The organism is Pseudomonas reactans (assembly GCF_013387025.1).
In the GTDB taxonomy this organism is placed as follows: Bacteria; Pseudomonadota; Gammaproteobacteria; order Pseudomonadales; family Pseudomonadaceae; genus Aquipseudomonas; species Aquipseudomonas reactans.
In genome coordinates, this window is the sequence record NZ_JACAQP010000018.1 from 1 (window position 1) to 57,296 (window position 57,296).

A 57,296-nucleotide genomic window follows, 5' to 3' on the forward strand; every position below is an offset into this window, starting at 1 on the left:
GGTGGAGCCGGAGGTGTAGATCACGTAGGCCAGGTTATCGCCGTCTAGCTTCACGTCCGGTGCAGTGTCGCGGTAATCGGCCCAGTCTTCGGTGCGATCAATCGCCAGGGTGTCCAAGCCCTCGGGAATCGGCAGTTGCTGCAACGCGCGGCTATGGGTCAGCAACAATTGCGCACGGCTGTCTTGCATCATGTACAGCAGGCGATCACGCGGGTATTCGATGTCCAGCGGCACATACACGCCACCGGCTTTCATCACCGCGAGGAACGCCACCAGGCTCTCGGCACTGCGTGGCATGGCGATCGCCACGCGCACTTCGGGGCCGACGCCACGGGCGATCAAGGCGTGGGCCAGGCGATTGGCCTGGCTGTCCAGCTCGCCATAGCTCAGGGTTTGCGCGTCGAATTTGACCGCGATCGCCTGGGGGTTTTCCCTGGCGCGATCGGCCACCAACTCATGCACAAGACGCTCGGCCGAGAAGCCAGCGTCAGTCTGGTTCCACAATCGCAGGATGTGCTGCCGCTCATCCTCGCCCAGCAGGTTCAATTGACTGATGGGCTGTTGTTGATCGGCAACCATCGCCTGCAGCAGGTTCTGCCAATGGCTGGCCATGCGCGCGATGGTCGCCGGGGCGAACAGGTCGGTGGCATAACTCAGCGATGCGCCGAGCTGGTTTCCGGATTCCTCAATGTCCAGGATCAGGTCGAAATGCGCGGCGGTTTCATCCCAGTTCACCGGGCTCATGTCCAGCTGCGCCAGGCGCTGCAACTGCTCGCCGGCCAGGCTGATATGGTGATTGAACGCGACCTGGAACAAGGGGCTCAAGCTCAGGCTACGCTCGGGCTGCAGGGCCTCGACCAATTGCTCGAACGGCAAATCCTGATGCGCCTGGGCTTCCAGCGCGCGCTGTTTGACCTGGGTCAGCAGTTGGCGAACAGTGGTCTGCCCGTCGACATCGGCCTTGAGCACCTGAGTATTGACGAAGAAACCAATCAGCCGCTCGGTTTCGACCCGGTTACGGTTGGCAATCGGCACACCGACACGAATGTCCTGCTGGCCGCTGTAGCGGTGCAACAGCGCCTGGTACGAAGCGAGCAGCACCATGAACAGTGTCACACCTTCGCGCTGGGCCAGGGCCTTGAGGCTGTCGACCAGCGTAGCCGGCAACGCAATATTCAGGCGTGCACCCCGATGGGTCGGCACCGCCGGACGCTGGTGATCGAACGGCAACTCCAGCACCGGCTGCTCACCGCCCAGCAGGTCACGCCAGTAATCGAGCTGGCGCGCTTTTTCCCCGGCTTCCATCCAGTCGCGCTGCCATTTTGCGTAGTCGGCATATTGGATCGGCATCGTCGGCAATTGCAGCGCCTGGCCTTGACTGTAGGCGGCGTAGAGCTGCACCAGCTCGTCGACCATCACTTGCATGGACCAACCGTCGGAGATGATGTGGTGCTGCACCAGGACCAGTACATGCTCTTCTGCTGCCAGGCGCAGAAGATTCACACGCATCAGCGGCCCCTGGCGCAGGTCGAAAGGTCGGGCTACCAGCGCTTCAACCCTGGCCTTGAGCTGGGCTTCATCGGTGGCTTGCGACACCAGCTCGATCCGTGCCAGCGGGCTGACCACTTGTACCGTACGATCGGCGTCTTGCTGAAAATGCGTGCGCAGGCTGTCATGGCGCGCCACCAGGGTATCGAAGGCACGTTGCAGGGCGGCCTGGTCCAGCGGGCCTTTCAAGCGCAGCGCACTGGGCACGTGATAGGCCGAACTGTGCGGGTCCAACTGCCAGAGAAACCATTGACGCTCCTGGGCGTAGGACAGCAGCAAGGGTTGAGCGCGGTCTACCGCTACCAGCGCCGGCGCCGAACCCTGAACGTCGCCCAGGCAGCTGACAAAGTCGCCAAGCACGGGCTGTTCAAACAACGTCTTGAGCGCGACTTCGATGCCCAGGCCGTGACGCACCCGAGACACCACCTGCGTGGCGAGCAGCGAATGACCGCCCATTTCGAAGAAGTGATCGTTGAGCCCTACCCGCTCGGCACCCAGCACCTGGGCCCAGATGGCAGCGATGCGTTGCTCCCGCTCAGTCACGGGCGCGACCCATTCGGCCAGCGATTGGCTGGCATCCGGCTTGGGCAGCGCGGCGCGGTCGACCTTGCCGTTGGGGCTCAGAGGCAGGCGCTCCAGCACCAGTAGATGCGCCGGCACCATGTAGTCCGGCAGCTCCTCGCGCAGCACGGCCTTGAGCTGGGTGCGCAGTTCGGTTTGCCGGGATTCGTCGAGCGCTTGAGTAGCCACGACGTAACCCACCAACTGGTTGTCCGCGGCGATGACCAACGCCTCGCGCACACTGGCCTGGGCCAGCAGGCGCGCTTCAATTTCGCTCAGTTCGATGCGGAAACCACGGACCTTGACCTGATGGTCGATACGCCCCACGTACTCGATCATTCCATCGGCGCGGTAACGTGCCAGGTCACCGGTGCGGTACAGGCGGCCAGCGCCGTCAGTGCAAAACGGATCAGGAATGAACCGGTGGGCCGTCAGGTCCGGGCGATTGAAGTAACCGCGCGCCAACAGCGGGCCGCCGATGACCAGTTCGCCCGCCACACCGACCGGCACCGGGTTGAGGTTGGCATCCAGCAGGTAGATGGCACGGCCATCCAGCACGCGGCCAATCGGCATCATCGACGGCAAGGCTTCACGGCCATCCACATAGGCAGCGCAGTCCAAGGCGGTAGCGGTCACCGTGGCTTCGGTGGGGCCATAGGTGTTGAGCAGGCGCACATGCTTCAGGCCCGCTGCCCGCCAGGCGTTCAGGCCTTCCGGCGGCATGGCTTCGCCGCCGATGTGCAGTTGGCGCAGACGTCCGTAGTCACGCGGGCCCCGGTCGGCAAAGTCGCGCACCAGCAGCAGCCAATAAGCGGTGGTTAGGTCGACCACGGAAATATCGTGTTCGATCAGTTGCTGATAGAAGGTGTCGCTGTCCCACAAGTCGCCGCCACGTACCACCACCGCCGCACCGCAGCACAGCGCCGGGTAGAGTTGCTCGACGAATCCGTCGAAATTGAACGTACCGAACTGCAGCACACGGTCATGGGCTTGCAACGCAAACAACTCGGTGAAGACTTCCACATGCCGAGCCAGGGCGCCCAGATCGATGCCCACGCCTTTTGGCCGGCCGGTAGAACCGGAGGTGAACATCACGTAGGCCAGGTTGGCCGGCTGCGTGCTGGACGACGGATTTTCGCTGCTGTAATCGACGAGCCAGTCGACCCCGGTTTCCACGCAAACGAGGGTCAGATCCTCGCTGAGCGGCAACTGCTCCACCAACGGCTGCTGGGTCAGCAGCCATTGCAGACCGCTGTCCTCGATCATGCACTGAAGGCGCTCGGCTGGGTATTTCGGGTCCAGCGGCACATAAGCGCCGCCGGCCTTGAGCACCGCCAGCAGGCCGACGATCATCTCTAGCGAACGATCCACCGCCACGCCCACCAGGCTGTCGGCGCTGACGCCCAATTCGATCAGGCGATGGGCCAGTCGGTTGGCGCGCACGTTGAGGTCGGTGTAGGTCATGTGCTGCTGATCCAGGATCAGCGCGGTGTTTTCCGGGTGCAATGCCGCTTGTTGTTCGAAGCGTTGCAATACGCTGGCCTTGGCGGGCTGAGCAACACCCCGCGGGTTCCAGTCTTGCAGCACGCGGGTGTATTCGTGTTCCAGCAACAACGGCACGGCGCCCAAGGCCTGTTCCGGCGCATTGGCAAATTGCTGCAGCAGGCCCTGCAAATAGGCGCCGATATGCTGCACCGCGTCGGCGGCAAACTCGGCTCGCAAGTATTCCAGGTGCAGGCTCAGGTGCTCGCCGCCCTGCACGGTGAGGGTCAATGGGTAATTGGTGCGCTCCTGATGGCTCACAGCACTGAAACGCAAGCCGCTCTCCCCCGACTGCTCCAGGCTCTTGGCCACCGGGAAGTTTTCGAACACGACGAGCGTGTCGAACAGCGCCTCACCGGCCGAGCCGGCCCAGCGCTGAATGTCGAACAGCGGCGTGTGTTCGTGGTCACGCATTTCCAGGTTCAATGCCTGAACGCTACGCACCCAATCGCTGACGCTTTGCTCCGGGCTGGCGGCAGCAATCAGCGGCAAGGTGTTGATGAACAGGCCGACCTGCTGCTCGACATTCGCCAGCTGCGCCGGGCGCCCGGATACCGTAACCCCACAGGCGACGCTGGACTGGCCGGTGTAGCGCTGCAACAGCAACAACCACGCCGATTGCACCAGGGTGTTGAGGGTCACTTGATGGGCACGGGCGAAAGCGGTCAGGCGCCGAGTCTGAATGGCATCCAACTCACACAGCAGTTCGCCGTATTCGGCACCCGTGTGCGCTGCGCTTTTGGCCACTGCACGCGCCAGGTGCGTCGGTTCTTCCAGCTGCGCCAGGCGCTGGCGCCAGAACGCTTCGCCCACCGCAGGGTCCTGCTGTTGCAGCCAAGCAATATGCTGGGAAAACGCCGCGCCTACCGGCGGCAGCGCGTGGCCCTTGCAGGCTTGCAGCACTTCATTGAGGACCAGGGCATTACTCCAGCCATCCATCAGGATGTGGTGGCTGGTGTAGATCAAGTGCCAGTGGTCTTCGCTCGTGCGGACCAGCGCCACCCGCAGCAACGGCGGGCTCGCCAGCTCGAAGCCCTGGCGATGGTGCTCGGCGGCCAGGCTGTCGAGGGCCGCCGGCAGATTCGGACGGTCGCGCCAGTCGTATTCGATGAAGGGCAAGCTGACTTGGCGATGCACCACTTGCAGGGCCTGGCCCTGGTCGTCTTGCCAGACAAAGCCGGTGCGCAACATGTCATGCCGTGCCAGCACGTGCTCCCAGGCGCCTTGAAATGCTGCCACGTCCAGCCCCTGCACGTCGGCGCGCAATTGGCTGACATAGACGTCATCCTCACCCTGCTGGTAGAGGCTGTGGAACAACATGCCCTGCTGCATGGGCGACAGTGGATACAGGTCCTGCACGCTCCGTGCAGGCAGCGCCAGGTCGTCCAACTGGGCTTGGGTCAGGTGCGCCAGGGATACGTCGGCCGGTGTCAGGCCGCCGTGCTGCGGATCGACGCAATGCGCGATCAACGCCAGCAGTTCCTGCTGGTAATCGTCCGCCAGGCGCTGGATGGTCGTCTCGTCGAACATCTCGCGACTGAACCCCCATTGCAGGGCCAATTCGCCGCCATACACCTGCCCTTCAACCGTCAGCCAATTGGCCAGCGGCGCCTCCGGGTCCTGGGCCTGGCCGCTGCCCTGGGTCGCCGGAACGAACAGCGCCGACTCGTTGAACTGGCGGTCGAACTGGCCCAGGTAGTTGAACGTGATGCGCGGCGTAGCCAGGTTTGACAGGGCTTCGCGGGCCTCAGGCGCCCCGAGATAGCGCAGCAGGCCGTAGCCGATGCCCTTGTGCGGCACGGCGCGCAGTTGTTCCTTCACCGACTTGATTGCAGCCGACAGCTCGCCATCGGCTTGCAGGCGTACCGGGAACAGGCTGGTGAACCAGCCGACGGTGCGACTCAGGTCAACCGTGTCGAACAGGTCTTCGCGGCCATGGCCTTCCAATTGGATCAGCGCGCCGGGCTGTTGGCTCCAGCGGCTGATGACACGCGCCAGTGCAGTCAGCAGCAGGTCGTTGACCTGGGTGCGATAGGCCGCTGGCGCGTCTTGCAGCAGTTGACGGGTATGTTCGGCACTCAAGCGGATTTCGACTTTGCTGCCCAGGCGGTTTTGCAGACCGCCCTGGGGGTTATCGCACGGCAGATCGGCGCTCGCAGTCTGGGCCTGCCAGTACGGCAGTTGCTCGTCCAGCGTCAATGCGTGGGCCTGCAACTGCTGCGCCCACCGCTGGTAGGCGCTGGTCTTGGCCGGCAACGCGACGTTGCGGTAAGCCTGTTGCAGGTCTTCGAGCAGGATGCGCCAGGATACGCCATCCACCGCCAAGTGATGCACCACCAGCAGCAAACGTTGGGAGCCGTCGGCCATTGCGATCAGGGCCGCACGCAACAACGGACCTTGTTCAAGATTGAGGCTACGCTGGGCTTCGTCGCAGAGTGCGGCCAACTCAGCGTCGTCAGCGACCTGGGTTTGCCACAACCCGGGCGTTGTCACCGGTTCGGCATGGGCTTGCTGCCAACCGCCAGCTTGTTGCACAAAGCGCAGACGCAGGGCGTCGTGGTGGTTGATCAGTTGAGTCAAAGCGGCTTCAAGGCGCGCAGATTCCAGGGGTTCCCGTGGCGTCAGCAGCAACGACTGGTTCCAATGCTGGCGTACCGGAATCGCCTGCTCGAAAAAGCTGCGTTGCACGGGCGTGAGGATCACCTCGCCGGTGACCGGCCCCTGGTCGATGATCGTCGCCTGCTCAAAGGTTGCCACCCGCGCCAGGCTGCGCATGCTCTGGTACTGGAACAGGTCTCGTGGACTCAGGCGAATACCCGCCTGCCGCGCACGGCTGACCACCTGGATGGAGATGATCGAATCACCGCCCAGCTCGAAAAAGTTGTCTTCCAGGCCGATCTGCGCCACACCCAGTACATCGCTCCAGATCGCTGCCAAGGCTTTCTGCAGGTCGTTTTCCGGTGCGACATAGGCCTGCTGTGGCGCGGCGTCCGGCACTGGCAAGGCCTTGCGGTCGAGCTTGCCGTTGGCGGTTACCGGCAGCTTGGCCAGGTACACCAGATGGGTCGGCACCATGTATTCCGGCAGGCTGCTGAGCAGCCAGGCCTTGAGATCGACCGGTGCCTGGTCTTCCAGCACCAGGTAGGCCACCAGTTGCTTGCCGCCTTGCACCAACACCACGGCTTCGCGCACCGAGAGGTGTTGCATCAGGCGCGTCTCGATTTCGCCCAGCTCGATGCGCAGGCCGCGCAGCTTGACCTGATGATCGAGGCGGCCGAGGTATTCAATCACCCCGTCGGTCCGCTGGCGCACGCGGTCGCCCGTGCGGTACAGACGCGTGCCGTCACCGAAAGGACTGGGCACAAAACGTTCGGCAGTAAGTGCCGGACGTCGATGATAACTACGAGCCAGGCCAGTGCCGCCCAGGTACAGCTCGCCGCTGACGCCAGCGGGAACCGGATTGAGCTGGGCATCGAGCACGTAGGTGCCGAGGTTGGCGATAGGCCGGCCAATGGGCACGTTGTCGGCGCCTTCATCGACACAGGTCCAGTGGGTCACGTCGATGGCTGCTTCGGTCGGCCCGTACAAATTGAACAAGCCCGCCTGAGGCAACTTGGCAAATACCTGCAATTGCGCATCCACCGGCAAGGCTTCGCCACTGCACACGATGCGCTTGAGGCGGGTGCACGCTTGCACTCCCGGCTCATGGATAAACGCCTGGAGCATCGAGGGCACGAAGTGCAGCGTGGTGATGCCATGCTGCCCAATCGTCTCGATCAGGCGTGCCGGCTCGCGATGCTCGCCAGGCGCCGCGACCACCAGACGTGCGCCGGTCATCAACGGCCAGAAGAACTCCCACACCGAGACGTCGAAGCTGAACGGGGTTTTCTGCAGGACCGCATCGCTTGCGTCCAGACCATAAGCCTGCTGCATCCAACACAGGCGGTTGACCAGCGCGCGATGGCTGTTGCCGGCGCCCTTGGGCTTGCCGGTGGAGCCCGAGGTGTAGATCACGTAGGCCAGGTTCAGCGCGTGAAGGGTGACGTTTGCCGAGTCGGTGCTGTAGCCATCGAGCCAGTTGGCGGGCTGGTCCAGGGCAATCACCGGAATGCCCTCGACAGGCAGGTTTGGCAACAGGCTGCGCTGGCTGAGCAACAACTGAATGCCGCTGTCCTCGATCATGTAGGCCAGGCGTTCCTGAGGATATTCAGGATCCAACGGGACGTAGGCGCCACCCGCCTTGAGAATAGCCAGCAGGCCGACCACCATTTCAATCGAGCGCTCAACGCAGATGCCTACCAGCACGTCCGGACCTACGCCCTTCTCGCGCAACACATGGGCCAACTGGTTGGCACGCGCATCCAACTGTGCATAGGTCAGCGTTGTGGCACCGAACACCAGCGCGAGCGCGTCGGGCGTGGCCTGCACCTGGTCTTCAATCAAGTGATGGATGCCGCGCTCGGTCGGGTAAACCTCGGCGGTCTGGTTCCAGGTGTGGACCAGCACTTGCTGCTCATCCGCATCCAGCATCGGCAACTCACCGATGCGCTGCGTAGCGTCGGCCACCATGGCCTGCAACAGGCGCATCCAATGCCCGGCCATGCGCTCGATGGACGCCGCGTCGAACAGGTCATTGGCGTAGGTCAGCGCGGCGTGCAGGGTGCCGGATTTTTCATAGGTATCGAGGGTCAGGTCAAACTGAGTGGTGCGGCCTTGCCACTCCACCAACGCCAGCTCCAGGCCGGAGGCGGTGCTGACGCTCGCAATGTCGGCCACCACCGGCTGGTGGTTGTACATGACCTGGAACAACGGCGTATGGCTGAGGCTGCGCTCGACCTTGAGGGCTTCCACCAGGCGCTCGAACGGCAATTCCTGATGGGCCTGGGCGCCCAGTGCGTGCTCCTTGATGCTTTGCAGTAACTCGGTGATGAGGGTTTGCCCGGTCAGCTCGGTGCGCAGCACTTGGGTATTGACGAAAAAGCCGATCAGCCCTTCGACTTCAGTACGGTTACGGTTGGCGATTGGTACGCCGACGCGGATGTCGCCTTGCCCGGTATAGCGATACAGCAGCACATTGAACGCGCCGAGCAACAGCATGAACAGGGTCACGTTGTGCTTTTGCGCAACGCTGCGCAGTTGTGCAGCCAGCGCGGGTTCGATCGCGAAGTTATGGCGCGTGCCCTGGTAGCTCGGCATGGCCGGGCGTGGGCGATCCGTGGGTAGTTCCAGTCCCGGGTGCTCATCGCCCAGGCGCGCCTGCCAATACTCCAATTGTCGAGCCTGCTCACCCGCTTCCAACCAGCGACGCTGCCACAGGGCGTAGTCGCTGTACTGGATCGGCAACGCAGGCAGTTGCGGTGTTTCATGGCGCTCATGGGCGTCGTAGCAGCGGATGAACTCGTCGATCAGCACGTTCATCGACCAGCCATCGGAGACGATGTGGTGCAGGGTCAGCAGCAACACATGCTCCCGTGTGTCGAGCTTAAGCAATTGCACGCGCAGCAACGGGCCGTTTTCCAGGTCGAACGGAAGCAGCGATTGACGGATCGCGGCGTCGTTGACGGCCTGTTCGCGTTCGGCGATGGCGAGGTGGCTGAAATCGACTTGCTCCACGGCCAATGACGTCGCCGCCGGCACTTGCAACAGGCGCTCGTCAGCCTGGCGCTGGAACACCGTGCGCAGGGTTTCATGCCGCGCGACCAGGCTCGCAAATGCTTGCTCCATCGCTTCCAGGTCCAACGCGCCTTTTAGGCGTACAGCGCCGGGCAAGTTGTAGGCGCCACTGGCCGGGTCCAATTGCCAGAGAAACCACATTCGCTGCTGCGCGTAGGACAGCGCCTGGCGATCCTCCGTCTCCACCCCTGCCGGAATCGGAAACCGGGAAAAATCCACCCCTTCTTTCTGCAAGGCCTGCAGGAACAATTGGCGCTTTTCCAGGGGCAACCCGATAAACCGGCGAGCAAGTTTCAAGGAGTCTTCAGCATTCATTTCTTGGAGTCCGGAGCAATAGGCGGGAAGCACAAAGGCACGTCGTCCCTATAAAACGAACCGGACAGGGAAAAATTAGCGGGGAGTGGAAGGCGTGGAGCGAAGTGTCATCAAGGGTTACATCAATCTCAGCAGAGACACCCAAACCCGAGCTAGCATTGACGAACACCTCTTTTTGCAACTACATTTAGTTACACGCAGGGAACGCCGTGTCCAAAAATGAAAAGCTGCTCGCCAAACTGCTCAATGAGCACATGGCATTTACCTGGCCTGAGCTCGTAACGCTGCTGCGTCGACTGGGCTACACACAGATTGAAGGGGCTGGAAGCCGGGTCAAATTCGACATCGGCGACCCCAGTGCAATGATCACCTTGCACAAGCCTCACCCTGGCAACGAACTGAAACACTACATTCGGCGCCAGATCATCGAACAGTTGAAATCAGGAGAACTGATTCAGTGAACAACCAACTGAAACACAAAGGCTACATCGGCTCCATCGAAGCCAGCGTCGAAGACAACTGCCTGTTCGGCAAGATCCTGTTCATCAAGGCGTTGGTGAGCTATGAAGGGAAAACCGTCGCTGAACTGGACGCTGCATTTCGGGAGGCGGTGGATGACTACCTCGCCACTTGCCAGACCCTCGGGCAGGTCCCGGAGAAGCCCTGCAAGGGCTCCTTCAATGTCCGGGTCGGCCATGACTTGCACTTGGCGGCAGCCCTGGCGGCGACCCGCAAAAAAGTGACCCTCAATGACCTGACACGCCAGGCCTTGAATGAGTTTTTACAGCATCATGGCAATGATGCATGCCCTGCGGCTGGCTGATTAGCCCAACCGCCGATAACCCAATACTGCCGCCCCCAGCACCACCGCCCCCGCCGCCAACGCCACGTAGAACCCGCTGGTGGCGCCAAAGTGGTCGATCATCCAGCCGGAACTGGCAGCGCCAATGGCCACGCCGATGCTGAGGCCGGTGATCAGCCAGGTCATGCCTTCGGTCAAGCGGCTGGCGGGTACGACCTGCTCCACCAAGGCCATGGACACGATCAACGTGGGGGCGAAGAACAACCCAGAGATAAAGATCGCCACGGCGAGCCCGGGAATGTTGGTCACCAGCAGCAACGGTAAGGTGGTCAGCGCCGTAGCCATGCCACAGAACAGGAACTGCCGGGGCAATGATGCCTTGAGTTTCAGGGTGCCGAACGCCAGCCCTGCCAGGCACGAGCCAATGGCGTACACCGACAACACGATGCTCGCCGCCGCCGGCTGCCCCTGATGCTGGGCAAAGGCAACACTGACCACGTCCACCACGCCGACAATGACGCCCATGGCCAGCAACAGGATCATCAGGACCAGCACCGAGGGTGAAGCAATCAGCCAGCGGCCGTGGTGGTCCTGGTGCGCATGCACAGGCGGTTCGGTCTCACGCTGCAATACAAAGGTGGTGACCCCCACCGCCAGCAACAACGCTGCGACCAGAGGCCCCGCTTCCGGAAACAGCACGACGCTCAACCCGACCGAAATTGGCGGGCCGATGATAAAGCACACCTCGTCCAGTACCGACTCCAGGGCAAACGCGGTTTGCAGCTTGGGCTGGCCCCGATACAGCTCGGTCCAGCGCGCCCGCACCATGGCCGACATGTTAGGCATGCAACCCGCCAACGCGGCGAACAGGAACAGCAGCCAGCTCGGTGCTTGCAGACGGGTACAGAGCAACAACATCAATAAAGCGCCGCCGCCGATCAATGCAGCAATCGGCAGCACTCGGCCTTGACTGTACTGGTCCACCAGCCGCGACACCTGCGGCGCACAAAACGCCGTCGCCAAGGCGAACACCGCCGCGACCGAGCCTGCCAGGCCATAGCCGCCATGCACCTGCGAGAGCATGGTGATCAAGCCGATCCCCGTCATCGATACCGGCATGCGCGCAAGCATCCCCGCCAACACAAAAGCCCGGGCGCCAGGGACCTGGAACAACTCGGCGTAAGGGTTTGCCATCCTGCTCGACCTCTTCATGAATGCCCTGGAACTTGCTATCCGCAAGAATCGAGGCAAAATACATACGGTGCGTATGTGACAAATCATGCTTAACATACGCAGCGTATGTCAATCTTTCCTTAGCCGATTGTGAGCCCAACCATGAGCCGAGCCCGTGCCGAAATGATCGAAGACACCCGCGCCCGGCTGATCGCCAGCGCGCGTCAGGCTTTTGCTACGCAAGGTTACGCGAATACATCGATGGACGACTTCACCGCCCGTGCCGGCCTGACCCGTGGGGCGCTTTACCATCACTTTGGCGACAAGAAAGGCCTGCTGGCCGCCGTGGTTGCCCAACTCGACAGCGAGATGGACGCGCGTTTGCAGCGCATTTCAGACGAAGCTGCAGACCCCTGGAGCGGCTTTTGCGAACGTTGTCGTGCCTACTTGCGCATGGCACAGGATGACGAAATCCAGCGCATTGTGCTGCAGGATGCGCCGGCCGTCTTGGGCGACACCGGCGCCCAGCAACACTGCGTCGAGTCATTGCGCCAATTGTTGGAGGCGCTGATGCAGGCCAAGGCTATCCCCCACGTCCCGAGCCTTGCGCTGGCACAACTGATCAACGGCAGCCTGGTCAACACTGCCCTGTGGATCGCCCGGGACGAACACCCGGACGCACGGCTCGAACAGGGCCTGCAAGGTCTTGAACTGCTGCTGCGCGGCCTGAGCCTCACACCAACCGCTTGATCTGCTTGTGTCGCCACACCAATCGGTAATACGCGGCCTGCAGGGCCAGCATTGCCAGGTAGGTCACGGGGAACGCCATCCACACGCCTTCCAGGCCAAAATGCGCGTTGAACAGGTACGCCATCGGCAGTTCGACGCAGAGCACGCAGAAAATCGAGATCACCACTGGCATCAGCACTACGCCGCTGGCCCGCATGATCCCGCCCACCACCGCCTGGAAGCCAAACACCAGGATGCTCCACAGCATGATGTGCAGCAGATGCTCCGCGTTGACCCGTGCCGCATCGTCGGTAATGAACAGCCCGAGCAACCAGTGGGACAACACATAACCCAATACAATCAGGCCTCCGGTGAGACACAGGTTGATCAACAACCCCGTGCGCAGAATCGGCCCGATACGCTCCAACCGCCCGGCACCAATCGCCTGGGCACCCAGGATCGAGGCGGTGATGGCAATCGACAAGGCCGGGAACTGCACGTAGTTAACGATTTGTGTCACCGCGCCATACGCCGCCGTGGCCTGGGAGCCGTGGCCGTTGACCAGGGCAAGGATGACCAATTCCGACAGCGACAGCACCACCATCTGTAGGCCGGTCGGCAAGCCGATGCGCAAGACCTTGCCGAGAATCACGCGGTCCAGGCGCAAGGCCGTAAGCAACTCACGATCCGGCGCCATCACATGGTGCTTGTGGCGCAGGCGCAAGATCAAAAACAGCATGGCCAAGGCATTACCTACCAGCCCGGCATACACCGCGCTCTGGATGCCCATGGGCGGCAGGCCGATCCAGCCGCCAATCAGTGCAGGGGTCAGCAACAGGCCGACCAGGGTCGACACCATCAACGCCAGCAACGGCGAGATCGTGTCGCTGACGCCGCGCAGCAACTGGGTGTAAAGGATGAACACCAGCAACAACGGCATGATCAGCATCATCTTCTGCGCATAGCCGACGGCATCGTCCAGCACATCAACCGGCGTGCCTAATGCCTGCAACGCCGGACGTGCAAACAGACTGCCCAGCACCGCTGCGATCACACCCACCAGCGCGCCCAGCGTCAAGGTTGCTCCGGTAATCACCTTGACCATCCCCGTTTCCTGCGCCCCCCAGGCTTGGCCGATCAACACTGAGGCACCCGCCCCCAGGCCGATCACCAAGGCAATGAAGAAAAACACGATGGGGAACATGCCCGACACCGCCGCCAACGCTTGGGTGCCGAGCATTTGCCCGACATAGATGCCGTTGAGGGTGCCGGAAAAACTTTGCAGGAAGTTAGACAGCACCATCGGTGCCAGAAAGATCAGGTAGATCTGCCACAACGGCCGTTGTTGAGTGACGTCCATGAAGGTAGGGATCCAGGAAGGGTGATCAGACAGGGAACGCGTTGCGCGACAACCAGGCCAGGTACGTTTGCACGTCCAGCGGCCAGTGCGCGATCTTGCGGGAGAAGTCCACCGCATCAAAGGCAAACAACGCCCGTGAAGCCTCTTCGAAACCGGGCAGGTCACCGCCGATAGCGCTCATGAAGCGATACCCGGCTTCCTTGGCCTGGCGTATCTGATCACGGGAAGCATGAGCCGCGCGAGCCTCATCCACCAGCCGGCGCAACGCCGCCGAGGCACCGCCGCGTTGCTGGCCCAGCCATTCCCAGTGGCGCGGTAATAACGTGACCTCCCGTGCGACCACCCCCAGTTTCGGACGCCCGACCGAGGGCGTAGCGGGAGGCTCGTCCGTGACTTCGGCCTGGACCGGTTGTTCAGGCGCATAGCCTGCGGGCCAGGGGAAGTCGACTTGGAGCCCGGTGGCGTCATCGAATACCAGAAAGCTGCCCGCTGGATGATCAAGACTGGCGAGCGCATCGGCGACATCAGCGTAGGAACCCGCTGCCACACGCTGGTGGCCAACAAAGGCCGTACACATAGGAAGGTTTTGCGTAGGCATAGTTATTACCCGGATATTAATCATTTTACCCGGATCATATTAGCCAAAGTTTTATGACATGCAAGGCGATATTGTGGTGAAACTTCCAACTGCCTGCCGCTGAGCGGCAAAAATACATCGGATGACGTGTCAATCCAGGTTTTATTCCATCAATTCGCTCGATGGCAGGGTCAGCAATTTCTGATTGGACGCGTGACAGGCGGGTCGATAGATTCCCCCGCGAAGATAGCTATTAGCCATCACCTCTCAACTCCCTGAATATCGAGCTTTCCATGAAAAAACCTGTCTCGTTGGCGATGCGTATCGGACTGGGCTTTGCGTCCACCCTGTCGTTGCTGGTGCTGATCACCGCCGTCGGTATCCAGCGCGTGGGTTTTATCGACAGCACCCTCAAGGAAGTGTCCGAAAAAGCTGCTGTGGTGCAGCGCTATGCGATCAATTTCCGTGGCAGCGTGCACAACCGCGCCATCGCCATCCGCGATGCCGTATTGGTCAAGGATGAACCGTCGCTCAACCGCCACCTGGCCGAGATCGACCAGCTCAAGCGCGATTACCAGGACTCTGCGGTGATGATGGATCGCCTGTTCGCCAACGCCGCCGCCAGCGCCGAGGAATCCCGTCTTTTGGCTGATATCAAGGCCATCGAGACCCAGGCCCTGGCCTCCACCGAACGGGTGATCAGCCTGCGTCGCGGCAATGACATCGCCGGCGCCCAGGACTTGCTGCTGGCCCAGTCGTCGGCTCACTACACCGAATGGCTCAAACGCGTGAATGCCCTGATCGACTTCGAAGAAGCCCAGATCAAGCAACGCCTGGACACGGTGCAAGCCGCCGCCAGTAACTTTGCCGTGCTGATGCTGCTGGCCAGCGCCGTCGCGATCCTCTTGAGCGTGCTGGTGTCCCTGTTGATCATCCGCAAGGTCAAGGCCACTCTTGGCGCCGAGCCGGAGGAAGTCGCCGAGGCGATCCGTCGCCTGGCCAATGGCGACTTGAACCAGCCCATCGAAACCCGCTACCCCGACAGCGTGATGGGTATTTTGAAAAACGCCCTGGCGCGCCTGGGCGACACCATCACCGAAGTACGCTCGGCAGCCCAAGCCCTGCGTCACGCTTCGGTCACTCTGTTGTCCGTAGCCAGCGACAACCGTCAGCAGATCACCCTGCAAACCAGCGAAGCCCAGCATGTGGCGGCTGCGATCACGCAAATGGCGGCCTCGGTCAGTGAGGTCTCGGGCTACGCATCCGCTGCGTCCAAGGCGACCATTTTGGCGGACGCAGAAGTCGACAGTGGCCACCGCCTGGTCGGCGAAGTGACCGTGGCTATCGAGGAGCTCGCAACCATCCTCGACCAGGCCACCAGCCGGGTCAACCAAGTGTCCAGCGACAGTGAAAGCATCGAAACCGTGATCGAAGTGATCAACGCCATCGCTGCCCAAACCAACCTGCTGGCACTCAACGCGGCCATCGAAGCCGCGCGGGCCGGTGAACATGGCCGTGGTTTTGCGGTGGTGGCCGATGAAGTGCGCTCGCTGGCGACGCGCACCCAGGAATCGACCCAGGAGATCCGCGACATGATCGGCAAGCTGCAAAACGGCACCCAGGACGCCGCCGATATCATGCAACGCAGCCGCAGCCTGGCCCAGGTCACCGTGGCGCAGACCCGCGACTCACAGGTGGCCCTGGGCAAGATCAGCCAGGAAGTGGGAGCGATCAATGCGATGAACGCGCAGATCGCCAGTGCTTCAGTGCAGCAAAGCGCGGCGGCGGAAGAAGTTGCGCAGAATGTCACACGCATCCATAGCTCCACCGTGCAATCGGCGGCGGGCTCGGAGCAGGTGGAGCATTCCAATCACGAACTGGCGGAGCTGGCAGATCGCTTGAGTACCAAGGTGGCGTTTTTCAACGTGGCCTAACGTTTGTCGCGCTTCATCTGCATGGTCAGGGTAAAACGATCTGCGGGGTAGACCGTTTCCGACACCGCGATCACCCCGCCAGCCTCATCACGATACTGGCGGATGATATTGAGCCCCAACGCGCCGCCCTGCGCCTTGAGGCTGGCGGCCAACTCAGCTGATAGCTGCACCGGCCGCACCTGTTGGTCCACCACATCGATATGCCGCGAGAACGCCTTGCCGATCAACGCGGCGATCAGTTCATCCGGGTGCTTGCGCGCTTCGGGAATTACCTCGGCATAGGTCTGCTCGGCGTACACGTCGGTCCAGCACAGCGGCGCGTTGCCGGCGCTGGCATCGACCTTGATGCTCGACACGCAGAAGTAATGCCCGCCCGGTTCCAGCCCCACGCGCCGCGCCAGCGCGATATCAGCGACGAACTCGCGAACATCCTGGATATCGCGGATATGGGTTTCGGCCACCTGCACCAGGTCGGCCACCGACGCCATCGCCTGGGAATACCCGCCCTGGGGTGAGGCCGCTTCGACCCTCGTCCCCACGCGCTTGCGCCGCGAGACCATGCCCTGCCCCTGCAACTGATCGATGGCCGCGCGCACGGTGTGCCGGCTCACCGCGTACAGCGAGCAGAGTTCGAATTCGGTCGGCAACAACGACCCCACCGGGTAATGGCCGCTGCCAATCTGATCGATCAAGTCCTTGGCAACCGCCGCATAACGCCTCTGGCTCACGCTTTCCATTTTTACCCTCGTTGTCGAGTTGACAGTGTATCAGCACAGGCGTAATCATATTGTACGGACATATTAAATATGTATGGTTTAAAAATAACAATTAGGATTTTCCCATGTCGAGCACCGTTTTTGATTCCGCCCTGTTCCGCGACATGTTCGGCACCGCCGAAATGCGCGGCGTGTTCTCCGATAAAGCCCTGATCGAACGCTACATCGAAGTGGAAGTCGCCCTGGCCCGCGCCGAAGCCCGTTGCGGCGTGATCCCAAGCGAGGCCGCCGAGCAGATCGCCGCGCTGTCGAAATACGAGGCCCTGGACCTGGCGCGGATGCAACACGAGACCGAGATCGTCGGTTACCCGATCCTGCCGTTGGTGGAGCAACTGTCGAAGATCTGCGGTGAAGCCGGCCGCTATGTGCACTGGGGCGCCACTACCCAAGACATCATGGACACCGCCGTGGTCCTGCAGGTCCGCGCTGCGCTGGCCATCGTCGAGCGGGATATCCAGGCCGTACGCGGCTTGCTCGCCGGCCTTGCCGAGCGCTATCGCGACACACCGATGGCGGGCCGCACCCACTTGCAACACGCGCTGCCGATCACCTTCGGCTACAAGTGCGCGGTGTGGTTGAGCATGTTTGATCGCCACGCCGAACGCCTGGTTGAACTGCGCCCACGCGTCGAAATCGGCCAGTTCGCCGGGGCCGCCGGCACCCTCGCCTCTCTTGGCGACAAGGGCCTGGAAGTACAGGAAGCCTTGATGGCCGAACTGGGCCTGGGCGTGCCGCAAGCCACCTGGCACGTGGCCCGCGATGGCCTGGCCGAAACCTTGAACTTCCTCGGCCTGGTGACTGGCTCCCTGGGCAAGATCGCCCTCGACATCATGATGATGATGACCAGCGAACTGGGCGAAGTGTACGAGCCTTTCGTAAAAGGCCGTGGCGCCAGCAGCACCATGCCGCAGAAGCGCAACCCAATTTCCTGCGAGCTGATGTACGCCGCCGCCAAGGGCGTGCGCCAACACGCCGGGCTGATGCTCGATGCGATGATCCAGGACTTCGAACGCTCCACCGGCCCGTGGCAGGCGGAGTGGATCGCCATCCCGGAGGCCTTCGCCCTCAGCGCCGCGTCCCTCGGCCAGGCGACCTTCATGCTCGCCGGCCTGGAAGTGCGCCCCGAACGCATGCGCAAGAACCTCGACATGACCCAGGGTCTGATCGTCGCCGAAGCCGTGATGATGGGCCTCGCCCCGGCCCTCGGCCGCCAGGTCGCCCACGATGTGGTCTACGCCGCATGCCGCATGGCCAATGACCAGGGCACCAGCCTGCTCGACGCCCTGCTCGCCCAGGGCGAAGCCACTGCGCAACTGGACCTGGCCGAACTGCAACGCCTGACCGACCCGGCCAACTACCTGGGGCTGGCGCCGCAAATGGTGGATATCGCGCTGGCGCGCCAGGGCTCAGTCAAACGCTGATCCCAAATCCAATGGAGATCTAACTGTGGGAGCGGGCTTGCTCGCGAAAGCGGTCTGTCAGTTGTGAATGGGTTGACTGATGCACCGCATTCGCGAGCAAGCCCGCTCCCACACTGGGATCTCCAGCGTCACACCGAACCATAACAACAATGAGATCACAGACATGTCATCCACCCCCGCAAAAAAACCGCTCTACAAGGACCTGACCTTCCAAGTTGTCGCCGCCATGTTCCTCGGGATTGCCTTTGGCTTTCTCGCCCCGGAGCTGGCCGCCAGTTTCAAGATCCTCGGCGATATTTTCCTCAAGCTGATCAAGACCGCCGTTGCGCCGCTGGTGTTTTTCACCGTGGTCCACGGCATCGCCTCAGCCGGTGATATCAAGCGTGTCGGCAAAGTCGGCCTGCGTGCATTGATCTACTTTGAAGTGGTGTCCACCCTCGCCCTGGCCATCGGCTTGCTGTGGGGCAATCTGCTGCAAATCGGCTCCGGCATGCATGACGCGCACCCGAGCAGTGCCGCCGCTGCTGCCGCCAGTGCCGCGGTTGCCAAGGGCCATGCGCCCGCGTCGACCATGGACTTCATCTACGGCATCTTCCCGGACAACTTCGTCGGTGCCTTCGCCGGTGGCCAGTTGTTGCAAGTGCTGGTGATCTCGGTGTTGTTCGGTTTCGCCCTGCTGGCCTTGAAGCCTGAGCGTCGTGAAGTGATCGAAGACGGCCTGAACCGCATCTCCGAATGCTTCTTCGAATTCATCAACCTGATCATGAAGTTCGCGCCTCTGGGGGCCTTCGGTTCGGTGGCGTATGCGGTGGGCAGCAATGGCACCGCGGTGCTGATGTCCCTGGCCAACCTGGTGTTGATGTTCTACGTCGGCATTGCGTTCTTTATCTTCGTGGTGCTGGGCGCGGTGTGCCGGTTGAGCGGCTTCAGCCTGTGGCGCTTCCTCACGTACATCAAGGATGAAATCTTCATCGTACTCGGCACCGCATCGTCGGAAAGTGCCCTGCCGCGCCTGCTGCAAAAGCTCGAAAAATTCGGCTGCTCCAAGCAGAGCGTCGGCCTGGTCTTGCCCACCGGCTACGCGTTCAACCTTGACGGTACGTCGATCTACATGTCGCTGTGCGTGCTGTTTATTGCCAACGCCTACGGCGTGCCGCTGAGCTGGGAGCAACAGCTGGGCATCATCGCGATCATGCTGGTGACCTCCAAGGGCGCGGCGGCGGTGTCGGGGGGCAGCTTTGTGGTATTTGCCGCGACCGTCACTGCTATCGGCGTGCTGCCGGCGGAAGGTTTGGCGCTGCTGTTCGGTGTGTACCGCTTCATGTCCATGGCGATTGCCACCTGCAACACCATCGGCAACAGCGTGGCGACGGTGGTGGTGTCGAAGTGGTCTGGCGAGTTTTCCCAGCAGACCGCCCAGGATGAATATCAACGCGTGCTCGGCCGTGCTGCCGGCGCGGCGCTTTAACGGAGCCTGGTGATGACTGCTCTGCGAATCGAACATGACGCGTTCGGCCCGGTGTCGATCCCGGCCGACCGTTACTGGGGCGCACAGACCCAACGAGCACTGGAGGTGTTCGGCAGCAAACAGCCGTTCCCCGCCAGTTTGATCCGCGCTTTTGGCCAACAGAAACGCGCGTGTGCCCGCGCCAACGCACGGCTCGGCGCGCTGGCGCCGAACCTGGCAGACGCCATCGAACAGGCGGCGCAAGCCTTGGCCAATGGCGAGCTGGACGCGCATTTCCCGCTGTCGATCTGGCAGACCGGCTCAGGCACCCAGACCAACATGAACGCCAATGAGGTGATCGCCAATCACGCCAACCTCGCGCTTGGTGCTGAACTGGGCAGCAAGTCGCCGGTACATCCCAATGACCATGTGAACCGCTCGCAGTCGTCCAACGACAGCTTCCCCACGGTGATGCACCTGACCGCCGTGCTGGAACTGCGCGGTCGCCTGCTGCCTGCATTGGGCCATCTGCGTGATGGACTCAACGCCAAGGCAGACGCCTGGCAGGACGTGCTGAAAATCGGTCGCACCCACCTGATGGATGCGGTGCCGATGAGCCAGGGCCAGGCCTTTGGTGCGTTTGCCCAGCAGATCCAGCATGGCATCGCGCGAATCGAAGCCTGCCTGCCGCGCCTGCGCCTGCTGCCCCAAGGTGGCACGGCGGTAGGCACCGGGTTGAACACACCGGTCGGTTTTGACTTGGCGTTCTGCGAGGAAATCAGCCGGCTCACCGGCGAACCCTTCGAGACCAACCCCTGCAAGTTCGAAGGCATGGGCACCCACGATGCCCTGGTCGAAGCCTCCGGGGCGCTGAATGTACTGGCTGTTTCCTTGACCAAGATCGCCAATGACATCCGCCTGCTCGGTTCGGGTCCGCGTTGCGGCCTGGGGGAATTGATCGTGCCGGACGATGGCCTGACCTCCTCGATCATGCCCGGCAAACGCAATCCCACCATCGCCGAAGTGCTGGTGCAGGCGGCGATGCAGGTGATGGGCAATCACACCACCATCACCTTGGCGGGCGCTTCCAGCACCTTCGAATTGAACGTGGCCAAGCCGGTACTGATCCACAACCTGCTGCACTCGATCGAGGTACTCACCGACTGCGTCAGCCTGTTCACCCACAAGTTGCTGAGCGGCCTGGAGGTGAACCGCCCGCAGTTGGCGCGTAACGTGGAGCACTCGTTGTTGATGGCGACGGTGCTGAACCCGCTGCTGGGTTATGACCGCGTGGCGCAGATCACTCGCAAGGCGGCGGATGGAGGCTTGTCACCCAAGGAGGCGGCGGTGCAGCAGGGGCTGATCACCGCCGCAGAATATGACCAACGGGTGCGACCGGAACGGATGATCAGCCCCGGTTGATCACTGCACGCTGCGTTCCTGGAAGTTCAACCCGACAAAGGTCTGCGAGGGCCGGCGCAACGTCGGATCAAACGGATTGATCCTTGGCCCAATCGCCGCCGCTTCGCGTTTGAGCAACTCCACCACCATCGGCAACCGACTCGGCCCCAGCCGGTCGCTGATGGTCGCCACACTCAACGCCGCCACCGCATGCCCATCCCGATTGAGGATCGGCACCGCCAACCCCGCCATACCTTCCAACACGCCGGTATTGCGCGCCGCGTACCCAAGATTGCGCACATTCTCCACTTCCGAGCGCAGCAGCACTTCGTCATACAGATGGAAGTCCTTAAGCCGTGGCAGGTTGTAGCGGATCACCGTCTCGCGCTCTTCCTCCGGCAAAAACGCCAGGATCGCCAGGCTACCCTGCCCCACGCCCAACGCCACACGCCCGCCGATATCGCCGGTGAAGGTGCGGATGGGGTATGGGCCTTCGCTGCGGTCCAGGCAGATCGCGTCGAAGCCTGAGCGCGCGAGCAAGAACAGCGAATCACCCAATGACGCACTCAAGCGCAGCATGCTCGGCCGCACCAGGTCACGCAGGTTGCCGGTCTTGCCCGCATTCGCTGCGAGAGCGAAGAACTCCAGGCTCAGGCGATAGCGCTTGCTGCGCGCGTCCTGCTCGACCATGCCTTCGTCCATCAGGCTGCGCAGCAGGCGGTGAGTGGTCGGTTGGGACAAGCCCACCTGTTGCGCGAGCTGCGTCACGCGTTCACCGCCCTCCGGCACGTCACCCAGGGTGCGCAGCAGCGCGAACAGTCGGGACACCCCACCGGAGCCGACTTCTTTGGCACTTTCATTTCGATCAGTGGAATTCATAACAAACAATCTCTTAGTAAATTCCGGTGGATGAATAAATATGAAAATAGTAGTCCGTTGAGTGAAATTCCATCTTCCGCCCATCCTAGTCTTCGTCCTAATCTGCGTCCACAGGGGCGACATGAACAACTAACGGCAGCCGACTCAAGATCGAGCGCCAACGCACCGGCAACACTTCATTCGCATCTGCCCAAAACAAAAAAGCGCGTTTCGACGCGACTCAAAAAAAGGTGGAACGCAGACATGGCATTTCTCCAACTCAACGCCTTGAGCAAACGCTACGGCGCCGTCGATGCGGTGGTCGCCACCGACCTTGCGGTGGAAAAAGGCGAGTTCGTTTCCCTGCTCGGCCCCTCGGGCTGCGGCAAGACCACCACGCTGCAAATGATCGCCGGCTTCGTTGATGTGAGCGGCGGGCAGATCCTGCTCGATGGCCGCGACATCACTCACGCCAAGCCCGCCAGCCGTGGCCTGGGCGTGGTGTTCCAGAGCTACGCGCTGTTCCCGCACATGAGCGTGCGCGACAACGTTGCCTTCGGCCTGAAGATGCGCAAAGTGCCGGCGGCGCAGATCGCCAGCAAGGTCAAGATGGTATTGGAACTGGTGCGCCTGGCCCCCCACGCTGACCGTTATCCACGTGAATTGTCCGGCGGCCAACGCCAACGTGTGGCCCTGGCCCGTGCCCTGGTGATCGAGCCGCCGGTGCTGCTGCTGGATGAACCGCTGTCCAACCTCGACGCCAACCTGCGCGAAGAAATGCAGTTCGAAATCCGCCGCATCCAGTGCGCCGTGGGCATCACCACCTTGATGGTCACCCACGACCAAGCCGAAGCGCTGTCCATCAGCGACCGCGTAGTGGTGATGCAGGCCGGGCGCGTCACCCAGATCGACGCGCCGTACAAGCTCTATGAACACCCGCGTACACGCTTCATCTCGGATTTTGTCGGCAAGGCTAACCTGTTGCCGGGCGACTATGACCAGCTCGGGAGCCCACAAGTCCGCCACGAAAGCGGTGACGGCGAACTGACCCTAAGCCTGCGCCCGGAAAAGATCCAACTGGTGGACGCCGGCACCGGCCGACTGCAAGGCAAGGTCCTCGATAGCTACTTTTTCGGCAGCCAGTGGCTGTATCGCATCCACACCAACCTTGGCGAAATCACCGTGGTGCGCAGCAACGACGGCAGCGCGCCGCTCGGTTGCGGAGCCGCGGTGGGCCTGGACTGGCAAGCCAGCCTGCTGCGCGTATTGGCGGCGGATGAGGTGCGCGCATGAGCCGGGGCTATCTGTTGTCGTTGCCCGCCCTGGTGCTGTTTGTCGGGCTGCTGATTCTGCCGTTGGGCCTGACGCTGGTGCTGTCGTTCAACGTGTTCGATTACCAAGTGGGCGTAAAGGGCGATGAGTGGACCCTGGCGCATTATTTGTCGCTGTTCAGCGATGCGTACTTCTACGAAATCTTCTGGCGCACCTTCTGGATCAGCGCCTTGGTCACCCTGCTCTGCGTGGTGATCGGCGTACCAGAGGCTTACATCCTCAGCCGCATGGGCACCCCGTGGCGCTCGATCTTCCTGATCCTGATCCTCACGCCGCTGCTGATCTCGGTAGTGGTGCGCGCCTTTGGCTGGAGCCTGCTGCTCGGCGCGGACGGGCTGGTCAACCAAGTCATTCAATTCCTCGGCGGGCGCCCGGTAAAGCTGTTGTACACGCCGTTCGCGGTGATCATCGCCCTGGTGCACGTGATGCTGCCGTTCATGATCATCCCGGTGTGGACTTCCCTGCAAAAGCTCGACCCATCGGCTGAACAAGCGGCGTTGTCCCTCGGCGCCAGCCAGACCACGGTGATGCGCAAGATCGTATTGCCCCAGGTGATGCCCGGCGTACTGTCCGGCACGCTGATCGTGTTCGGCCTGGCCGCCAGTTCCTTTGCGATCCCCGGCCTGCTCGGTGGACGCCGCCTGAAAATGGTCGCCACCGTGGTGTACGACCAGTACCTATCGGAACTCAACTGGCCCATGGGCGCAACCATCGCGGTGGTGCTGCTGTTGGTCAATCTGCTGATCATGCTGAGCTGGAACCGCATGGTCGAAGGCCGCTACAAAAAGTCCCTGGGGGTTTAAACGCATGTCCAGAAACGGTCCTTTGGCCCTCGGCTTTCATACGCTGGTGGTGCTGTTCATGATGGCGCCGCTGGTGGTGGTGTGCCTGGTGGCCTTCACCCCGGAAAACACCTTGAGCCTGCCCACCTCGGGCTTCTCCCTGCGCTGGTTCCGTGCGGTGTTCGAGCGCGCGGATTTTATCCAGGCGTTCTACAACAGCCTGATTTTGGCGTTTACCGCCGCGAGCCTGGCGACCTTGATTGCGGTGCCGGCCGCCTTGGCGATCAGTCGCTATCAGTTTGCGGGGCGCAATTTTTTCAGTGCGCTGTTCCTGTCACCGATCATCATTCCGCACCTGGTGCTGGGCGTGGCGATGCTGCGCCTGTTCGCACTGATGGGCGTGAACGGCAGCTTCACCTGGCTGATGCTCGCGCACGTGGTGATCATCACGCCGTATGTGCTGCGCCTGGTGTTGGCCGCCGCGATTGGGATTGATCGCAGCGCCGAGCAGGCCGCCGAGTCCCTGGGCGCCAGCCGCTTTACGTTGTTCCGCCAGATCACCCTGCCGATGATCCTGCCGGGGGTGGCGGGCGGCTGGTTGTTGGCGTTCATCAACAGTTTCGATGAGGTGACGTTGTCGATCTTCGTCAGCTCGCCGGCGACCCAGACTCTGCCAGTGCGCATGTATGTGTATGCCACCGAATCCATCGACCCGATGATGGCGGCGGTGTCGGCGCTGGTGATTGCACTCACGGCGGCCACCATGATTTTGCTGGACCGGGTCTATGGCCTGGACCGCGTGCTGGTGGGGAAACATTGATGGCTCTGTTCAAACGCCTGGCCGAAACCCAACGCCCTGCCCTGGCCTTTACCCTTGACGGGCAACCCGCCAGCGGTTTGCTCGGTGACACCCTGCTGACCGCCGTGCTGACCTGCGCCGAACACCTGCGCGGCAGTGATTTCAGCGCCGAACCTCGGGCCGGTTTCTGCCTGATGGGCGCGTGCCAGGATTGCTGGGTGCGGCTGGAGGATGGCCGCCGCGTGCGCGCCTGTTCGACGCTATTGGAAGAAGGCCAGGCCATCCGCCGCGAACCGGGGCGCCAGTCATGAAGCCTGTGGTGATTGTGGGCGCAGGCCCGGCCGGGATCAGCGCGGCGCGCACGTTGCTCGACCATGGCATCAGACCTTGCCTGGTGGATGAAAGCCTGCGCGGTGGCGGGCAGATTTATCGACGCCAACCGGTAGGCTTCCAGCGCACCGCCCAGCAACTCTACGGTTTTGAAGCGCGCAAGGCCGAGGCCGTGCACCGCACAATGGATGAGCTGGCACCGCTGATCGACTACCGCCCGCAAACCCTGGTGTGGAATGCCGAGGACGGGCGCCTGGATATGCTGAACAATGGCCGTGCCGAAAGCATCGAGTACGCACAACTCATCGTCGCCACCGGCGCCACCGACCGCATCCTGCCCGTGCCGGGCTGGACCTTGCCGGGTGTGTACAGCCTGGGCGCGGCACAAATCGCGCTGAAGTACCAAGGCTGCGCCATCGGCGAGCGTGTGGCGTTTTGTGGCAGCGGGCCGTTGCTGTATCTGGTGGCTTACCAGTATGCCAAGGCCGGCGCCAAGGTGGTGGCAGTGCTCGACAGCGCGCCGTTCAGTGCCCAATGCCGTGCATTGCCGGCGCTGCTCGGGCAACCGGCGACCTTGGCCAAAGGCGTGTATTACCGCGCCTGGTTGACGGCCCACGGGATTCCCGTGCACCAGGGCGCGACGCTTGAACAGATCGACGGCGCGCAACGGGTCAGCGGCATTCAATGGGCTGATCAGACCCTGGAATGCGACGCCGTGGCCTTCGCCCATGCCCTGCGCAGCGAGACGCAACTGGCGGATTTGCTCGGTTGCGAATTCGCCTGGAACGTGTTGAATCGCGCGTGGCTGCCACAACGGGACAGCGCCGGACGCAGCAGCGTCAACGGCGTGTACCTGGCGGGCGATGGGGCTGGGATCATGGGCGCGGACGCCGCACAAATGGCCGGTGAGCGTGCAGCGCTGGCCGTGCTAGGGGATTTGGGCGTGTCCATCGATCAGCGCCGCCCTGCTGTGCTGGAGCAACAATTGGCCGCCATCCAACGCTTTCGTCATGGTTTGGAAACTGCGTTCCCGTTCCCGGAACAATGGGCGGCCGAAGCTCCCGATGAATTGATCCTCTGTCGCTGCGAAGAAGTCAGCGTCGGCGACGTGCGCGCGGTGGTGGATGAGGGCCATTGGGAGATCAATCGCGTCAAGGCCCACTGTCGCGTCGGCATGGGCCGCTGCCAAGGCCGGATGTGCGGGTTGGCGGCGGCGGAAATTGTCGCCGAGCGCAGCGGCCGGGCCATCGAAAACGTCGGCCGGCTGCGCGGTCAGGCACCGATCAAGCCGCTGCCGTTTGGCGTGGAGGTGCAGCCGTGATTGACGTCATCGTACTGGGCGGCGGGATTGTCGGCGCCTCAGCGGCGCTGATGCTGGCGCAGAAAGGTCAGCGGGCGGCGCTGGTGGAGCGGGACTTCTGCGGCTCACACTCCAGCGGCGTCAACTACGGCGGCGTGCGGCGCCAGGGTCGGCCCTTGCACCAGTTGCCACTGTCGCAGCGTGCCCACCAACTGTGGGCAGACTTGCCGGGATTAATCGGCATCGACGGCGAATACGTGCGTTCCGGGCATTTGAAACTGGCGCGCAGTCATGCCGATTTCGCCGCGTTGCAAGCGTATGCCGAGCAGACACAAGGATTTGGCCTGGGTTTGCAACTGCTGGATTACGCCGAGCTGCGCGCGCGATTCCCCTGGGTCGGTGACATCGCCGTCGGTGCCTCGCTGTGCCCGGAAGACGGCCACGCCAACCCCCGCCTGGTGTCGCCCGCTTTCGCTCGCGCAGCAAAACAACGCGGCGCGCTGATTTATGAACAGTCGCAGGTCACGCGTATCGAGCATGACGGCCAGCACTTCCAGGTGCACTGCGCCAACGGTCTGCATCTGCAAGCACCGTGGCTGCTCAATTGCGCCGGGGCGTGGGCCGGTGCGGTGGCCGAACAGTTTGGCGAAGCGGTGCCCATGACCTCGGCACACCCGGCGATGCTGGTCACTGAGCCCTTACCGGTGGTGATGGACGTGAGCACGGGCGTCGAAGGCGGCGGGATTTATGCGCGACAGGTTGCCCGGGGCAATTGCATCCTCGGCGGCGGTCGCGGCTTTGCCCTCGGCCCGCAGCAAGCGCGACCAGGGCAAGCCGCGGTGCTGGAGATCCTGCGCAATGCCGGCGAGCTGTATCCGTTTCTCAAGGGTGCCCAGGCCATCCGCACCTGGAGTGGCACCGAAGGTTACCTCCCCGATCATGAACCGGTGATCGGCCCCAGCAGTACCCAACCCGGCTTGCTCCACGGCTTCGGCTTTGCCGGCGCCGGGTTCCAGCTCGGTCCCGCCGTCGGTGAAGCCCTGGCAGAGATCGTCTGCACCGGTGCCAGCCGCCAACCCATCGAAGCGTTTTCCATCCGTCGTTTCCAAGCCTGAGAGGAAAAACATCCATGAACCCACGTATTGCGCTGTCCTGCTTGTCCCTCGCCCTGCTCGTCTCAACGGCCCACGCCGCGCCCACGCTGTACCTGGGCATGAACGGCGGCACCATGGAACGGGTCTACGCCGACAAGGTGCTGCCCGCGTTCGAAAAGGCCAATAACGTCAAGGTGGTGATCGTGCCCGGCACCTCGTCGGACATCCTCGCCAAGGTCCAGGCCAACAAAGACAACCCGCAGATGCACGTGATGTTCCTCGACGACGGCATCATGTACCGCGCGATTTCCATGGGATTGTGCGACAAGCTGGCGCCCAGCCCGACCCTGGAGCAGATCCCAGCCAAGGCAAAGATCAAGGAAGAGGCCGTGGCCGTGACCCTCGGCGTCACCGGCCTGGGCTACAACGCCAAGATGTTCAAGGAAAAAGGCTGGGCCGCACCCACCTCGTGGATGGACCTGGCCGACCCGCGCTTCAAGGACAAAGTGGTGTTCCAGTCACTGGCCTCCTCCACCTTCGGCCTGCATGGCTTCCTGATGTTCAACCGCCTCCAGGGCGGTGACGAAACCAACGTCGACCCGGGCTTCAAGGCCTGGCCAAAAACCGTCGGCCCCAACGTGCTGGAATACATTGCCAGCTCCGCGAAGATCTCCGAAATGGTGCAGACCGACGAAGCCGCGCTCTTCCCGCTGACGCCCACCCAGGTCGCCACCCAGAAACTGCTCGGCGTGCCCATGGAATATGCGCAACCCAAGGAAGGCGCGGTGGTGCTGAACGTGGCTGAGTGTGTGATCGCGCGCAACGACCAGCCGGAACTGGCGCAGAAGCTCGCCGCATTTTTGCTGACCGCCGAAGCCCAGGCCCCGGCGCTGGAAGAAGGCGATCAGATCCCGTCTAACCCGACCACGCCGACCACCGACAAGACCCGCGCCCGAGTAGAAGCGATGCAAAGTTACTTGCAGACGGCGATTTCGATTGATTGGGACCAGGTCAACCAGGCGCGGCCGGAGTGGAATGCGCGGTGGAGTCGGTCGATCGAACGCTGATCAAAGGGGAACAATCGGCAGCGCACGTTTGTGCGCTGTCTTGCTGTATGCGCCCTCGATAATCGCCGTCACCCGCTCGCTCACCGGTTCGCCCATCAGGTAGGCGTCGATCTCTGCGTAAGTGCAGCCGTAAGCGTGTTCATCCAGCTTGCCCGGCACAAGCTCTTCCAGGTCGGCAGTCGGGTGTTTATGCACCAACTTGTCGGGGGCGCCGAGGACCGTGGCGAGCATGCGCACCTGGGTTTTGGTCAGGCCCGACAGTGGCGCCAGGTCGCAGGCGCCGTCGCCGAACTTGGTGAAAAAGCCCATCAGCGCTTCAGCGCCGTGGTCAGTGCCAACCACCAGGCCGTTGTGCAGGTTGGCCACAGCGTATTGGGCGACCATCCGTGTGCGTGCCTTGACGTTGCCCTTGATGAAATCGACATGGGCCGCGCTGGCTTCGGTGGCGGTCAGGCTGGCCATGAGGCCGTCGACGCTGGCGGCGATGTTGAGGGTGTGGATCTGGTCCGGGGTGATGAAGTCCAGGGAAGCCTGGGCGTCGCGTTCGTCGGCCTGGGTTTTGTAAGGCAGGCGCATGGCGATGAAGCGTGCAGCGTAGCCTTCGCCACGCAGTTGCTCCACGGCCAACTGGCACAGACGGCCGGCGGTAAGGGAATCAACACCCCCGCTGATGCCTAGTACCAACGCCTTGCATCCGGAACCGCGCAAGGTGGTCTTGATGAAGTCGATGCGCCGTTGGATTTCCTTCGACTCACCGCCTTTGACCAGTTGCCGATTGATGTTCAGTTCCTGTGCGATACGTGCTTGCATGTCACACCTCCACGCTGCCGACATTGAATACGTGTGCTGCGTACTGCAAAAACGAGGCGTCTTCGCAGACGTTCTTGATCGGGTCATCCGAAAATTTCACCACCGGTTCGCCGTGCACCCGCACCAGTTTCATCACGATGCTCAGCGGTTCGACGCCCTCCACGTCGCAGGCCAGGCTGGTGCCCATGCCGAAGCCGAACTTGGCCTTGCCGCGCACGTGCCGCAGGATCGGCAGGCATTTTTCGAAGTTCAGGCCGTCAGAGAACATCAGGTCCTTGGTCATCGGGTCGATGCCCAGTTGCTGGTAGCGGGCCAGCACTTTGTCGGCCCAGATGATCGGGTCGCCGGAGTCCTGGCGCAGGCCGTCATACAGCTTGGCGAAGTAAAGGTCGAAGTCCTTGAGGAAAAAGTCGGTGCTGATGCAGTCAGTCAAGGCGATGCCGAGACGGCCACGGTATTCGCGCACCCAGTTTTCCAGGGCGGCGTTCTGGCTTTCGCGCAGGCGCCCCAGTTGCTGGTGCACCATCAGCCATTGGTGGGCCATGGTGCCAATCAGCGGCAGGTCGAATTCGTAAGCCAGGTGCGCATTGCTGGTGCCAACAAACTGGCCGGGAAAGTCGCGGCGCATGATGTCGACCACTTCGCGCTGGGCCTTGAACGACAGACGGCGCCGGGTGGAAAAGTCAGACACACGCAGGTCGGCGAGTTCTTCGCGGCTGAGGTTTTTCTCCAGCCAGTCGAACTTCTGGTAGAGCTTGCGGGTGACGTCTTCCAGGATCACGTCGGGGTATTTGTTGCGGTTGCGCAGCTCACTGACCAGGGCCAGGACCGGCTGTTCGAACATGATGCAATGCAGCATCGGGCCGACCACGCGGATGTTCAGTTGGCCGTCGACTTCACTGACATGGATGTAGCGCAGATTGAAGCGGAACAGGCCGAGGAAACGCTCGTAGTCCGGTGTGAGGTATTCGCGAAAGCGTGGATTGAACAGAAAGCGCAGCTCACCTTCGCGCATACGCAGGCTGGCGAGTTGCTCCAACTCGGCACGGATTTCGGGAATCAGATGGCCGAGCGTTTCCTTGGACCGCACGATGAAGTTGTACTCCACATCGACATTGGGGTGCTGGTGCAACACGGCCTGCATCATGGTGAAGGTGTAGTAGTCGGTGTCGAGCAACCCCTGGATAACGGGCGTTTCGTAGTCGTAGGCACTTTCCATGGTGTGTCTCCTTAACGCGCGGCCATCGCGGCCAGTTCTTCGCGGGTGCTGCTGATGACGGCACCGGCCTTGAGCAACTCGTTGACCGCCTGTACGCCGCCCTCCTGCGTAATGCCCCGGCACGCCGGCAAGTGCAAAACCACTTCCAGGCCAGCCTTGAGCAATTGCAATGCGGTGGTCTTGACGCAGTAGTCCAGCGCCAGGCCGCCGACGATCACGCGTGTCACGCCTTGGGCCTTCAAGTACTCGATCACGCCGGTAGACAGTTTGTCGTGCAGGTCGTGGTAGCAGGCGCCGTAGGGGTGCAGATCGGGCTCGACGCCTTTCCAGATGAAGTAGTCGTAGTCATAAGGCGTGGGCAATTCGTCGAGCAAGGTGAAGCCCTCAGTGCCCGGCACGCAATGGCTCACCCAAGTCACATCGGCGTGGGCCAGGCCGGTGGCTTGCAGCATCTCGCTGTGCTGCGACACCACCCAGGGCGCATGCGGTGTGTGAGCGTCTTTGCTGCCAACGCGATAGCCGGCCAGACTCGCCATGTAGTTGAGCTCGGCCCCGATCTGGTCGCCGCCAGCCACAGGCAATTCGTTGGGGCACAGCGGCGTGAAGCTCTTCTGGGCGTCGACATCGAATGAAGCAATGGCAGTTTTCGCGAGGGTCATGACGATTCTCCTGTGGCCTGGAAACAAAAGTACACGTCATGTACTTTCATTGCAAGAAACATTTAGTTATCTATGCGGGCTCAAGTACATGACATATTTGCTCGATTGGTTAGACTGTGCGTCATCGCTGTCTAGAAGGACGTCAACATGCCCTTGAGCCCCTACCTCCACACCGTCGACCTGTGCGTAGTGTTTTATTGCCGCGCCTCAGGGGAGCTGAAATTGCTGCTGAACAAACGCGACGCCGAACCCTTCACCGGGCATTGGGCGCTGCCGGGCGTGGTGGTGAATGGCGGCGTGCAAGATCTGAGCCTCAAGGATGCGGTGGAGCGCTTGCGGGCGAGTGACAAAGTGGGCCTGGCGCTGGCGTGGAGCGAGCAAGTGGGCACGGTGGGGGATGCGTTTCGTGATCCGCGCTGTTGGTCGTCGTCCACTTACTACCTGGCGATCGTGGCGGATGAGGTAGCGCTGGGTGAGCATCAGGCCTGGTTTTCACTGGCGGGGGTCGCGGATGGCCGCATCAAGCTGCCGTTCGATCACAACAGCATCGTGGCCGCCGTGCAGGAGCGCTTGTTTTCCAAATCGCTGTACAGCAGCTTGCCGCTGATGTTCCTGGGCGATGAGTTCAGCGCGCCGGAAGCGACCACGATCTTTTCCCTGGTGCTGGCGCGGCCGGTATTGAAGACCAGTATTCGCCAGCGCTTGCTGAAGCTGACTGAGGCGGGGTTTCTGCGCGAGACCGGGCGCAAGAAGAATGGTGAAGGCGGCAGGCCCCAGGCGACGGTGACGGTTCTCAAACCTGGAGAAATCTACTTCTTCGACCGCAGTTTTGCCGAGTAACGCGTTTTAAAGAACACCGAAGATCACCTGTGGGAGCGGGCTTGCTCGCTCCCACATTTTGGATTGATGTACGGCTCTAGTTCATCCAATTGCCGCCATCGACATTGTAAGTCTGGGCCACCACATAGTCGGCGTCCTTCGAGGCCAGGAAAACCGCCATCCCGGTCAAATCCTCCGCCGTGCCCATCCGCCCAAACGGTACTTCGCCCCCTACCCGCTTTTTCTTCTCGCCCGGCGCCAACCCCTCATGTTTGGCAAACAATGCATCCACCCCATCCCAATGCTCGCCATCCACCACACCCGGTGCGATGGCGTTGACGTTGATGCCCTGCTTGATCAGGTTCAACCCCGCCGATTGCGTCAAACTGATCACCGCCGCCTTGGTCGCGCAGTAGATCGCCACCAACGGCTCGCCGCGGCGTCCGGCCTGGCTGGCCATGTTGATGATCTTGCCGCCGTGGCCCTGGCTGATCATCTGCCGCGCGGCGGCCTGCAAGGTGAACAACGTGCCGGCGACGTTGATCGAGAACAGGCGGTTGTAGCTGTCGCGGGTGATGTCGACAATGGGCGCCAAGTCAAACAATGCGGCGTTGTTGATGAGAATATCCAGCTTGCCGGCGTGGCCGACCACAGCGGCAATTGCGCCGTCGATGGACGCCTGGTCGGTAACATCCATGGCGACGGCATAGGCCTGTGGGCCCAGCTCAGCAGCGGTGGCCTGGGCCTGTTGCAGGTTGATGTCGGCGATAGCCACGGTGGCGCCTTCGGCGATGTAGGCCTGGGCAAAGGCGCGGCCGATGCCACGCGCCGAACCGGTGATCAGCGCGCTCTTGCCTTCAAGTCGTTTCATGAAAAGGTCCTGTAGAAGTTATTTCGGGTAGCCGGCGCGTTTCATTTCGCGCTCGGTGGTGGACTGGGCTTCCAGCAGGGCCTGGTCAACCGACATGCCACCGGTCAGCGCCGCAGAGAACAGCTTGCCGACCGAGGTACCAATGGCCTGGAACTCGGGAATGGTCACGTACTGGATGCCCACGTACGGCACCGGCTTGGCCGAAGGGTGCGCAGGATCGGCGTGCTTCATCATTTCCAGGGTCACCTGGGCGAACGGGGCAGCCTTCAAGTACGCCTCGCTGTAGGTAGATTGTCGAGTGCCCGGCGGTACGTTGGTGATGCCTTCTTTATCAGCGACCAACTGGATGTACTCCTTGGAAGTCGCCCAACTGATGAAGGCCTTGGCGGCGTCCTTGTGCTTGGACGTGGCCGGAATTGCCAGGGACCAGGCATACAGCCACGAAGAACCTTTATCGGTGACTTCGGTAGGCGCGGCAGCGAAACCGACACTGTCCGCGACCTTGCTCTGGCTCTTGTCGGTGGTGAAGGATCCGGCGACGCTGGCATCCACCCAGATCGCGCACTTGCCGCTGTTGAACAGCGCCAGGGTTTCGTTGAAACCATTGCTGGACACGCCCGGCGGGCCGTATTGCTTGAGGGTGTTGACGTAGAAGTTGGCGGCCGCCGTCCACTCGGGGCTGGTCAGTTCGGGCTTCCACTGCTCGTCGAACCAGCGCGCGCCAAAGGCATTGGCCATGGTGCTCAGCAAGGCGATGTTCTCGCCCCAGCCGGCCTTGCCGCGCAGGCACAGGCCATATTGGCCCTTGTCCTTGGCGGTGAGTTTGGCGGCGAACTCGCCGAGTTGGGTCCAGGTAGGATGCGCGGGCATGCTCAACCCGGCCTGTTTGAACAGGTCCGTGCGGTAGTAGGTGACGGTGCTTTCGCCGTAGAACGGCAAGGCGTACAGCGTGTTGTTGACCGACAGGCCCTGGCGCACCGAAGGGAAGATATCGTCGGCGTCATAATCAGCCGGCAGCTGGGTCAAGGGTTCCAGCCAGTGCTTGGCGCCCCAGAGTGGGGTTTCGTAGGTGCCGATGGTCAGCACGTCAAACTGCCCGCCTTGGGTAGCGATATCGGTGGTGAGGCGCTGGCGCAGCACGTTTTCTTCCAGCACCACCCAGTTGAGCTTGATGTCCGGGTGCTGCGCTTCGAACACTTTGGACAGACGCTGCATGCGGATCATATCGCTGTTGTTGACCGTGGCGATGGTCACGGTGTCGGCGGCGTGGCTGGGCATGGCCAGCGCCAGGCCGGAAAGCAGGAACAACGCTTGCAGGAGCTTGGACATAGCGGTTTCTACCTGTTGTTTTTGTTGTTGAGCGTCGATTACAGCAGCTTGACCAGGGCCCCACAAACGAATGGGGGATGCCCGACTGATACTTTTTTAACTGCGACGCCAGGATCAAAAAAGTATCAGCCCTCGGCGAAACCGGGGGTAGCGTGCGGGTTGCCATCCCGCGTATTTTGAGGAGATTCCACCCGTAAGAGGCATCATCATGCCCATCAGCCGCGCCACGCTGTTCGAGCATCGCCCTGCCGAGCTGGAAGTGATCCTGCCCGAGCCGGAGCATTGCTTCCGCTGGTTCGAACACGACTACCCCTACGACCTGGCGCGCTGGAACCATCATCCAGAATTTGAAATCCACCTCATCCGCCAGGGCAACGGCAAACTGGTAGCGGGCGACTATATCGGTGCGTTCAGTGCCGGGCACGTGGCCCTCATCGGCCCCGACCTGCCCCACGACTGGATCGGCGAGCTGGCCCCCGGCGAATACCTGAGCGGCCGCGACGTGGTGCTGCAATTCGACGGCGCCGCCCTGCTCGCCCTGCGCAAGACCCTGCCGGAACTCGGTGACCTTCAGCCCCTGTTCGAGCACGCCCGGCGTGGCCTGGAATTCACCGGTGACACCGCCGCGCAGGCCGCCCGTTTGATGGAAGCCATCGGCAATGCCCACGGCCTGCAGCGCCTGATCCTGTTCCTGCAACTGCTCGACACCTTGAAGAGCGCCCCGACGCAACAGGTCAAGGCCCTGGCCAGCCCATGTTATGCGCCGACGTTGGATGCACGCAGCGCCGAACGCATCAACAAGGCCTTCGACTATCTGATGCGCGAGCTGACCGGCGATGTGCGCCTGTCGGTGATCGCGCAACAGTTGGAGATGAGCGAGCCGGGCTTTTCACGCTTCTTCAAGCGCAACACCGGCCACGGCTTTATCGACCTGATGCGCAAGTTTCGTGTACAGCGCGCCTGCCGGCTGCTGTTGCAAAGCGACATGTCGGTGGCAGACATCTGCTTTGAAGTGGGCTACGCCAACCTGTCAAATTTCAATCGACATTTCCGTATCGAGATGCAGCAGACGCCGAGTGACTATCGGCGGGAAACAGCAATGCACCTGTTCCAACGCATTGAGAAAATGACACCCAGTCAATTCTGACCAAAAGGTCGACTAAATCCCGTTTTTTTCAATTTGATCAACCGATTGAGCAAACTTGGTACAGCCTGTGCAAACGTTTGCGGTACGAACTTGCCAGCCAAGTTCACCCTTACCCGAAGAATCGGGTTCAAACCGCGTACGAATAGGGATTTTCAATGCACTTCACCTCAAGGCGTCCTGCCTCCTTTGGTGTTTCCTTGCTACTGGCCGCCGTTACGGGAGTACTCAGCGCCCCCATTTTGGCGCAGGAAAAACCCGTGGATGACTCAGCACAGGGCGAAACCCTCAGCCCTGAAGCCAGCCCGGCGAAAAAAGGCGTGTACCTGTCGGACTGGTTCAACCAGGACCTGACATTGATCGGCAGTAAAGACATCAGCTTCGGCCCCAAGCCCCAGGATGATGTCTACCTGGAGTACGAGTACTTCGGTCGCAAAGGGCCTTTTGAGCTGTACGGCTACATCGACGTGCCGAAGATCCTCACCATCGGTAACAGTAATGACAAAGGGGTGTGGGACCATGGCTCGCCGGTGTTCATGGAACATGAGCCGCGCATCTCCATCGACTACCTGGCGGGTCGTAGCCTGGCCATCGGACCGTTCAAGGAATGGTACGTGGCGTTCGACTGGATCTACGACCATGGCAGCCGCAAGGAAAACCGCGCCAACACCCTGTACAGCGGCCTCGGCACCGACATCGACACCCATTCGCGGGTGAACCTGTCGGCCAACTTCTACGGGCGCTACCAGTGGGAAAACTACGGCGCCAGCAATGAATATTCATGGGATGGCTACCGTGCGCAGATGAAGTACATCGTGCCCATCGGCAAATTCGATAACGGTGCTTCGCTGACCTACATCGGCTTCACCAACTACGATTTCGGCTCCGACCTGCACAAGGACAACCCGGCGCGCACCGCCAACTCGCTGGTCGCGACCAATGTGCTGCTGTACTCGTTCACCCACCTGCGCTTCACGTTGGTCGGCCGTTACTTCCATAACGGCGGCAACTGGGAAGACGGCAGTGAGTTGAATTTCGGCGAAGGCAACTTCCGCGCCCGTTCCGATGGCTGGGGTTACTACGCCGGCGTGGGCTACCAATTCTGATAGAGGAGCTTTAGATGAACGCGTTTACCCGTCTCTCCATGGCTGTCGGCCTGGCGCTGCTGCCCCACGTGGTGCTGGCCGATACGCCTGCGCCGATCAAACCCAAGGTCATGCTGATCACCATGTTTGCCCCTGAGGCGCAAACCTGGATCGATCGCCTGGAACTCAAGCAGGAAGTCCGCGTGCCAGGGCTGTCCGCTGAATACCCGGTGATCCGCTGCAACACCCAGGACGTGTGCCTGCTGGTCACCGGCATGGGCCAGACCAACGCCGCCGCGTCCACCCTGGCCTTGGCCTTGTCGCCTAGATTCGACCTGCGCCAGAGCTATTTCCTGATCGCCGGGATCGCGGGCATCAGCCCCAAGCACGGCACCATCGGCACTGCCGCCTGGGCGCACTACCTGGTGGAATTCGGCACCCAGTGGGAGCTGGATTCGCGGGACGCGCCCAAGGATTGGCCGACAGGCTACATCGGGATCAACACCAAAGGTCCCAACGAGAAACCACCGTTGGACTACAAGACCGAAGTATTTGAGCTGAACCCCAAGTTGCAGGCCAAGGCGTTTGCCTTGTCACAAAAAGTGGAGCTGACCGAAAGCAAGGAGTCCGCTGCCTGGCGCAAACACTACCCCGCCGCCCCGGCCAACCAGCCGCCGCAAGTCACGCGCTGCGACACCCTGGCGGGCAACACCTGGTTTTCCGGTACACGCCTGAGCGAACGCGCCGAAGTCTGGACCAAGTTGCTGACCGACAACAAAGGCGAATACTGCACCACCCAACAGGAAGACAACTCCACCTACGAAGCCCTGCTGCGCGCCAGTCGCGAAGGCCTGGTGGATATCCAGCGCCTGGCGGTAGTACGTGCTGGTTCCGACTTCGACCGCCCGTACCCTGGCTACAGCGAAGTGGACAACCTGCTGAAGTACGCGGATCAGGGCGGTTTTGTGCCGGCGCTGGAGAACCTGTACCGCACGGGCAACCCGCTGGTACAGGCGATCCTCAAGAACTGGTCGGCGTGGGAGAACGGTGTTCCCGATGCCTAGTGGAGATCAAAATGTGGAAGCGGGCTTGCTCGCGAATGCGTTTTACCTGTCACGCGTATGTCTGCTGATACACCGCTTTCGCGAGCAAGCCCGCTCCCACACTTGATAGGTGTCAAGGCAGGAAGATGATTTTGTCCGCGCTGCCTTGATTCACTTCCTCATAGCACTGCACCCCATCGGCCAGCGCCACTTCACGCAAGCCGGTGGGCAACGGCAACAGGCCCTCATCAAAGAATCGTCCGAACTGCTCCAGCATCACCGCGCATTGCTCGCAGTTGTAGAGCAACGAGTTGATCCCCACCACCGAGCCGCCTTTGCGATACAGCGCCAGGGCCGGCAGTTGTACATGGCCGTCCACCGGCGCGGCGATGATCGCGATGCGGCCGAACGGCGCCAACCCTGCTACGGCTGCCGGCAGCCAGAAACCGGTGGTGTCGAAGACCACATCGGCACCGCCCTTGAACACCGCATTGACCTGCGCGCCGAGTTCTTCCGGTTTGCCTAAGGTAATCGCTTCACAACCTTGCGCCTGCAATACCTCGACCTGCTCTGGCCGACGTACAGCGGCCAGCACCTGGGCGCCACGGATTTTTGCCAGGGCCAGGGTGGCGCTGCCCACCGCACCATTGGCACCGATCACCAACAGGCGCGTGCCTTGGGTCACACCACTGCGCTCGAGGGCATCCCAGGCGGTGGTATAGGGCACACCGAGGCTGGCGGCCTGGGCAAAACTCAAATGGCTGGGCTTATGCGCCACGCCCTTGGCCGGCACAGTGAGGTACTGGGCGTGGGAACCGTCGGCAAAAAAACCCAGGTCACGGCCGGTGCCCCAGACTTCCTGGCCCAGCAGTTCCTGCGGGCCTTCCACTACCACTCCGGCAAAATCGCGACCGGGAATACGCGGCAACGTGGTGTAGGGAAAGCGACCAAGCACGTTTTTGACGTCACTGGGATTAAGGCCGGCGGCCTTGACCTGCACCAGTACTTCACCGGCGGCCGGCACCGGAGTGGCGACATCAACGAAGCGTAGGGCGGCGAGGTCGCCGGTGGCGGAAAATTGCAGTGCTTTCATGGCCAATATCCATCGAAGTGAAAAAAAATGATCAGGAGAACCAAGTGCCCACCAGATGCCGGCCCATGGGCCAGAGCTTTTCGCCCAGCAGCATGCCCATCAGGCCCACCAGGGCGATGGCCGGCGGTGCGGGCGAACGGAAATCCAAGGCGCCGTAGATCACGCCGACAAACAGGCCGATGGCGAGGGAAACGAGGTAGTTCATGGGGCAGCGCCTTGTGGGTGGATGCGCTCAGTCTATAGCGCTGAATCCTGAAGCATCGGCCAAGTGCTTCAGAATTTCGGCCAACTCCTTAGCCGACGTACTGCGAAGGCGCGATACCGAGTTCGCGGCGGAACATGTCGCTGAAGCTGCTGGGGGAATAGCCGAGGGAACGTGCGATGGCACTGACCGGCTGGCCTTGGATCAACTCCGCCACCGCCGTGGCTAGTTGCACCTGGCGGCGCCATTCGGCAAAGCCCATGCCCAGGTTGTTCTGGAACAGCCGCGACAAAGTACGCACACTGGCGCCGGCGGCTTCAGCATGCTGCTCGAAAGCAATCTCCAGCGATGGCGCAGCCATGACCGCCTGGCACGCGCTGATCAGCCGTCGATCGGCGTCCACCGGCATGGCAATGCGGATCTGCGAGCGGCGCGCCCGCTGCAATTCCAGCAAGGCCAGGCTGACCACGGCGTCGTAATACGCCGCATCGCCGTTATCGCCCTGGTCCACCAGCGTGACGATCAGCTCACGCAGCAACCCACCGACTTCTATCACCTGCACCCGGCTGTCCAACGTGGCTGCCAGTGCCGGACGCAGGTAGATGTTGCGCATCTGCAAATCCGACACCACGCGAATCCCGTGTTCCACCCCAGGCGGCAGCCAGACGGCGCGCTGCGGCGGCACCACCAAGGCTTCGCGCGGGGTCTCGACCCACATCACGCCGCTCATGGCGTAGAGCAATTGGCCCCAGTCATGGCTATGCGGTTCAACGTACAGCCCACGCAGATAGGTGCGCGCCAGGGGTTGTACGGGGACGGCGTGATCACTGAGGTCGGGAGGCGCAGCCAGGGCCATGGAGTGCACATCAGTCAAGGGTGAGCCGCCATGGTAATGACCACCGTTCGACAATCCGAGTGAATTTTTACGGGCCACGTGGATCATTGGCTTATACCGGCGCAATCGGAAGCGTGCGCTACTGGCTTGATCAAGGAGAGAGGCTATGGATGCAATACTGTCGGTCAACGGCAAGGCACGGATCGATTACACCCAGGACACCCTGTTCGGGCCGATAACGCGGCATGTCGAATGCCAAGTGAGCTCGCAACACCAAGCTAATGGGACGGTACTGAAGGTATTTCAACCGTTGCCGGAAGATCTACGTGATGCGCAGACGGTGGTGTTTGCGCTGGAGGGACGACGCACCCGTGGCGTGGTCAAGCATCGTCTACACCTGGCCGACCATAGCCTGCGGCTCGAACTTGAGCATCAATAGGAGCCGGCTGACCGGCTCCCACAAACACGTCAACCCTTGGCGGATTTAGCGCACTCGCACCCAGTTGCCGCCGCACACGGTTCACCATGCGCATGGTGCTCCGCACAGCCCTGACAGCAATAGCCCTTGCCGTCCTTCATTACCGCGTCAGCTCCCAGCACACACTTGCAGTGTGGGCAGGCACAGGTCTTATCTGGCATGGTCAGACTCCTTTTTCTTGGTCGTCCCGGTGCGGCGGGCGCCGACACCTTAATGAGTGACTGCGGCCCGTCGGCGATGGTTCAAACCGTCAGTCGGCGCGGGTATTGCTGCGGTACATGAATAGCAGCGCCAGGGCCAGGCAGACCATCGCTACAATCCGCGCACCCGACAATTCAATCGCCGGATTGCCCAGCCAACCGAAGTTGTCGATCAGCATGCCCATGCCCAATTGCCCGACGATCACCGCCACCGTCGCTACCGCCGTGCCGACGACAGGCACCGCGCCGACCATCACCATCATGTACACCACTCCGAACAAGGCCCCCGTGAGTTGCCATTTCGGCACATCCAGCAAGCTCACTGCCTGGGCGGGTTCAAAGAACAGGATCAACAACGCAGTGACAATCGCGCCCACGCCAAAGGTCACCAGGCTGCCGCGCAATACACCCACCGCCTGGCCCAGGCGACCATTGATGGCGGCTTGCACACTCAACACCGCACCTGCGGCGACCACCACTACCAGTAACAGAATCAGATTCATCGCCTTAACCTCGCGCAATCAAAACAAGTGCCACCACAATCAACGCCAGGGCGATCCAGCGTTCGCCATTGACCCGCTTGCGCGCCGCGCCGAACCAGCCGAAATGATCGATCAGCACGCTCTTGCCGACTTGCCCCGAAAGAATCGCGATCATGGTCATCGCGATGCCGATATGCGGCGTGGCCAGGGTCAGTACAACCACGTAGATCGGCCCCAGGAAACCACCGATCAACTGCCAGCGCGGCAGCTCGGACAACGCCGGGCCTTTTCGCGGGCCACTGAACAATAGCAGTAGAAACAGGATCGCCGAGCCCACGCCAAAGATGCTCAAGGTGGCCCACAAATGCCCGACCTGCACACCCAATGGCCCGAGCAGGCCGGCTTCAACCGACAAACCCATGCCAGCCAGGATCACCAGCGGCAAAAGCATTAGCCGCAGGCCATTTTTTTTCGGCTTGGCTAACGCCACGCCCTCGATGGAACTTGCTTGCATACACCACCTGCACATCAACAAAGGATTGGATGGCGCGCATTATCCGGTGGCCGTCCTGTGCAATAAATGGGAGCATGCCGACAACACCTTTGCGCAAAATGCACAGCCTGGAGACGTGATGCAAGGCTTGAATGAACTGAGCTTCAAGGCGCTGCGCCTGTTCGTCGCCGTGCTGGACTTGGGCAGCTTTTCCGAAGTGGCGCGCCGAGAGGGCCTGGCGCCCTCTTCCATCTCCCGGCAGATCCAGCTGATGGAACAGGCTCTAGGCCAGCAATTGCTCTACCGTCACACCCGCGCCGTCAGCCCCACCGAGGCCGGGCGCCTGCTCGGACGACATGCGCGCTTGATGCTGGAACAACTGGAAGCCGCCGGCCAGGCGCTGCAGGAACAGGAAAGCGAGCCTAGCGGCCTGGTGCGCATCAATGCGCCGATGGTGTTCGGCCAGCGCCATCTCGCCCCCTGGCTGGGCGAGTTGTGCCGCCGTTATCCGAAGCTGCAACTGGATATCCAGCAAACCGACACCTATGTCGACCCGCTGCAAGACGGTACCGACCTGCTTTTTCGGATCGGCGTACTCAACGACTCCAGCATGCAGGCGCGGATCTTCGCGCCCCAACGCTTTCGCATCGCCGCCAGCCCGGCCTACCTGGCCCGACACGGCACTCCGCAACATCCTGACGAACTGATCAACCACCAGTGCCTGGCCTACAAAGGCATTACCGGCCAGCAACGCTGGTTCTTCCGCAAGGGCCAGGGCGACTGGACACCTCACAGCGTCAAGGGCCCGATCACCGGCAACCATGCCGACACGCTCAGCTATGCCGCCGAACAAGGGTTGGGGCTGGTGGTGTTTCCGTCGTGGTTGATCGGCGACAGTTTGCGTGCGGGCGCTTTGCGGGCAGTGCTGACGGAGTACGACGTGGCGACAACATTGGAGCCGCAGCAGATTGCGGCACTGTGGCCGGGGAGCCGGCGGTTGTCGCTGAAGGTGCGGACAGTGATTGATTATTTTGTGGAGTGTTTTGGAGCGGTGCCGTATTGGGATCGGTAACCTTTCCAAGTCGAGAAGAGCGTCGCCATGAAGGAAATTTCCTTACAGCAAAAGGTAGGTCCGTTCTGATTTTCCGGGCCAGTATTTCTGGTCTCTGCAGGCTGCGGCAGACTCTGACGATATCTTTTTGAGAGCGCTGCCATGGAATTCACTTACCCCAAAATATCGCGCGCTGCGCGAGCGGCTTCAGCCAGCGGTCTGGCCGTCTTTGATAGTGCACGTAGTTTTGGCTATATTTGGCCAAAATACGGAGATAACCACATGACTACCGTACCTCTGGGTGAAGCGAAAAATAATCTGTCGAAGCTGGTTGATGAGGCTGCCGCAGGCAAGGTCATTACTATTGCCAAGCATGGACGTGCGATGGCTCAACTTGTGCCCGTCGGCAAATCCAAGGGGCGGAGAATCGGTGCAATGAAAGGCAAGCTCATCATTCCTGAAGACTTCGATGCACCTTTGCCTGACGACCTACTCGATGCCTTCGAAGGCAACCGCTTATGAGAGTATTGCTGGATACCCATATTCTGCTTTGGACGCTGAGCGAAGATCCTAAGCTATCCAGCAAAGCCAAGAAGCTGATTGAGAACGCAGCAGAGGTTTACATCAGCGCTGCAACATTCTGGGAGATCTCGATCAAGGTCGGCCTGGGGAAACTCACCGTCGATCTGGATGAAATCCGTGAGTACTGCCTGGAAAGCGGATTCGTCGAACTGCCCATCACCTCAGAACATGCGATCGCGGTTAAGGACCTTGAGCACCATCACAAGGATCCGTTTGATCGGCTCATCGTTGCGACCGCCATCAGCGAGCCCATGAAGCTATTGACCGCCGATCCGCAGGTCGCCCAATACACGTCCCTGGCAATTCTGGTGTGAGTCGCCCCAATTGCTTCGGTGCGCCTACCCAAACACCCACTGCCCTATCAACCAGGCATTCGCCCCACTGATCACCGCAAACAGAAACCACGCCAGCAAGCGTGTCGGCAGCCGATTCACGAACGGCCCCATCAGTTGCTTGTCACCGGTCATGCGGATCAGCGGATACAGCGCGAACGGCAACTGCAGGCTGAGCACCACCTGGCTGAGGATCAGCAATTTGCCGATGGCATCGTCGCCCATCAGCCATACCCCCAAAAACGCCGGGATCAGCGCCAGGCCACGGGTGATCAAACGCCGTTGCCAGCAGGGAATGCGCAGGTTGAGGTAGCCCTCCATGATCACCTGCCCGGCGATGGTGCCGGTAAAGGTGGAGCTTTGCCCGGAGGCGAGCAAGGCAATGCCGAACAGGATGCTGGCGAAGGCACCGCCGACCAGCGGATCAAGCAGGTGATAGGCATCCTGAATCTCGACCACCTCGGTGTGGCCGGTCTTGTGGAAGGCGGCGGCGGCGAGCACCAGAATCGCAGCGTTGACCAACAGGGCCAGGGCCAGTGAGCCGATGGTGTCGATACGCGCCAGCTTGACCGCGTCCTGTTTGCTGGCCAGGTCCTTGCCGATCAGGCGGGTTTGCACGATGGAGCTGTGCAGATAGAGGTTATGGGGCATCACCGTGGCACCGAGGATACCGATGGCCAGGTACAGCGGCGCAGCGTCGCTGATGGCCGACAGTGACGGGGTGAAACCGCTGAACACGTCTGGCCAGTAGGGTTTGATCAGGACCAGTTCGATGAAGAAACACACGCCGATAGTTGCCACCAGCGCGAGCATGATCGCCTCCAGGCGGCGGAAACCCCGGTTCTGCAGGGCCAGGATCAGCAGCGTGTCGAAGGCGGTGATGACAATACCGGTGGTCAGCGACACCCCGAGCAGCAGGTGGAAGGCCAGGGCACAGCCGAGTACTTCGGCGAGGTCGGTGGCAATGATGGAGATTTCCGCCAGCACCCATTGGGTGCGTGCAGACCGCTGGCTATAGCGCTCACGGCATAGTTGCGCCAGGTCCTTGCCGGTAGCGATGCCCAGCCGTGAACACAGGCACTGCACGGCCATCCCCGCCAGGCTGGCCAGCAACACCACGAACAGCAGGTTGTAACCGTAACGTGAGCCCGCCTCGATGGCCGTGGCCCAGTTGCCTGGGTCCATGTAGCCAATGGAGATCAGCAAGCCTGGGCCGGCGAACATCAGCGCGCGCTTGAAGAACGAAGCCTTGGGATCAACGGCAACAGAACCGGCCACTTCCGGCGGGCAGAACGGGGCGGTGGCGATTTTTGGCAGGCTGAATTTCACGCGGCATCCCAGGCAAACACACTCGATAGAGGCGCAGCTTATCAGTCGGACGCAACCGTGCGCATCACCGTGTCCCGCGGCAGGTCGAACGCTTCGACCACTTGCACCACCAGGTCCATCTCCTGGTTCAGTGCTTCACGCTCCATGCGCTGGCGGATCACACCTATCACAAGCACCGCCAGGGTGGTGATTGAATACGCCGGGCCGGAAAACGCCCGGACCCCGCTCACCAGCAGCATCGCTGCGGCCAGTGCCTGGCCCACTACCGGGATGGCCGTGGCCGCGCCACGACGCAGGATAAACCCGGTCAACCCGGCGAGCGCCGTGCCGCTCAACGCGGTGGTCGCCGATCGGCCGACATCGAAACGGTTGAACAAGCCCTGCTCCTTTTGCGCGGCGGCCTTGAGTTCGGCGTCGAACACCTGGCGGTCGGCGTTGCTGAGTTTGTCCTTGTACTGCTCGATGAGCTTTTCGGCGACCTGGGTTTCAAGGTCAGCCAATTCGACGGTATCGAGCGGCTCATCGAACTTGATCCCCAACCGCTGCACCACATCCTCAGCAATCTGGCGGTAACTCACGCCATGACCTCGGGCCAGGTTCATAAAGGTATCGCCGCCCATGCGCTGCAACTCAATGGCCAGCTTGAGCGGCTCGCGCACGCAGGCGTCTATGGATGCACTGCGTTTTTGTGCCATCAATTCGGCGAGGAACTTCAACTCCTCGGGCCGCGCCTGCACCAGCGCCGGGAACAGATCCGCATCCTCTTCGGCGAAACGCACGTCGGCGCTACGCTGGTCGGAGCGGATCATGCCGCGCCGCTCGTGCAGCAGGTCGGTGTACTGCACCACTTTTTGCAACTGCGGCCAGTAGGCGGCGTGATCGAAGGTCGCAAGGTGCACGTTGCTGACCTTGGCCTTGAGCGCCGGAGTGACGGGGATCGCGTAACGGCCAATACATCGTTCGGTGTCAGGTTTCAGGGCCAAGGCCCAGTCTTTGCTGGAGTGGCAGTTGATCACGCGCCCCTTGAGCGGTGCGGACACGTCATCCCACGGGCTCGATGTGCATATCGCCCCGCCCATCAGCAACAGGTTGTCCAAAGGCAGCTCGCGGGCGATATCGGGGCGGGCCAGCAGGCTTTTGACCAGGATACGCGCGCCGAGGGAATGGCCGATCAGGTTGATGCGCCGAACTTCCAGGGATTCACCGTGCAGGAAACTGGCGAGCTCCGGCAGCAAGCTCCTGGCGACCTCGTCCACCCGTGCCTCGACGCTTTTATAGTGGTCGAGAAAGTAGGCAATCGCCTTGCCCACGCCCACGGTGGCTGCGCCCAGGCTACCGCCGCCGAGCATCGCGCCGATCACATCCTTGAACGGCGCGAACAGGTTTTCCAGGAAATGCCCCGCCGGCCAGAACAACATCAGGTTGGTCGAGCCTTCGATGCCCGCCAACTGCGCCTTGAAGCTGCCCAGTTGTTGCCGGTTGAAAAACGCCGAATAACCGTGGACATAGAGATTAAGCACATCGCCCTGGGGCTCACCACACATCAGGAACGTGGGCTTGCGGGTGCGGTGCATTTCATCCCACTGGTGCTGCATGGGGCAATGACTCCTGGTGACAAGGGACGGCGATAGTAACAAAGCGCGGGGTTCAACGTCGGACCGCTGGGGGAAAAGGCACCGCATTGGCCTCTTCGTCCTTTCAAAACAGAGAGGCGGCCTTGGACTTGGCCAAATAGCGCGCCGGTGAATCGCCCAGGTTGCGGCGGAATACCGAGGTGAACGCGCTGGAGCTGCTGAACCCCAACTCGAACGCCACATCGGTGATGGACGAGCCATGACTGAGCCGCGCCGTCGCCTCCAACAGGCACACCTGCTGGCGCCAGGACACAAAGGTCATGCCTGTGCATTCACGAAAGTTACGGGTAAAGGTACGCCGGCTCATGCTCGACCAGTCGGCCATCTCACAGATGGAAATCTTCTGCGTCGGCGCCTCTAGAAATCGCTGACAAGAACGGGCCAAGCGTGCTTCGGAGGGCAACGGCGCACTGAGGGGTAACTCGGGCATGGCGCCGATTTCATCGATCAACAGAGTCAGCACGCAGCAGTCGCGCACGCTCGGCGACGCCGATGGCCCGATCGCCAGTGCCGCTTGCAGAAGATGGCGCAACAGCGGCGAGACGCCAAACACCTGGCAGTAGTCCTGCAACCCAGCACGCCGGGCCGCGTCGTCGTCCAAGTAAGTATTGAGCATCACCACATCGCCGCGCATGTGCATCTCGTGGGACACCCCGCCTGGCACCCAGATCGCCCGCTGAGGCGGCACGACCCAATTACCGAGGTCGGTGAACATTTTCAACGCACCAGTGGACGCATAAGCGAACTGCCCGCGCCGGTGGGTATGCCGTGGAAATACCGTGCCGGACGGGTACTCGCGCAGCGTCACCACCGCTTCGGGGCTGTCGGGTTCGTAAGGGGAATAGATGAAGGTCGGCGGCATGGCCCGATTTTGTCAAAGTATGACCTGACATAGCAAGCGGGCCACTACTCTGCCACCTAGAATCGTCGCTCCCCAAGTTGGGTTCATCTCGAAGGGATATTCGGAAAATGAGTGTCAAAAACTACTTGGACGTACGAGTAGACGGCGCCGTTCTGATGGTGGGTCTCAACCGCCCGCAGAAGCGAAACGCCATGTCTCTGGAAGTCATGCACGAACTGCGCGATACCTTCACCAACATGCCCGAAGGCATTGGTGCCGCCGTGCTGTACAGCACCAGCCAACATTTCTGCACGGGGCTGGACCTGTCGGAAATCCGCGACCAATCGGTGATCGATAACGTCCAGGCCTTCCGCGAATGGCACAAGACCTTTGAACTGATCCAGTTCGGCAAGGTGCCCGTCGTCGCTGCCATTACCGGCGCTGCCATCGGTGGTGGCCTGGAAATCGCCACCGCCTGCAGCCTGCGCGTGGTGGATGACAGCGCCTTCTTCTCACTGCCTGAGGCCATGCGCGGCTTGTATGTCGGCGTCGGCGCCTCGGTGCGTTTTCCACGCATCGCCGGCATCGCCCTGATGACCGACATGATGCTCACCGGCCGCACGCTCTACGCCAAGGAAAGCTATGAGCGCGGCGTGGCCCAGTACCTGGTGCCGGTCGGCCAGGCGGTACTCAAGGCCACCGAGCTGGCGCACAAGATCGCCGGCAACCTGCCCATGACCAACTACGCGGTAACCCACGTGCTGCCGCGCATTGTCGATCAAAGCCAGCAGGACGGCCTGATGACGGAAGCCTTGATTGCCGCCGTGGTGTCTTCGGACATCCGCACACAGGACCGCCTGGCGGACTTCCTGGATCGCAAGAAGGACAAGATCCAGACCGCGCCAGCGGTGTAACTCCCGGTCGTGAACGTTGCCGAGCGCACCTCGGCAAACCATGGATGGCCTTCACAATCACTATCAACCTGGTGAAACCATGTTTCAGCACAGCACTCAAGACGATCTTTATCGCAGCAATGATGCGACCGATGAACGATTGATCAAAATCGAACGCAGCTGGCACAAACGCGCACAGATCAAGCTCGATTCCCAACGTCCGGATATCCAGCTTGACCTGCAAGCGCCGGACTTTCTCGAGGCCCTGTTACCTTTTGCCCATGATCCGCACTACCAGCACTACCCCCATGCCCTGAAGCTGCTGATCCTGTCGGCCGGCTGGGTGATCTACAACCAGAAAACCATCGCCATCGAAACCGAAATCATCTGCCCGTCCTGCATCGACCTGCTGCAGTTGGGCTCGCGGCTGAGCTCTGCCAGCGCCGCGACGATTTCCGAAACCCTGGCGGATGAGGCTTATCACACGCTGTTTTCGATCAACATGTGTGAACTGGCGATTACCCAGCGCGGCATGCGCATCAAATGGCCGGAGCTGGAATTGACCCGCCACCTGAGCCAGGCCCAGGCCACCCTGTCCGAGGCGGATTTCAAGATCTACCGCCTGGCCTTCTCGCTGGTCTCGGAGACGTTTATCAGCGACTACCTGGCCGACCTCAGCGACGCGCCAGACATCCAGCCGGTGTTCCGCCACGTGGTGGCCCTGCACAAAAAAGACGAGCTGGTGCACAAGCACATCTTCCCGCTGTTCGTGCAGCAGGTGGTCGGTGACTTCAACGCGCAGCAAACCGCTTTGTTTACTCGCGGCATCGCCAACTCCATCCGGATCTTCCCGATGCGCGAGATTTCGGCGTGGCGAATCATCCTGCCGCAACTGCTCGAAGTGTTCGGCGATCAGTCGCTGCTGCTGCCGACTCAATTTACCGAGACCGGCGAAGCAGACTACTCGGCCATGCCCGAGATCCTCAGCTCCATTGGCATACACCCCGAAGCGGTGCTCCCCGAGCCGCAGATGATGAGCGAACCGGCCATCACCGTTTGAAACCAGCGTGCTGCTGATCACTACAAATTCAATAGAGTAATTGTCATGTGTGGATACATTGGCGTCTTTGCCAAACAACCTCGTGCGTTCAACCCGAACATGTTCGATGCCGCCCTGCGTGCCATCCACCATCGCGGCCCGGACAGTTCCAGCCAATGGTTCGACCCCCAAGGCCAGGCCGCCTTTGGCTATGTGCGCCTGGGACTGGTCGGCCTGGGTAACGGCACCCAGCCTATCGTGGCCGACGAAGGCGACCTGGTGATGATGGTCAACGGCGAGTTCTATGACTATCAACGCATCCGCGCCGAACTGGAGAGCGATGGTTGCCGCTTCAAGACCTCGTCCGACAGCGAAATCGCCATGCACCTGTACCGCCGCCATGGCGTACGCGGCCTCAAGCAACTGCGCGGCGAATTCACCATCCTGATCTTCGATCGCCTGCGCAAAAAGCTGTTTGCCGTGCGTGACCGGGTGGGCGTCAAGCCGCTGTACTACACCGAGCATGAAGGTGCCTGGTACTTCGCGTCCGAAATCAAAGCCTTGCTCGCCGCCGGTGTACCCGCACAGTGGGACCACGAAGCCTACGCCAATCGTGGTTTTATCCTGCGCGACCGTACCGTCTTCAACAACATTCGCAGCGTGAAACCGGGTTGCTGGATCATCGCCGACGAAAGCGGCCTGCAGACCGAGCAGTACTGGGACTGGGATTTCCCGGATGCCCAGGCGACCGAGCAGCGCAGCGAAGCCGAGATGATCGAGTCCCTGCGCAACACCATCGAAGAGTCCGTGCGCCTGCGCCTGCATGCCGATGTACCGGTCGGTGTGTGCCTGAGTGGCGGTCTCGACTCGTCGGCCATGCTGGGCATCGCCACCGAGCTGACCGGCCAGCCCTTGCAGGCGTTTCACTTATCTTTCGAGGGCGAGCAGGCCTACGACGAACGTCAATATGCCGAAGTGGCCGCCCGACATAACCGCGCCCACCTCAACGTGCTGTCGGTGAACTCCTCCGACATGGCGGACAACTTCGAAAATGCCCTGTGGCATGCCGAAATGCCCTTCGCCAACGCTCACAGCGTGGCCAAGTACCTGCTGTGCAAATACGTGCAAAAACAGGGCATGCGCGCCGTACTCACGGGTGAAGGTGCCGACGAAGTCTTCGGCGGCTACCCGCACTATCGTCGCGACATGGTGTTGTACAACCACGAAAACCAGGACCCGACGGCAATCGCCGAACTCACCCGACGCCTGCATGCCAGCGAAGATCGCTACCTGCCCGGCGGCAAAAATGATGTGAAATGGGTGCAGGACGAACTGGGCCACGGCGTGTCCTGGCTGCAAACCCAGTCGGCGTTGTTCGGCCCCCTGACGCAGTTGTACAGCGATGACTTTCGTGAGCGTTTCAGCAATACCGATGCCTATCGCGAGTTCTACGATCGCCTGAGCCCACGGGCGCTCAACGGCTGGGAGCCGGTCAACCGTTCGCTGTATATGGTGGCCAAGTCCAGCCTGCCCAACGTGGTGCTCACCTCCCTGGGCGACCGCATGGAAATGGCCGGCAGCCTGGAAGGTCGACCACCGCTGCTCGATCACCAAGTGATTGAGGCCGCGTGCCGCTTGCCAGTGAACATGAAAGTGCGCGGCGCCACCGAGAAATACGCGTTGCGCGAAGCCATGCGCCCTTACGTGCCCCAGGCTGTGCTGGACCGCAAAAAGCAATACTTCCGCGCCCCGCCGGCCTCCGAGAGCCCGCAATCGAAGCTGTATGAAATGATCAACGACGTGTTGAGCGGCCCGGCCTTGAATAACGTACCGTTCTTCGACCCGCGTAAAGTACGCGCCTTGCTGGCAACCCTGCCAAGCTTGTCCACCGCCCAACGCGCTTCGGCAGACAACCTGCTGATGGAAATCGCCGGGCTGTGCCTGATGCAAAAACGCTTCGCCTTGAACTGACTTCCCGGCGGCACCTCGCGATCGCGGTGTGCCGCCTGACCCAAGGAGGGTCCATGCTGAAAAAACATCTGTCTCTTGCCGTGCTCGTCACCCTGGTATGGGGGGTCAACTTCCCCATCACCAAGCTCGGCCTGCGTGCCATCGACCCGTTTGTACTCACGGGTATCCGCTTTGCCCTCGCCGCGCTGCCGCTGGTGTTCTTTATCAAGCGCCCTGCCGTCAAGTTCAGCTACGTGGCGGCCTATGGCTTTATCTTCGGGCTGGGCATGTGGGGCGTGATCAACTATGGCATCCAGGTGGGCGTGAGCCCCGGTATTGCCTCATTGATCATTCAGCTCAGCGTGTTCTTCACCATGGGCTGGGGCTTTGTGCTGTTCAAGGAGAAAATCCGTGGTGCGCAAATGCTCGGCGCCGTGCTGGCCTTGATCGGCTTGGCAGGAATCATCTCGACCCAGGAAGGCAACCATGCGGTGCTGGGCGTCATGCTGATCGTGCTCAGCGCGGTAGCCTGGAGCGTCGGCAACGTGATCATCAAGAAATCCGGGGTCAAGGAGATCTTCTCGTTCATGGTGTGGGCCAGCCTGATCCCGCCGATCCCGCTGTTCCTTACGGCCTGGTTGATGCACGGCAGCGCCGCGTTCGAAGGTTTGCAGGCCAGCCTCGACCTGACGGCGGTGTTGTCGATCCTGTTCCAGGTGTACCTGGCCACGCACTTTGCCTACTGGGGCTGGAACTCGTTGCTCAAGCTGTACCCGGTGTCCACCGTGGCGCCGCTGTCGTTGCTGATTCCGGTGTTCGGCATCACCAGCTCGATGCTGATCCTCGATGAGCGTATTTCCACGCCGAACCTGATCTCGATTGGGATCATCATCATCGGGCTGGCGGTGGGCCTGTACCGCAGGCCAGTCAACCTCGCGCCCGTGGAACCGCAGGCGATTGTCCATATGGATAGATAGTCATGGCATAAATTCTGGATTTTGTTCGCGTATTGAGTGCTTTAGCCTGGGTCCAGTCCTGTACTGAACCCAAGGAAATACCATGAGCATGCCTGAATTTTTTGTCACCCCCGGCTACGGCGATTACATGCGCGAGCACCTGCATTACTCGCAGGCGGTAAAAGTCGGCAATCGCGTGGAAACCTCAGGCCAGGGCGGCTGGGATGATGAATTCCAGATCCCCGCCGACCTGGCCGACGAGATCGCCCAGGCGTTCCACAACCTGGAACGCACCCTTGCTACTGCCGGCGCCAGTTGGGAGCACGTGATTCACGTCAACTCCTACCACGTCGGCGGTTTCCCACCCGAAGTCAACGAAGCGATGGTCAAACACTACCGCCATTACATGCCCCACCATGCGCCGATCTGGACGCAAGTCGGTGTCGAGGCCCTGGGCCTGCCAACCATGCGCGTGGAAATCCGCGTGACCGCGATTATTCCCTGACCCCGAACCTGCGAATCACCCATTCGACAAACACCTTGAGTCGCGCGCTCTGGTGACGATTGGGTGGATAGAGGATGTGCAGCGGCGTGGCCGGACGCGACCACTGCGGCAGCACATTGACCAGTTGGCCGTTGTCCACGTAGTACTGAACGATGGCTTTGAAATGCTGCCCGACGCCCAAGCCGGCGAGCAGCATTTCCTTGAGGCCATTGCCTTCATTGGTGGAATAGGCGCAATCGCCCACTTCAATGCGCCTGTCGCCCTGCTCGAAAATCAGTGGCTCCGCCTTACCGGATCCGGCAAAAAAATAACCGGCCTTGAGGTGGTTGTGCGCCAAATCCTCCGGGGAAACCGGCATGCCTCGGCGCGCCAGGTAGTCGGGCGCGGCGCAGGTCAGATACTCCAGGTCGGCCACCTTGCGCCCGATCATCGCCATGTCATCGAGCTGACCGGCCCGGATCACACAATCCACACCCTCCCCCACGATATTCACCGCGCGATCACTGATGCCCAAGGCGACCGTGATGTCGGGATATTCGCGATGAAAATCCACCAGCGCCGGAATCAGCAGGCAATTGGCAAACGACGCCGGCGCATCCACCCGCAGATGCCCGCCAGGCTTGAGGACTTGCCCGCGAATGGCACTGTCTACTTCATCCAGCTCTGCCACCAACCGCCGGGCATGCTGGTAATACTCCAACCCCTCGGACGTTGGCGCCAGAGCCCGTGTGGTGCGGTGCATCAGCTTGATGCCGAGGTGCTTCTCAAGGTCGGTGATCAGCTTGCTCACGGTGGAGCGCGGCAGTGCCAACTGGTCGGAGGCACGACTGAATGAGCTGGTTTCAACAACGCGAACAAAGGCACGCATGGCGAGAAGTTGGTTCACAAGGATGACCTTCTGGATAGCTGCAACCGCTTTCAGCAGGCGAAATTGTCGATCTTGACCTGACCATCGGGAAACGTGGCAATAATCTCCAACTCGCCGCCCATCGCGCGGATATAGTCGCGCAACGTGCTGATGTACATGTCGGTGCGCCGCTCCATCTTGGAGACGGCCGCCTGGTTGATGTTCAGTGCTTTGGCCAGGCTCGCCTGGCTTAGTTGCTGAGCTTTGCGCAACTCATGCAGCGGCATTTCCTGCAGATGCTGCTGGAACAACAGCTTGGCTTCGGCGCGGGATTGCGACGTCATGCGCGCTTGCAGTTCAGCGAATTTCTTAGCCATGGTGACGGCCCTCCCAACCAGAATTCAACCTAACCAAATATTCCACCAAAGGAATAATAAATTCAACCTGTCAAAAAGCGCTTTACCTGAGTCTCTACCCACCCCGCTCAAAAACACAATTTTCGAAATGTAAAAAGCGCTCTAATACACCCCTGTTGATTGGCTTTAAAGATCCTGGAGTTCGCAATGCCCCATGAAGGCAACCTGTTACAAGCAGCCGTGGTGTTCCTGCTCGCCGCCGTGCTGACCGTGCCCCTGGCCAAACGCCTGCAACTGGGCGCGGTGCTGGGCTATCTGTTCGCCGGTGTGATCATTGGCCCGTCGGTGTTGGGTTTGGTCGGCAATCCGCAAAGCGTCGCGCAATTTTCCGAACTGGGCGTGGTGTTGCTGCTGTTCATCATCGGTCTGGAACTGTCGCCCAAGCGGTTGTGGGTGATGCGCAAGGCGGTGTTCGGCGTCGGTCTGGCGCAGGTGCTGCTCACGGGCCTAGTGATGGGCGTGGTGGCGTTGTGGCTGTTTGGCCAGTCGTGGAACAGCGCAATCGTGCTCGGTCTGGGCCTGGCGCTGTCGTCCACCGCGTTTGGCCTGCAAAGCCTGGCCGAGCGCAAGGAACTGAACCAGCCCCACGGCCGCCTGGCCTTTGCGATTCTGCTGTTCCAGGACATCGCAGCGATCCCGCTGATCGCCATGGTGCCGCTGCTGGCCGGTAGCGATCACCCGACCACCGAAGCCCAGGGCCTGCAGCATGTGTTGCAAATTCTCGGCAGCATTGCGGTGGTGATCATTGGCGGACGCTACCTGTTGCGGCCGGTGTTCCGCATCGTCGCCAAGACTGGCCTGCGCGAAGTGTCCACCGCCACCGCGCTGTTGGTGGTGATTGGCACGGCCTGGTTGATGGAGTTGGTGGGCGTGTCCATGGCCCTCGGCGCCTTCCTCGCCGGCCTGTTGCTGGCGGACTCGGAATACCGCCACGAACTGGAATCCCAGATCGAACCGTTCAAGGGCCTGCTGCTGGGCCTGTTCTTTATCAGCGTGGGCATGGGCGCCAACCTCAGCCTGCTGCTCAGCTCGCCGCTGGTGGTGATCGGCCTGACGTTGCTGCTGATCGGCCTGAAGCTGCCCTTGCTCTACGCCGTAGGCCGGCTGGTGGGCGACCTCAATCGCGAAAGCGCCCTGCGCCTGGGCGTGGTGCTGGCGGCGGGTGGTGAATTCGCCTTCGTGGTATTCAAGATCGGCCGCGACCAAGGCCTGTTCGAACCGCACCTGTACGACATCCTGGTCCTGACCATTACCCTCTCCATGGCGGTGACGCCGCTGTTGCTGTTGGTGTGCCCGAAGCTGTTCAAGCCCAAGGCCAAGCCGGTGGAAATCCCCGAGGAATACCGCACCATCGAAAGCGACGCACCCCGCGTGGTCATCGCCGGCATGGGCCGTATGGGCCAGATCGTCGCGCGGATCCTGCGTGCGCAGAACATCTCGTTCATCGCCTTGGACACTTCGGTGGAAACCATCGAGCTGACCCGCAGCTTCGGCGGCATGCCGGTGTTCTACGGCGACCCGCAACGCCCCGAGATTCTGCACGCAGCCAAAGTCGACCAGGCGGAGTTCTTCGTGATCGCCATGGACGACCCGGAAATCAACATCAAGACCGCCGAACTGGTGCGCAACCTCTACCCGCACATGAAGATCATCGCCCGCGCCCGTAACCGCCAACACGTGCACCGCCTGGTGGACCTGGACGCGTCACCGATTCGCGAGACCTTCTACTCCAGCCTGGAAATGAGCCGCCGCACGTTGGTCGGCCTGGGTTTGAGCCAGGCCCAGGCCGATGCGCGCATCACCCGCTTCAAGAACCACGACCTGCAAGTGCTGGCCGCACAACACGCGGTGTACGACGACGCCGCCAAAGTGATGCAAACCGCCCAGGAGGCCCGGGCAGAACTGGCGCGGCTGTTTGAGATGGACCGACTTGAGGAAGAGTCCGACAAGGTGTGAGGCTATGGATGAACGATTTTGCGAAAATTCTGACAGAATACGGCGCAATTTCGTTCACCCCTGGAGCGCTTCATGGCCACTTTCACCAAGACTGCCGTCCTGCTGGCCCTCGCATTGACTGCTGGTAGCGCATTCGCCGCGTCCAAGCCGACCACGCAAACCATCTCCACCTTGGGTGGCAAGTTCACCTTCAACCTGCCCAAGGCCTACGCCGCCGACACCCTGCCGGCTGGCAAGGCTGAAGATGGCACCGCCGATACCCAGGGCACGATGTACGCCAACCAGACCACAAAAAGTGTGGTGATCGTCGCCGAAACCGTACGTAACGACGGGGTAACCATCGGCGACAACGACGCGCAATTCCTGGACGGCGCCGTGGCCGGGTTCGTCAAGGACCAGAGCGCCGCACTGCCTGACTTCAAGAAACAGAGCGAGAAGAAACTGACGTTCAAAGGCCTCGGCCTGCGCCAGGTGGACAGCACCGCCACCCAAGGCGGCGGCAAAACGCTGAACTCCACGTTCCTCGGTGGTTCGGGTAATCACCTGCTGGTGATCCAGGCGATTTCGCGGGCGGATGATGCCAAGGGGCATGCGGCGTTGGTGAAGCAGATTACCGGCGGCAAGTAACCCGATCTACCAAGCAACACATAACCAAAGTGGGAGCGGGCTTGCTCGCGAATGCAGTGTGTCAGTCACCAATGTTTCGACTGACCTACCGCATTCGCGAGCAAGCCCGCTCCCACATTTCTTAACGGTGTTTATTTCAGGCTCTTTTCCAACCAGGCTTTCAGGTCCTGCACTTCCGCCTCGCTGATGGTATGCGGCATGCCGGGGTACCCATGAAACTCCGGCTTCAACCCCAGCCCCGTCAACACCTCATTCGCCCGCGTCGCCGACACATAGGGCAGTGCCTGGTCCAAGGTGCCATGGCCGATAAAAATCGCCAATTTGCCCAATGACGCATCCGGCTTCAGTTCAGCCTTGAGCACCGGCAGCACACTGCCGCTCAACGCCGCAATGCCGCGCAGCAGTTCCGGTCGGCGCAGGCCCACCTCGTAGGACATGATTGCGCCCTGACTGAAACCCACCAGGAACACCCGATCCGGCTGGGTGTGATATTTGGCGGTGGCTTTGCCGACAAAATCTTCGATCAGCTTCGCACTGCGTTGCAGGTCGGCGGTTTCGCCGTCGTAATCGCCGTTGCCGGGTGTCTTGGTAAACCAGCGATAGCCGTGGGGGTCCACTGGCATCGGTGCACGAGCCGACACGTAAGTCCACGTGGAAGGCAGCGCATCCTTGATGCCGAACAGATTTTCCTCGTTGCTGCCAAACCCGTGCAGGAAAATCACCAGCGGCTGGTTACGCGCATCACCTTGGGTCTG

General features: G+C 61.4%; 52 protein-coding genes and 1 pseudogene (1 of these 53 running past the window's edge). 30 read left to right on the forward strand and 23 right to left on the reverse strand.

What is annotated here, in order from left to right:
- A partial coding sequence (locus tag HX793_RS18880) for a non-ribosomal peptide synthetase (protein WP_178905531.1) occupies window positions 1-9,639 on the reverse strand: 9,639 nt, incomplete at its 3' end.
- A gap of 209 nt (window positions 9,640-9,848) precedes the next feature.
- Here HX793_RS18880 and HX793_RS18885 point away from each other — a divergent pair.
- Window positions 9,849-10,100, forward strand: a complete 252-nt coding sequence (locus tag HX793_RS18885; protein WP_038846635.1) for a type II toxin-antitoxin system HicA family toxin — start codon at window positions 9,849-9,851, stop codon at window positions 10,098-10,100.
- Window positions 10,097-10,462: a type II toxin-antitoxin system HicB family antitoxin gene (locus HX793_RS18890; RefSeq protein WP_095015760.1), complete on the forward strand. Its 366-nt coding sequence runs from the start codon at window positions 10,097-10,099 to the stop codon at window positions 10,460-10,462. Before HX793_RS18885 ends, HX793_RS18890 begins: the two co-directional genes overlap by 4 nt.
- Here HX793_RS18890 and HX793_RS18895 read toward each other — a convergent pair whose 3' ends face one another.
- The gene (locus HX793_RS18895) at window positions 10,463-11,635 is read right to left on the reverse strand and encodes an MFS transporter (protein WP_016977217.1); all 1,173 of its coding nucleotides are present in this window, start codon (window positions 11,633-11,635) and stop codon (window positions 10,463-10,465) included.
- A 141-nt stretch (window positions 11,636-11,776) separates the two neighbouring features.
- Between HX793_RS18895 and HX793_RS18900 the strand changes: the two genes are divergently transcribed.
- A complete protein-coding gene (locus HX793_RS18900; protein WP_177052237.1) occupies window positions 11,777-12,364 on the forward strand; it encodes a TetR/AcrR family transcriptional regulator in 588 nt (195 codons plus the stop codon).
- On the opposite strand, the gene HX793_RS18905 is transcribed toward HX793_RS18900, so the two are convergent.
- Entirely contained in the window at window positions 12,348-13,703 is a 1,356-nt protein-coding gene (locus HX793_RS18905) for an MATE family efflux transporter (protein ID WP_177052236.1), read from the reverse strand. The two genes, HX793_RS18900 and HX793_RS18905, sit on opposite strands and share 17 nt — an antisense overlap.
- Window positions 13,704-13,728: 25 nt before the next feature.
- Complete coding sequence (locus HX793_RS18910) at window positions 13,729-14,301, reverse strand: DUF2239 family protein (RefSeq protein ID WP_051421959.1); 573 nt, start codon at window positions 14,299-14,301, stop codon at window positions 13,729-13,731.
- A 296-nt stretch (window positions 14,302-14,597) separates the two neighbouring features.
- Here HX793_RS18910 and HX793_RS32025 point away from each other — a divergent pair.
- Together HX793_RS32025 and HX793_RS32030 are read left to right on the forward strand one after the other, a co-directional pair.
- Window positions 14,598-15,089, forward strand: a pseudogene (locus tag HX793_RS32025) (MCP four helix bundle domain-containing protein); the annotation flags it as partial.
- Between the two features lie 417 nt (window positions 15,090-15,506).
- Entirely contained in the window at window positions 15,507-16,214 is a 708-nt protein-coding gene (locus HX793_RS32030; RefSeq protein ID WP_438810853.1) for a methyl-accepting chemotaxis protein, read from the forward strand.
- Here HX793_RS32030 and HX793_RS18920 read toward each other — a convergent pair.
- Entirely contained in the window at window positions 16,211-16,942 is a 732-nt protein-coding gene (locus tag HX793_RS18920; protein WP_177052244.1) for a GntR family transcriptional regulator, read from the reverse strand. The genes HX793_RS32030 and HX793_RS18920 overlap by 4 nt on opposite strands.
- A gap of 113 nt (window positions 16,943-17,055) precedes the next feature.
- Here HX793_RS18920 and HX793_RS18925 point away from each other — a divergent pair, with 113 nt between their 5' ends.
- The 3 genes from HX793_RS18925 (at window position 17,056) to HX793_RS18935 (ending at window position 21,280) form a co-directional block, all read left to right on the forward strand.
- Window positions 17,056-18,411 carry a class-II fumarase/aspartase family protein gene (locus tag HX793_RS18925; protein WP_177052235.1) on the forward strand — a complete coding sequence of 452 codons (1,356 nt, stop codon included), beginning with the start codon at window positions 17,056-17,058 and terminating at the stop codon, window positions 18,409-18,411.
- Window positions 18,412-18,574: 163 nt separating this feature from the next.
- The gene (locus HX793_RS18930; RefSeq protein WP_016977224.1) at window positions 18,575-19,879 is read left to right on the forward strand and encodes a cation:dicarboxylate symporter family transporter; all 1,305 of its coding nucleotides are present in this window, start codon (window positions 18,575-18,577) and stop codon (window positions 19,877-19,879) included.
- Between the two features lie 12 nt (window positions 19,880-19,891).
- A complete protein-coding gene (locus HX793_RS18935; RefSeq protein WP_177097442.1) occupies window positions 19,892-21,280 on the forward strand; it encodes a class II fumarate hydratase in 1,389 nt (462 codons plus the stop codon).
- On the opposite strand, the gene HX793_RS18940 is transcribed toward HX793_RS18935, so the two are convergent.
- Window positions 21,281-22,138 (reverse strand): IclR family transcriptional regulator, encoded by an 858-nt coding sequence (locus HX793_RS18940; protein WP_177052233.1) that lies wholly within the window; start codon window positions 22,136-22,138, stop codon window positions 21,281-21,283. It abuts the gene before it with no gap.
- 243 nt (window positions 22,139-22,381) lie between these two features.
- Between HX793_RS18940 and HX793_RS18945 the strand changes: the two genes are divergently transcribed.
- The 7 genes from HX793_RS18945 to HX793_RS18975 are packed head-to-tail and all read left to right on the forward strand — an operon-like array spanning window position 22,382 to window position 28,821.
- Window positions 22,382-23,410: an ABC transporter ATP-binding protein gene (locus HX793_RS18945; RefSeq protein ID WP_177052232.1), complete on the forward strand. Its 1,029-nt coding sequence runs from the start codon at window positions 22,382-22,384 to the stop codon at window positions 23,408-23,410.
- Window positions 23,407-24,252, forward strand: coding sequence for an ABC transporter permease (locus tag HX793_RS18950; RefSeq protein WP_016977228.1), 846 nt, complete (start codon window positions 23,407-23,409; stop codon window positions 24,250-24,252). Before HX793_RS18945 ends, HX793_RS18950 begins: the two co-directional genes overlap by 4 nt.
- 4 nt (window positions 24,253-24,256) lie before the next feature.
- Complete coding sequence (locus HX793_RS18955) at window positions 24,257-25,051, forward strand: ABC transporter permease (RefSeq protein WP_016977229.1); 795 nt, start codon at window positions 24,257-24,259, stop codon at window positions 25,049-25,051.
- Window positions 25,051-25,341: a (2Fe-2S)-binding protein gene (locus HX793_RS18960; protein WP_038846668.1), complete on the forward strand. Its 291-nt coding sequence runs from the start codon at window positions 25,051-25,053 to the stop codon at window positions 25,339-25,341. The genes HX793_RS18955 and HX793_RS18960 overlap by 1 nt, the downstream gene beginning before the upstream one ends.
- Window positions 25,338-26,681 carry an FAD/NAD(P)-dependent oxidoreductase gene (locus tag HX793_RS18965; protein WP_177097444.1) on the forward strand — a complete coding sequence of 448 codons (1,344 nt, stop codon included), beginning with the start codon at window positions 25,338-25,340 and terminating at the stop codon, window positions 26,679-26,681. The genes HX793_RS18960 and HX793_RS18965 overlap by 4 nt, the downstream gene beginning before the upstream one ends.
- Window positions 26,678-27,775 (forward strand): NAD(P)/FAD-dependent oxidoreductase, encoded by a 1,098-nt coding sequence (locus tag HX793_RS18970; protein ID WP_177097446.1) that lies wholly within the window; start codon window positions 26,678-26,680, stop codon window positions 27,773-27,775. Before HX793_RS18965 ends, HX793_RS18970 begins: the two co-directional genes overlap by 4 nt.
- Window positions 27,776-27,789: 14 nt before the next feature.
- On the forward strand, window positions 27,790-28,821 hold the full coding sequence (locus HX793_RS18975; protein WP_177052230.1) for an ABC transporter substrate-binding protein: 1,032 nt from the start codon (window positions 27,790-27,792) through the stop codon (window positions 28,819-28,821).
- On the opposite strand, the gene nadE is transcribed toward HX793_RS18975, so the two are convergent.
- Genes nadE through HX793_RS18990 form a run of 3 tightly spaced genes read right to left on the reverse strand, consistent with a single transcriptional unit; the run spans window position 28,822 to window position 31,509 of the window.
- A complete protein-coding gene (gene nadE, locus HX793_RS18980) occupies window positions 28,822-29,631 on the reverse strand; it encodes an NAD(+) synthase (protein ID WP_177097448.1) in 810 nt (269 codons plus the stop codon).
- Between the two features lies 1 nt (window position 29,632).
- A complete protein-coding gene (gene pncB, locus HX793_RS18985) occupies window positions 29,633-30,850 on the reverse strand; it encodes a nicotinate phosphoribosyltransferase (protein ID WP_177052228.1) in 1,218 nt (405 codons plus the stop codon).
- Window positions 30,851-30,861: 11 nt separating this feature from the next.
- Window positions 30,862-31,509 (reverse strand): nicotinamidase, encoded by a 648-nt coding sequence (locus HX793_RS18990; protein WP_016977236.1) that lies wholly within the window; start codon window positions 31,507-31,509, stop codon window positions 30,862-30,864.
- Between the two features lie 147 nt (window positions 31,510-31,656).
- Here HX793_RS18990 and HX793_RS18995 point away from each other — a divergent pair, with 147 nt between their 5' ends.
- On the forward strand, window positions 31,657-32,349 hold the full coding sequence (locus HX793_RS18995) for an NUDIX hydrolase (RefSeq protein WP_177052227.1): 693 nt from the start codon (window positions 31,657-31,659) through the stop codon (window positions 32,347-32,349).
- Between the two features lie 76 nt (window positions 32,350-32,425).
- On the opposite strand, the gene HX793_RS19000 is transcribed toward HX793_RS18995, so the two are convergent.
- Together HX793_RS19000 and HX793_RS19005 are read right to left on the reverse strand one after the other, a co-directional pair.
- Window positions 32,426-33,199, reverse strand: a complete 774-nt coding sequence (locus tag HX793_RS19000; protein WP_177052226.1) for an L-iditol 2-dehydrogenase — start codon at window positions 33,197-33,199, stop codon at window positions 32,426-32,428.
- A gap of 18 nt (window positions 33,200-33,217) precedes the next feature.
- Window positions 33,218-34,477: an ABC transporter substrate-binding protein gene (locus HX793_RS19005; RefSeq protein ID WP_438810854.1), complete on the reverse strand. Its 1,260-nt coding sequence runs from the start codon at window positions 34,475-34,477 to the stop codon at window positions 33,218-33,220.
- A gap of 259 nt (window positions 34,478-34,736) precedes the next feature.
- Between HX793_RS19005 and HX793_RS19010 the strand changes: the two genes are divergently transcribed.
- The 3 genes from HX793_RS19010 (at window position 34,737) to HX793_RS19020 (ending at window position 37,821) form a co-directional block, all read left to right on the forward strand.
- On the forward strand, window positions 34,737-35,675 hold the full coding sequence (locus HX793_RS19010) for an AraC family transcriptional regulator (protein WP_177052224.1): 939 nt from the start codon (window positions 34,737-34,739) through the stop codon (window positions 35,673-35,675).
- A gap of 155 nt (window positions 35,676-35,830) precedes the next feature.
- Window positions 35,831-36,778 (forward strand): nucleoside-specific channel-forming protein Tsx, encoded by a 948-nt coding sequence (locus HX793_RS19015; protein WP_016977241.1) that lies wholly within the window; start codon window positions 35,831-35,833, stop codon window positions 36,776-36,778.
- A gap of 14 nt (window positions 36,779-36,792) precedes the next feature.
- Entirely contained in the window at window positions 36,793-37,821 is a 1,029-nt protein-coding gene (locus tag HX793_RS19020; RefSeq protein WP_177052223.1) for a purine-nucleoside phosphorylase, read from the forward strand.
- A 112-nt stretch (window positions 37,822-37,933) separates the two neighbouring features.
- Here HX793_RS19020 and HX793_RS19025 read toward each other — a convergent pair whose 3' ends face one another.
- The 3 genes from HX793_RS19025 to HX793_RS19035 form a co-directional block, all read right to left on the reverse strand.
- Window positions 37,934-38,893, reverse strand: a complete 960-nt coding sequence (locus HX793_RS19025) for a quinone oxidoreductase family protein (RefSeq protein WP_177052222.1) — start codon at window positions 38,891-38,893, stop codon at window positions 37,934-37,936.
- 31 nt (window positions 38,894-38,924) lie between these two features.
- Window positions 38,925-39,098, reverse strand: a complete 174-nt coding sequence (locus tag HX793_RS19030; RefSeq protein ID WP_016977244.1) for a DUF1427 family protein — start codon at window positions 39,096-39,098, stop codon at window positions 38,925-38,927.
- A gap of 88 nt (window positions 39,099-39,186) precedes the next feature.
- Window positions 39,187-39,951: an AraC family transcriptional regulator gene (locus tag HX793_RS19035; protein ID WP_177097459.1), complete on the reverse strand. Its 765-nt coding sequence runs from the start codon at window positions 39,949-39,951 to the stop codon at window positions 39,187-39,189.
- 145 nt (window positions 39,952-40,096) lie between these two features.
- On the opposite strand from HX793_RS19035, the gene HX793_RS19040 reads away from it, so the two are divergent.
- Entirely contained in the window at window positions 40,097-40,369 is a 273-nt protein-coding gene (locus HX793_RS19040; RefSeq protein ID WP_177052221.1) for a hypothetical protein, read from the forward strand.
- A gap of 29 nt (window positions 40,370-40,398) precedes the next feature.
- Here the strand turns inward: HX793_RS19040 and HX793_RS19045 are convergent, their stop codons facing one another.
- The 3 genes from HX793_RS19045 to HX793_RS19055 all read right to left on the reverse strand — a co-directional run bounded on the left by HX793_RS19045 (window position 40,399) and on the right by HX793_RS19055 (window position 41,604).
- Entirely contained in the window at window positions 40,399-40,569 is a 171-nt protein-coding gene (locus HX793_RS19045) for a metallothionein (protein WP_016977247.1), read from the reverse strand.
- Window positions 40,570-40,658: 89 nt separating this feature from the next.
- Window positions 40,659-41,111: a DMT family transporter gene (locus HX793_RS19050; RefSeq protein ID WP_038850769.1), complete on the reverse strand. Its 453-nt coding sequence runs from the start codon at window positions 41,109-41,111 to the stop codon at window positions 40,659-40,661.
- A 4-nt stretch (window positions 41,112-41,115) separates the two neighbouring features.
- Window positions 41,116-41,604: a DMT family transporter gene (locus HX793_RS19055; protein ID WP_016977249.1), complete on the reverse strand. Its 489-nt coding sequence runs from the start codon at window positions 41,602-41,604 to the stop codon at window positions 41,116-41,118.
- Between the two features lie 118 nt (window positions 41,605-41,722).
- Here HX793_RS19055 and HX793_RS19060 point away from each other — a divergent pair, with 118 nt between their 5' ends.
- From HX793_RS19060 to HX793_RS19070, 3 genes are all read left to right on the forward strand, one after another.
- Window positions 41,723-42,655, forward strand: a complete 933-nt coding sequence (locus tag HX793_RS19060) for a LysR family transcriptional regulator (protein WP_177052219.1) — start codon at window positions 41,723-41,725, stop codon at window positions 42,653-42,655.
- A 141-nt stretch (window positions 42,656-42,796) separates the two neighbouring features.
- On the forward strand, window positions 42,797-43,156 hold the full coding sequence (locus tag HX793_RS19065; RefSeq protein ID WP_100215707.1) for a type II toxin-antitoxin system Phd/YefM family antitoxin: 360 nt from the start codon (window positions 42,797-42,799) through the stop codon (window positions 43,154-43,156).
- Window positions 43,153-43,530: a type II toxin-antitoxin system VapC family toxin gene (locus tag HX793_RS19070; RefSeq protein WP_177052218.1), complete on the forward strand. Its 378-nt coding sequence runs from the start codon at window positions 43,153-43,155 to the stop codon at window positions 43,528-43,530. The genes HX793_RS19065 and HX793_RS19070 overlap by 4 nt, the downstream gene beginning before the upstream one ends.
- A gap of 24 nt (window positions 43,531-43,554) precedes the next feature.
- On the opposite strand, the gene HX793_RS19075 is transcribed toward HX793_RS19070, so the two are convergent.
- The 3 genes from HX793_RS19075 to HX793_RS19085 form a co-directional block, all read right to left on the reverse strand.
- Entirely contained in the window at window positions 43,555-44,877 is a 1,323-nt protein-coding gene (locus HX793_RS19075; RefSeq protein ID WP_177097449.1) for an Nramp family divalent metal transporter, read from the reverse strand.
- A 41-nt stretch (window positions 44,878-44,918) separates the two neighbouring features.
- Window positions 44,919-46,472, reverse strand: a complete 1,554-nt coding sequence (locus HX793_RS19080) for a DUF726 domain-containing protein (protein ID WP_177097451.1) — start codon at window positions 46,470-46,472, stop codon at window positions 44,919-44,921.
- Window positions 46,473-46,575: 103 nt separating this feature from the next.
- Window positions 46,576-47,373: an AraC family transcriptional regulator gene (locus tag HX793_RS19085; RefSeq protein WP_016977255.1), complete on the reverse strand. Its 798-nt coding sequence runs from the start codon at window positions 47,371-47,373 to the stop codon at window positions 46,576-46,578.
- Between the two features lie 107 nt (window positions 47,374-47,480).
- Here HX793_RS19085 and HX793_RS19090 point away from each other — a divergent pair, with 107 nt between their 5' ends.
- The 5 genes from HX793_RS19090 to HX793_RS19110 all read left to right on the forward strand — a co-directional run bounded on the left by HX793_RS19090 (window position 47,481) and on the right by HX793_RS19110 (window position 52,695).
- The gene (locus tag HX793_RS19090; RefSeq protein ID WP_016977256.1) at window positions 47,481-48,266 is read left to right on the forward strand and encodes a crotonase/enoyl-CoA hydratase family protein; all 786 of its coding nucleotides are present in this window, start codon (window positions 47,481-47,483) and stop codon (window positions 48,264-48,266) included.
- Between the two features lie 79 nt (window positions 48,267-48,345).
- The gene (locus HX793_RS19095; RefSeq protein WP_016977257.1) at window positions 48,346-49,305 is read left to right on the forward strand and encodes a diiron oxygenase; all 960 of its coding nucleotides are present in this window, start codon (window positions 48,346-48,348) and stop codon (window positions 49,303-49,305) included.
- A 45-nt stretch (window positions 49,306-49,350) separates the two neighbouring features.
- Window positions 49,351-51,255 carry an asparagine synthase (glutamine-hydrolyzing) gene (gene asnB, locus HX793_RS19100; RefSeq protein ID WP_177062264.1) on the forward strand — a complete coding sequence of 635 codons (1,905 nt, stop codon included), beginning with the start codon at window positions 49,351-49,353 and terminating at the stop codon, window positions 51,253-51,255.
- A gap of 53 nt (window positions 51,256-51,308) precedes the next feature.
- Window positions 51,309-52,211: an EamA family transporter gene (locus HX793_RS19105; RefSeq protein ID WP_177062265.1), complete on the forward strand. Its 903-nt coding sequence runs from the start codon at window positions 51,309-51,311 to the stop codon at window positions 52,209-52,211.
- An 82-nt stretch (window positions 52,212-52,293) separates the two neighbouring features.
- On the forward strand, window positions 52,294-52,695 hold the full coding sequence (locus HX793_RS19110) for a RidA family protein (RefSeq protein ID WP_177052213.1): 402 nt from the start codon (window positions 52,294-52,296) through the stop codon (window positions 52,693-52,695).
- Here the strand turns inward: HX793_RS19110 and HX793_RS19115 are convergent.
- A complete protein-coding gene (locus HX793_RS19115; RefSeq protein ID WP_308936659.1) occupies window positions 52,685-53,581 on the reverse strand; it encodes a LysR family transcriptional regulator in 897 nt (298 codons plus the stop codon). The two genes, HX793_RS19110 and HX793_RS19115, sit on opposite strands and share 11 nt — an antisense overlap.
- A 32-nt stretch (window positions 53,582-53,613) precedes the next feature.
- Entirely contained in the window at window positions 53,614-53,919 is a 306-nt protein-coding gene (locus tag HX793_RS19120) for an XRE family transcriptional regulator (RefSeq protein ID WP_016977261.1), read from the reverse strand.
- Between the two features lie 186 nt (window positions 53,920-54,105).
- On the opposite strand from HX793_RS19120, the gene HX793_RS19125 reads away from it, so the two are divergent.
- On the forward strand, window positions 54,106-55,914 hold the full coding sequence (locus tag HX793_RS19125; RefSeq protein WP_095015716.1) for a monovalent cation:proton antiporter-2 (CPA2) family protein: 1,809 nt from the start codon (window positions 54,106-54,108) through the stop codon (window positions 55,912-55,914).
- A gap of 72 nt (window positions 55,915-55,986) precedes the next feature.
- Window positions 55,987-56,541: a DcrB/PsbP domain-containing protein gene (locus tag HX793_RS19130; RefSeq protein ID WP_033901600.1), complete on the forward strand. Its 555-nt coding sequence runs from the start codon at window positions 55,987-55,989 to the stop codon at window positions 56,539-56,541.
- Window positions 56,542-56,672: 131 nt separating this feature from the next.
- On the opposite strand, the gene HX793_RS19135 is transcribed toward HX793_RS19130, so the two are convergent.
- Window positions 56,673-57,296: the 3' portion of an alpha/beta hydrolase gene (locus HX793_RS19135; RefSeq protein ID WP_177097453.1), read on the reverse strand. 96 nt of this gene lie beyond the right edge of the window; 624 of the gene's 720 nt are visible here — the last part of the coding sequence; its start codon lies off the right edge, out of view; its stop codon occupies window positions 56,673-56,675.

Coding starts and splice junctions, on each gene's coding strand:
- HX793_RS19040 (WP_177052221.1), top strand. CDS start 40,097: ATGGATGCAATACTGTCGGTCAACGGCAAGGCACGGATCGATTACACC.
- HX793_RS19055 (WP_016977249.1), bottom strand. CDS start 41,604: ATGCAAGCAAGTTCCATCGAGGGCGTGGCGTTAGCCAAGCCGAAAAAA.
- HX793_RS18945 (WP_177052232.1), top strand. CDS start 22,382: ATGGCATTTCTCCAACTCAACGCCTTGAGCAAACGCTACGGCGCCGTC.
- HX793_RS19010 (WP_177052224.1), top strand. CDS start 34,737: ATGCCCATCAGCCGCGCCACGCTGTTCGAGCATCGCCCTGCCGAGCTG.
- HX793_RS19060 (WP_177052219.1), top strand. CDS start 41,723: ATGCAAGGCTTGAATGAACTGAGCTTCAAGGCGCTGCGCCTGTTCGTC.
- HX793_RS19030 (WP_016977244.1), bottom strand. CDS start 39,098: ATGAACTACCTCGTTTCCCTCGCCATCGGCCTGTTTGTCGGCGTGATC.
- HX793_RS18930 (WP_016977224.1), top strand. CDS start 18,575: ATGTCATCCACCCCCGCAAAAAAACCGCTCTACAAGGACCTGACCTTC.
- pncB (WP_177052228.1), bottom strand. CDS start 30,850: ATGGAAAGTGCCTACGACTACGAAACGCCCGTTATCCAGGGGTTGCTC.
- HX793_RS18995 (WP_177052227.1), top strand. CDS start 31,657: ATGCCCTTGAGCCCCTACCTCCACACCGTCGACCTGTGCGTAGTGTTT.
- asnB (WP_177062264.1), top strand. CDS start 49,351: ATGTGTGGATACATTGGCGTCTTTGCCAAACAACCTCGTGCGTTCAAC.
- HX793_RS18965 (WP_177097444.1), top strand. CDS start 25,338: ATGAAGCCTGTGGTGATTGTGGGCGCAGGCCCGGCCGGGATCAGCGCG.
- HX793_RS19110 (WP_177052213.1), top strand. CDS start 52,294: ATGAGCATGCCTGAATTTTTTGTCACCCCCGGCTACGGCGATTACATG.
- HX793_RS18935 (WP_177097442.1), top strand. CDS start 19,892: ATGACTGCTCTGCGAATCGAACATGACGCGTTCGGCCCGGTGTCGATC.
- HX793_RS19045 (WP_016977247.1), bottom strand. CDS start 40,569: ATGCCAGATAAGACCTGTGCCTGCCCACACTGCAAGTGTGTGCTGGGA.
- HX793_RS19015 (WP_016977241.1), top strand. CDS start 35,831: ATGCACTTCACCTCAAGGCGTCCTGCCTCCTTTGGTGTTTCCTTGCTA.
- HX793_RS19125 (WP_095015716.1), top strand. CDS start 54,106: ATGCCCCATGAAGGCAACCTGTTACAAGCAGCCGTGGTGTTCCTGCTC.
- HX793_RS19130 (WP_033901600.1), top strand. CDS start 55,987: ATGGCCACTTTCACCAAGACTGCCGTCCTGCTGGCCCTCGCATTGACT.
- HX793_RS19005 (WP_438810854.1), bottom strand. CDS start 34,477: ATGCCCAGCCACGCCGCCGACACCGTGACCATCGCCACGGTCAACAAC.
- HX793_RS19050 (WP_038850769.1), bottom strand. CDS start 41,111: ATGAATCTGATTCTGTTACTGGTAGTGGTGGTCGCCGCAGGTGCGGTG.
- HX793_RS19090 (WP_016977256.1), top strand. CDS start 47,481: ATGAGTGTCAAAAACTACTTGGACGTACGAGTAGACGGCGCCGTTCTG.
- HX793_RS18905 (WP_177052236.1), bottom strand. CDS start 13,703: ATGGACGTCACTCAACAACGGCCGTTGTGGCAGATCTACCTGATCTTT.
- HX793_RS19025 (WP_177052222.1), bottom strand. CDS start 38,893: ATGAAAGCACTGCAATTTTCCGCCACCGGCGACCTCGCCGCCCTACGC.
- HX793_RS19000 (WP_177052226.1), bottom strand. CDS start 33,199: ATGAAACGACTTGAAGGCAAGAGCGCGCTGATCACCGGTTCGGCGCGT.
- HX793_RS18975 (WP_177052230.1), top strand. CDS start 27,790: ATGAACCCACGTATTGCGCTGTCCTGCTTGTCCCTCGCCCTGCTCGTC.
- HX793_RS19080 (WP_177097451.1), bottom strand. CDS start 46,472: ATGCAGCACCAGTGGGATGAAATGCACCGCACCCGCAAGCCCACGTTC.
- HX793_RS18910 (WP_051421959.1), bottom strand. CDS start 14,301: ATGCCTACGCAAAACCTTCCTATGTGTACGGCCTTTGTTGGCCACCAG.
- HX793_RS19035 (WP_177097459.1), bottom strand. CDS start 39,951: ATGGCCCTGGCTGCGCCTCCCGACCTCAGTGATCACGCCGTCCCCGTA.
- HX793_RS19105 (WP_177062265.1), top strand. CDS start 51,309: ATGCTGAAAAAACATCTGTCTCTTGCCGTGCTCGTCACCCTGGTATGG.
- HX793_RS32030 (WP_438810853.1), top strand. CDS start 15,507: ATGGCGGCCTCGGTCAGTGAGGTCTCGGGCTACGCATCCGCTGCGTCC.
- HX793_RS18900 (WP_177052237.1), top strand. CDS start 11,777: ATGAGCCGAGCCCGTGCCGAAATGATCGAAGACACCCGCGCCCGGCTG.
- HX793_RS19095 (WP_016977257.1), top strand. CDS start 48,346: ATGTTTCAGCACAGCACTCAAGACGATCTTTATCGCAGCAATGATGCG.
- HX793_RS19065 (WP_100215707.1), top strand. CDS start 42,797: ATGGAATTCACTTACCCCAAAATATCGCGCGCTGCGCGAGCGGCTTCA.
- HX793_RS18925 (WP_177052235.1), top strand. CDS start 17,056: ATGTCGAGCACCGTTTTTGATTCCGCCCTGTTCCGCGACATGTTCGGC.
- HX793_RS18895 (WP_016977217.1), bottom strand. CDS start 11,635: ATGGCAAACCCTTACGCCGAGTTGTTCCAGGTCCCTGGCGCCCGGGCT.
- HX793_RS19020 (WP_177052223.1), top strand. CDS start 36,793: ATGAACGCGTTTACCCGTCTCTCCATGGCTGTCGGCCTGGCGCTGCTG.
- HX793_RS18950 (WP_016977228.1), top strand. CDS start 23,407: ATGAGCCGGGGCTATCTGTTGTCGTTGCCCGCCCTGGTGCTGTTTGTC.
- HX793_RS19120 (WP_016977261.1), bottom strand. CDS start 53,919: ATGGCTAAGAAATTCGCTGAACTGCAAGCGCGCATGACGTCGCAATCC.
- HX793_RS19070 (WP_177052218.1), top strand. CDS start 43,153: ATGAGAGTATTGCTGGATACCCATATTCTGCTTTGGACGCTGAGCGAA.
- nadE (WP_177097448.1), bottom strand. CDS start 29,631: ATGCAAGCACGTATCGCACAGGAACTGAACATCAATCGGCAACTGGTC.
- HX793_RS18960 (WP_038846668.1), top strand. CDS start 25,051: ATGGCTCTGTTCAAACGCCTGGCCGAAACCCAACGCCCTGCCCTGGCC.
- HX793_RS18990 (WP_016977236.1), bottom strand. CDS start 31,509: ATGACCCTCGCGAAAACTGCCATTGCTTCATTCGATGTCGACGCCCAG.
- HX793_RS19085 (WP_016977255.1), bottom strand. CDS start 47,373: ATGCCGCCGACCTTCATCTATTCCCCTTACGAACCCGACAGCCCCGAA.
- HX793_RS18955 (WP_016977229.1), top strand. CDS start 24,257: ATGTCCAGAAACGGTCCTTTGGCCCTCGGCTTTCATACGCTGGTGGTG.
- HX793_RS18940 (WP_177052233.1), bottom strand. CDS start 22,138: ATGAATTCCACTGATCGAAATGAAAGTGCCAAAGAAGTCGGCTCCGGT.